Annotated in this window: 33 protein-coding genes (2 of these 33 only partly in view); 5 read left to right on the top strand and 28 right to left on the bottom strand. The window is 30.8% G+C overall.

Annotated features, from left to right (window positions below):
* The 23 genes from WHD08_RS16845 to WHD08_RS16735 all read right to left on the bottom strand — a co-directional run.
* Positions 1-957, bottom strand: the 5' portion of a protein-coding gene (locus WHD08_RS16845) for a SwmB domain-containing protein (protein ID WP_208889968.1). The gene continues 708 nt to the left of window position 1, outside the view; the window shows 957 of its 1,665 coding nt (coding positions 1-957); its start codon is at positions 955-957; its stop codon lies beyond the left edge, outside the window.
* A 15-nt stretch (positions 958-972) separates the two neighbouring features.
* A complete protein-coding gene (locus WHD08_RS16840; protein WP_208889969.1) occupies positions 973-2,727 on the bottom strand; it encodes a RagB/SusD family nutrient uptake outer membrane protein in 1,755 nt (584 codons plus the stop codon).
* 11 nt (positions 2,728-2,738) lie between these two features.
* Positions 2,739-5,852 carry a SusC/RagA family TonB-linked outer membrane protein gene (locus WHD08_RS16835; protein WP_208889970.1) on the bottom strand — a complete coding sequence of 1,038 codons (3,114 nt, stop codon included), beginning with the start codon at positions 5,850-5,852 and terminating at the stop codon, positions 2,739-2,741.
* A 137-nt stretch (positions 5,853-5,989) separates the two neighbouring features.
* Positions 5,990-7,456, bottom strand: a complete 1,467-nt coding sequence (locus tag WHD08_RS16830) for a RagB/SusD family nutrient uptake outer membrane protein (RefSeq protein WP_208889971.1) — start codon at positions 7,454-7,456, stop codon at positions 5,990-5,992.
* 12 nt (positions 7,457-7,468) lie between these two features.
* A complete protein-coding gene (locus tag WHD08_RS16825) occupies positions 7,469-10,537 on the bottom strand; it encodes a SusC/RagA family TonB-linked outer membrane protein (RefSeq protein WP_208889972.1) in 3,069 nt (1,022 codons plus the stop codon).
* Between the two features lie 309 nt (positions 10,538-10,846).
* On the bottom strand, positions 10,847-12,241 hold the full coding sequence (locus WHD08_RS16820; RefSeq protein ID WP_244183288.1) for a sulfatase: 1,395 nt from the start codon (positions 12,239-12,241) through the stop codon (positions 10,847-10,849).
* An 8-nt stretch (positions 12,242-12,249) separates the two neighbouring features.
* Positions 12,250-13,872 (bottom strand): T9SS type A sorting domain-containing protein, encoded by a 1,623-nt coding sequence (locus WHD08_RS16815; RefSeq protein WP_208889973.1) that lies wholly within the window; start codon positions 13,870-13,872, stop codon positions 12,250-12,252.
* Between the two features lie 17 nt (positions 13,873-13,889).
* Complete coding sequence (locus tag WHD08_RS16810) at positions 13,890-15,710, bottom strand: alpha-1,3-galactosidase-related protein (RefSeq protein ID WP_208889974.1); 1,821 nt, start codon at positions 15,708-15,710, stop codon at positions 13,890-13,892.
* A 152-nt stretch (positions 15,711-15,862) separates the two neighbouring features.
* The gene (locus tag WHD08_RS16805; protein WP_208889975.1) at positions 15,863-19,102 is read right to left on the bottom strand and encodes a glycoside hydrolase family 2 TIM barrel-domain containing protein; all 3,240 of its coding nucleotides are present in this window, start codon (positions 19,100-19,102) and stop codon (positions 15,863-15,865) included.
* A gap of 165 nt (positions 19,103-19,267) precedes the next feature.
* Entirely contained in the window at positions 19,268-20,779 is a 1,512-nt protein-coding gene (locus WHD08_RS16800) for a sulfatase family protein (RefSeq protein WP_208889976.1), read from the bottom strand.
* Between the two features lie 55 nt (positions 20,780-20,834).
* Positions 20,835-23,495 carry a hypothetical protein gene (locus tag WHD08_RS16795; protein WP_208889977.1) on the bottom strand — a complete coding sequence of 887 codons (2,661 nt, stop codon included), beginning with the start codon at positions 23,493-23,495 and terminating at the stop codon, positions 20,835-20,837.
* Positions 23,496-23,533: 38 nt separating this feature from the next.
* Positions 23,534-25,075 (bottom strand): sulfatase, encoded by a 1,542-nt coding sequence (locus tag WHD08_RS16790; RefSeq protein ID WP_208889978.1) that lies wholly within the window; start codon positions 25,073-25,075, stop codon positions 23,534-23,536.
* Between the two features lie 19 nt (positions 25,076-25,094).
* Positions 25,095-26,519, bottom strand: a complete 1,425-nt coding sequence (locus WHD08_RS16785; RefSeq protein WP_208889979.1) for a sulfatase — start codon at positions 26,517-26,519, stop codon at positions 25,095-25,097.
* 87 nt (positions 26,520-26,606) lie between these two features.
* Positions 26,607-28,163, bottom strand: coding sequence for a sulfatase family protein (locus WHD08_RS16780; RefSeq protein ID WP_208889980.1), 1,557 nt, complete (start codon positions 28,161-28,163; stop codon positions 26,607-26,609).
* A 4-nt stretch (positions 28,164-28,167) separates the two neighbouring features.
* Positions 28,168-28,986, bottom strand: coding sequence for a sialate O-acetylesterase (locus tag WHD08_RS16775; RefSeq protein WP_208889981.1), 819 nt, complete (start codon positions 28,984-28,986; stop codon positions 28,168-28,170).
* 40 nt (positions 28,987-29,026) lie between these two features.
* On the bottom strand, positions 29,027-29,914 hold the full coding sequence (locus WHD08_RS16770; protein WP_208889982.1) for a sialate O-acetylesterase: 888 nt from the start codon (positions 29,912-29,914) through the stop codon (positions 29,027-29,029).
* Between the two features lie 131 nt (positions 29,915-30,045).
* Positions 30,046-32,328, bottom strand: coding sequence for a beta-galactosidase (locus WHD08_RS16765; protein WP_208889983.1), 2,283 nt, complete (start codon positions 32,326-32,328; stop codon positions 30,046-30,048).
* A 6-nt stretch (positions 32,329-32,334) separates the two neighbouring features.
* Positions 32,335-34,143, bottom strand: a complete 1,809-nt coding sequence (locus tag WHD08_RS16760) for an alpha-1,3-galactosidase-related protein (protein ID WP_244183289.1) — start codon at positions 34,141-34,143, stop codon at positions 32,335-32,337.
* 9 nt (positions 34,144-34,152) lie between these two features.
* Positions 34,153-35,604 (bottom strand): sulfatase family protein, encoded by a 1,452-nt coding sequence (locus WHD08_RS16755; RefSeq protein ID WP_208889984.1) that lies wholly within the window; start codon positions 35,602-35,604, stop codon positions 34,153-34,155.
* Between the two features lie 287 nt (positions 35,605-35,891).
* Complete coding sequence (locus tag WHD08_RS16750; RefSeq protein WP_208889985.1) at positions 35,892-38,723, bottom strand: PQQ-binding-like beta-propeller repeat protein; 2,832 nt, start codon at positions 38,721-38,723, stop codon at positions 35,892-35,894.
* Between the two features lie 260 nt (positions 38,724-38,983).
* Entirely contained in the window at positions 38,984-43,111 is a 4,128-nt protein-coding gene (locus WHD08_RS16745) for a hybrid sensor histidine kinase/response regulator transcription factor (protein WP_340833006.1), read from the bottom strand.
* A 405-nt stretch (positions 43,112-43,516) separates the two neighbouring features.
* Positions 43,517-43,945 (bottom strand): GNAT family N-acetyltransferase, encoded by a 429-nt coding sequence (locus tag WHD08_RS16740; protein WP_165732634.1) that lies wholly within the window; start codon positions 43,943-43,945, stop codon positions 43,517-43,519.
* 282 nt (positions 43,946-44,227) lie between these two features.
* The gene (locus WHD08_RS16735) at positions 44,228-45,817 is read right to left on the bottom strand and encodes an FMN-binding glutamate synthase family protein (RefSeq protein WP_208889988.1); all 1,590 of its coding nucleotides are present in this window, start codon (positions 45,815-45,817) and stop codon (positions 44,228-44,230) included.
* Between the two features lie 373 nt (positions 45,818-46,190).
* Between WHD08_RS16735 and WHD08_RS16730 the strand changes: the two genes are divergently transcribed.
* The 4 genes from WHD08_RS16730 (at position 46,191) to WHD08_RS16715 (ending at position 50,064) form a co-directional block, all read left to right on the top strand.
* Positions 46,191-46,634, top strand: coding sequence for an META domain-containing protein (locus tag WHD08_RS16730; RefSeq protein WP_208889989.1), 444 nt, complete (start codon positions 46,191-46,193; stop codon positions 46,632-46,634).
* Positions 46,635-46,884: 250 nt separating this feature from the next.
* A complete protein-coding gene (locus WHD08_RS16725) occupies positions 46,885-47,331 on the top strand; it encodes a GNAT family N-acetyltransferase (RefSeq protein WP_208889990.1) in 447 nt (148 codons plus the stop codon).
* Positions 47,332-47,487: 156 nt separating this feature from the next.
* Positions 47,488-48,390, top strand: a complete 903-nt coding sequence (locus WHD08_RS16720; RefSeq protein ID WP_208889991.1) for a DMT family transporter — start codon at positions 47,488-47,490, stop codon at positions 48,388-48,390.
* A gap of 291 nt (positions 48,391-48,681) precedes the next feature.
* Positions 48,682-50,064, top strand: a complete 1,383-nt coding sequence (locus WHD08_RS16715) for a flavin-containing monooxygenase (RefSeq protein WP_208889992.1) — start codon at positions 48,682-48,684, stop codon at positions 50,062-50,064.
* Positions 50,065-50,223: 159 nt separating this feature from the next.
* Here WHD08_RS16715 and WHD08_RS16710 read toward each other — a convergent pair whose 3' ends face one another.
* Both WHD08_RS16710 and WHD08_RS16705 read right to left on the bottom strand, forming a co-directional pair.
* Positions 50,224-51,723, bottom strand: coding sequence for an aminotransferase class V-fold PLP-dependent enzyme (locus WHD08_RS16710; protein WP_208889993.1), 1,500 nt, complete (start codon positions 51,721-51,723; stop codon positions 50,224-50,226).
* An 8-nt stretch (positions 51,724-51,731) separates the two neighbouring features.
* Positions 51,732-53,711 (bottom strand): protein-disulfide reductase DsbD family protein, encoded by a 1,980-nt coding sequence (locus WHD08_RS16705; RefSeq protein ID WP_208889994.1) that lies wholly within the window; start codon positions 53,709-53,711, stop codon positions 51,732-51,734.
* A gap of 632 nt (positions 53,712-54,343) precedes the next feature.
* Here WHD08_RS16705 and WHD08_RS16700 point away from each other — a divergent pair.
* Positions 54,344-55,585, top strand: coding sequence for a DEAD/DEAH box helicase (locus tag WHD08_RS16700; protein WP_165732626.1), 1,242 nt, complete (start codon positions 54,344-54,346; stop codon positions 55,583-55,585).
* 105 nt (positions 55,586-55,690) lie between these two features.
* On the opposite strand, the gene WHD08_RS16695 is transcribed toward WHD08_RS16700, so the two are convergent.
* The 3 genes from WHD08_RS16695 to WHD08_RS16685 form a co-directional block, all read right to left on the bottom strand.
* Positions 55,691-56,296: a thioredoxin family protein gene (locus tag WHD08_RS16695; protein WP_208889995.1), complete on the bottom strand. Its 606-nt coding sequence runs from the start codon at positions 56,294-56,296 to the stop codon at positions 55,691-55,693.
* Positions 56,297-56,313: 17 nt separating this feature from the next.
* The gene (locus WHD08_RS16690) at positions 56,314-56,820 is read right to left on the bottom strand and encodes a TlpA disulfide reductase family protein (RefSeq protein WP_208889996.1); all 507 of its coding nucleotides are present in this window, start codon (positions 56,818-56,820) and stop codon (positions 56,314-56,316) included.
* Positions 56,821-56,930: 110 nt separating this feature from the next.
* Positions 56,931-57,671 carry the 3' portion of a S1/P1 nuclease gene (locus WHD08_RS16685; RefSeq protein WP_208889997.1) on the bottom strand. 39 nt of this gene lie beyond the right edge of the window, so 741 of the gene's 780 nt are visible here — the last part of the coding sequence; its start codon lies beyond the right edge, outside the window; it ends in the stop codon at positions 56,931-56,933.

Genomic DNA, 57,671 nt, shown 5'->3' with positions numbered 1-57,671 from the left:
TTGCACCGCAATATTTTGATTGAAACCTGCTGTTGTATTTGCTACATTTACAGTAAAATTATCTTTTTCTGATGCAGCTAAAACGCCTATTTCTCCTGTAAGTTTAAAAGAAATAACTTCTGTTGCATCTTCTTTTAAACCTCCATTAAGTACAAAAGGTTTTGTAGATGGAATTACTTTAATTTTTAAAGGAATTAATTTTATTACTTCTCCTTTTGGTTTTGGTTCTTTTCTACTAGAAGTAATATCTCCTGCTACAAAATCTCCTAAACTATTATATAAAACATCTACAGAATCTGCACTGCTTTTATCTTTATCTCCTCCTTTAAATGTCCATGTTCTAGCGTCTGGTTCTCCTGAAGTAGTCATATCTACATACGTAAGTTTATCGCCAGCTTCTAAACTTACAGTTTTCCAAGAGTCAATATCTTCAATAGTTGGCATATCTGTTTCGCTTACACTTAAAATTACTTCTGTACCTTTAAGCACCTGAAATACCGGTTTTAAATCATCATAAACATTAACCGTAAATATTTTATCAACCAACCAAGTACCATCTGCTTGTTTTACAGACTCAGTTACAGAATCTTTAAAAACATTTTTAAGTGCAATTTCTTTAATTCCTGGTGTATTAAACAGCACATTTATTTGCTGATCGTCTAAACTTGTTGGCCCTGTAGCTTCTATAAAATCTGAATAGATTGAATTATCCGAAGAAAACTCTTTAGACAAAGAACTAGTACCCTCTGGTATACTCCAGCTATGGCTTACCGCATTCGTAGAAACATCATATAGTCCTATAAATTGATTAAGTGCCACTACATAATCTCCTGTGGTAGTATTTTGTGTTGCTATCCAAGTAAAACTAGAGAAATCTCCATAAGGTGCATCATATTCATTTTCACTACATCCAAATGCCGACAGTATCAACATTAATACAATTCCTATTTTTTTCATTTTTTTCATTTTAGATTAGTTAGAAATTTTTGGATTATTTATGGTTTCACTTGCAGGATATGGTAAATACCCATCAGTATAAAATTCTGCTGCTGCTGAAAATTCTGGTACTATTTGAAAATCGGTTTCAATTGTACTGATACCTTCTCTTACCAAACTAGCTGTTCTTGTTCCTGTTCCTGTAGCTTCTTCGTTTAAATACTCATAATCCGTAGCATAAAAATTTCTTTCACTTAATGCCGTGTAACGCTCTTTAGCAATTCCCCATCTACGTAAATCAATATTTCTTGTAGAAAAACCTTCTACACATAATTCCATAGGATATTCAAATAATTGTAAACGTGTTCTTACTTCTTCTTGAGAATCATACGCTGCACCTTCTAAGGCTAAAAGTCCCCAACGTTTACGTACTGCATTGGTATATGACAAAGCACCAGCAATATCTCCCGTTTCATTTAAACATTCTGCCATCATTAAATAAACACCAGACAAACGGTTTAAAACAACATTTTTACCAGATTGCCAACTATTAACACCTAATGTATTTTCATCATTAGTAATATCATGATTGGTGTACTTTTTAAAATAACCATATTTACCTGAGGTCTTAAAATTTTGTAAAATAGCAGCCGATGGTGATTGATAATACTCTGTATCTTCATCATTTACAACAGCAAGCATAGCAGAATTTCTTAAAGAAACTTTTCTTAGCCTTACAACACCTGCTCTATCTGTTACCGTATTCCTTGGATCAGTAGGATCCATTTCATCACTAGCATACGCATGAATTAACCATGCTGCAGCTGTAAAAGTTTCTAAATTACTTGACCCACCACCACTTCTTGGTGCTGAATATCTTGCACTTCTTGTAATAAAATCGTCTTCATTAAAAGAATTATCTTCTGCTTTATGCATACTATAATTAATTTCAAAAATAGATTCTGAGTTAAAATCACCTGCTTTTGTAAATAGGATACTTGCATCTTGTACTAAAGCGTATCCGTAATCTTTCTTTTTATTATTAATAATATCATCAAAATAATCTTTGGCTACGGCATAATCTCCTTCATACAAATAACTCATTCCTAAAATAGTACCGGCTGCACCTGCATCTACTTTTGTTTTTGGCAACATTTGTCCAGGTAAATTGATATAAGCATATTCTAAATCTTTTCTAAAAAAAGCGATTACTTCTGCAGATTCTGATGCTGCTTTTGCAAAATCGGCAGGTTTTACCGGATTTACATCTCTAATAATAATTTTTCCTTGTTTAAAAACTGAATGCAAATAGAAATGTGCTAAGCCTCTAAAAAAACGTGCTTGTCCCATTTGTAAAGTCCATTTTTCTTGACTTTTTAAATCATCAGTCATCCCGTTTAAACCTTCTATTACTTGATTTGCTCTAAAAATAACTTGATACAAAGCATTCCATCTTAGTTGTAATTCGTTGGTGTTTTCGTTTATCTTGTGTTCGTACCAATTCTTAGCAAAAAGAGATACATCTTGACCATCTGCTGGAGACCTGTCATTAAAACGACCACCAGGATATCCTTCATCTGATCTCCAAGATTCTACACGTGCATTTACGATATACTCATTTAACATGGCACCATACACCGAAATTAAATTAGTTTCAGACTCTTCTAAGGTAGACCAATAAATGTCTGCAGATATTTCATTCGGATTCACTTCTTCTAAATATGAATCACATGAAAATAATGTTAAAAACATTACCGTTAAAGAAATTGTTTTAGCTATATATGTTTTCATTTTGTGTGTTTTTAAAAATTAATATTTAAACCGAAACTATATATTGCTGCAAGCGGATATCTTGAGTTGTCTATACCTCTTCTGGCAACATTGTTAGAGCCAACTTCTGGATCATATCCAGAATATTTTGTAAACGTAAGTGCATTTTGTGCTGTTAGAAAAAATCTAAATTTATCTAGACCAATTTTAGAAGTAACCTCTTCAGATAGCGTATACCCTAATGAGATTTGCTTCAACCTTAAATAATCTCCATTTTCTAACCAGTAATCTGTAAGTCCAGAATAATTATAATGATCAGAAGCATCACCTCTAAAGATTGGTATTTGAGAAGTTGGGTTGTTTGGTGTCCACATATTCTTTAAATCTTGATGACGCTCATAATTATAAGAAGCTGCTTTATTACCATTTAATACTTCTGCACCAACGGTACCATACCAATTCATCGATAAATCGAAACTTTTATAATTCCAGTTTAAATTAAGACCATATTCAAAATCTGGCAATCCACTACCTTTATAAACCCTATCAGAATTGTTTATTTTTCCATCATTGTTAGTATCAACATAAATTAAGTCTCCTTTTTCTGCATCTTCTCTTCCTTCTAAGGATCTATATGCTGCAAGTTGCTCATCTGTTTGTACCACACCGTTGGTTTCATATAAAAAGAAAGAACCAGCCTCACGACCAACTGCAATAAATGACACTGTAGATTCGGTTGTTTCATTTACCAATCTTACACCGTTATTAGGCACAATAGTAACACCATCTTGCATTTTTGTAATCTTGTTGCTATTGGTTGTAAAAGTAGCTCCCAATCTTAAATTACTTTCACCAACTTTTCCTCTATAGTTTGTAGCAAATTCAAACCCTTTGTTTTCCATATCTCCAATATTTAAAACTAAAATATTATCATAATATGCACCTGCAGAACCAGGCAATGTTACAGGGAATAACATATCTCTTTTTTTAGTATTGTAGTAATCTGCAGTAACTGTAATTTTATTTCTTAAAAAAGAAAGATCTACACCAACGTTATTAGATACAGAAGTTTCCCATTTTACATCTGCATTTGCATAAGATATAATTGATGTTCCAAATTCTTCTCCACTATCGCCTTCATCAAAAACATAATCTCCAAAAGGAGCAATTGTACTAGCATATTCATAATCTGCAAAACTATCGTTACCAACAGTACCATGACTTAACCTTACTTTAAGACTATTAACTGTAGCTTTTATTGGTTCCCAAAAATCTTCATCAGAAACATTCCATGCTGCAGAAATAGAAGGGAAAGTCCCCCATCTATATTCAGATCCAAACCTAGAAGAACCATCGTATCTTGCCAATGCAGATACTAAATACTTTCCTTTATAATTATACTGCAACCTTCCAATAGTACCTACCGTTTTTTTATTGTAATTATCAGTAGTTCCAGAAATATCTGGATTATAACCACTGTTTACTAATTGGTTTATAGTACCTCCATCTAACACCAATAAATTATTATTAGAAACTCCCTGAATAGAAGCGTCAAAAGATTGATGATTATCTTCCTCTAAAGCCAATGCTACTGTAGCCCCAATACTATGATTACCAAATTTCTTTTTATAATTTAAGCTGGCATCCCAACTAAACTTATTCGTTCTAGAAGCAATGGCAATGACTCCACTTCTTGTGTCATCAGTTATTACTTCATCATTTTCTAAATCATATAAAGAAAAACTTGGTTTAAAAATATTTCTGATATCATTCGTAACAGAAACCCCTACTCTTGTAATAAAGTCTAACGATTCTGATAATTTTCTATTTACACTTAAACTTGCATTGATACGATCTCTATTACTATTATCTAATTGTCTAAGTGCTTGATTTAAGGCTACAGAAGGAGTTCTAACACCACCAATTGCACTACCATCTACAGATTCTTCATCAGGATCTATTGCTGGGTAATATGGTTTATATCTACCTGCTTGAACGATTAGACCCGCACTAGATCTTTTTCTTTTTTCGATGGTAAAAGATAAACTTCCATCTATTTTCCAATTATCTGTATTATACGTTGTACTTGCTCTACCGTTGTATCTTTTAAAGTTTGAATTTACAATAGAACCATCTTGATCAAATAAACTACCTACAACATTGTATGTGAATTTTTCTGCACCACCAGAAACACTAAAATCATAATTTTTAACCTCTGCATATCTATTTAATACATAGTCATCAAATTTATTATCGTTATTAATCCATTCTGGGTAACGCGCAACAATATGATCAAAACTAATGGCAGTATATGCATTTCTATTTACTTCATAAAACAATTGTCCTTCTGTATTCATTAAAGGGGTTGCCTCATCTCCAACAGTCTGTAAACCAAAAGTATAATTAAAACCAACATTCATTTGCCCTGCTTTTCCTTGTTTGGTAGTTATTAAAATAACCCCCGCAGCTCCTCTTGCACCATATATAGCTGTAGATGCAGCATCTTTTAAAATATCGATACTTTCAATTTCATTAGGACTTAATCCTGGATCACCAATTTGAGGAATACCATTTACAACAAATAATGGTGTATTTGAACCAATTAATGAAGTTACCCCTCTAATTTGAATATTTGCTGCTTCACCTGGTTCTCCTGAACTAGCTGTAACATTTACACCTGCAACTTGCCCTTGTAATGCAGAGGCAACATCTGGTGTTACAAACTTATCTATATCTCCAGTAACCACTCTATTTACAGCTCCCGTTAATTCTTTTTTCTTAACAGTTCCGTAACCAACCACCACAATTTCTTCTAAAGATTCTGTATCTGAATCTAAAGAAATATTTAATTGTGTTTTTGTAATTTCTACCTCTTTATTCTGCATGCCTAAATAAGCAAACACTAAAGTTTCTCCTATTTTAGCTTTAATAGTAAAATTACCATCAAAATCTGTACTTACACCTCTCTTTGTACCTTTAACGACCACAGAAACTCCCGGTAAAGGAGTATTATCTGCACTATCTGTTACAGTACCATTTATTGTAGTTCTTTGTGCACTGGCATCAAAACTACAGAACAATACAGCAAATAAGCTTAGTAGGCTATATGCTAATATTTTGTTTTTTAATAAAAAGTTTAATTTCATGGGTTGATTTTTATTCGTTTTTATTCAAATTAGTTTTTTGTCTTTTTACTATTGTTATTTATCATAATTATTGAGAAGAGTTTAGGAAACAGCTTCAACCTAATTTAAAATAACATATAAAAAAAAAGATCATCTAACTAGTAATTATTCTGTTCTAGAACACCTTCAGACAACGTAACTTGATCTAAAGGTATTGGCATTACCTCATGCTTGCCTTCTACAAACCCATAAGGACTTAATAAAGCTTCTGCTCTACCAGTTCTTACTAAATCGTGAAAACGAAAACCTTCTCCAGCCAACTCTACACGTCTTTCATGATAAATAGCATCTAATAAAGGTTGACCTGATAATGTACCTAGTAAATCTGGAACTACAGTAGGTAAAGCAGTACCTCTTGCTCTAGTTCTAACTTTGTTAACATACTTAATTGCCTCTGCAGGGTTTGTGCTATAAATAGCTTCTGCATACATTAAATACGCATCTGCAAGTCTAATAATACGAACATTATTAGAGCTATTTTTACTTCTACTTGTTGTTGGTATTTCATATTTAGTATAAGGAGCCCAAGCATATTTTCTTACATACCAATCGGTACCGTAAGTAGCATCACTAAAATATAAAGTAGCATCTAATCTAGGATCGTTTGCCTCATACTCATTTCTTAAACCATCTCTTGCTTGCACAAAACCACCTCCTTTATTACTGTTTGGACTTACACGTTGCGGTATTCCACTACCTGATGCAGTTGCATCTGAAAGAAAGCTAATTTCAAAAAGAGAACCAGAATTCCACTCTCCTTCTGGTTCAAAAATAGTAGAATAATCTGGTGTTAATTCAAAACCTAAAGCAAATAGTTGATTTCCGTACGTTTCTACTTGGCTCATTTTATTTTGATATAAAGAAACTCTCATCATCATTCCTAAAGCAGCTCCTTTATCTGCACGACCTGTATAATCAGAACCTTGACTTAATCTTGAAGGTAAATCTGCTATTGCAATTTTTAAATCATCTTCAATAAAAGTGTAAGAAGCTTCTTTTGTTGCTCTTGGTACATTATACTCTCCAATACCTAAAGGTCTATCTATAATTGGTACTCCTCCAAAAGATTTTACTAAGTTTAGATAATAGAAAGCACGTAAAAAATGAGCTTCTGCTAAAATTTCCTTTTTCCTTTCAGTATCATCAAAAGTAATATTGGGCACATTTTCAATCACCAAATTTGCATATAAAATACCTTTATAGCTCACTTTCCATAGTTCAGCCATTATAGGGTTTGTTGTAGAAATTGCCCATTTATCTCTTTCAAATAATGGTGCATTATTTTCGGCAGTACGTCCTCCTTTAATAAAGTCGTCTGTACCTATTTCTCCAAAAACCATATCGGTTCCCATTACTGCCCAAAAATTAGTACCGTACAATTCTCTTAAAGAGGAGTATGTTGCTATTAAAGCTTGCTCTGCTTGTACTGGATTGGTATAGAAATCTTCTAAAACAGGTTCTCCAAAAGATTTAGAATCTAAGTTGTCTGAACAAGAAACCATTGTAATTATTACAACTAGTAAACTGTACTTTATATATGTCTTAATATTATTATATAATTTCATAATGAATGCTTTTTAAAAGTTAATATCTAGTCCTAAAGAAAATGATCTTGTAGATGGGTATCTACCTCTGTCAATTCCTATATCTAAAGATGTTCTACTACCATCGTTTTGAGTTTCATCTACACCCAGTTCTGGATCTAACCCACTATAGTCTGTTATGGTAAATAAATTTTGACCCGCTACATAAATTCTAGCTTTTGAAATAAATGTTTTACTTAAAACGTCTTTTGAAAAATTATACCCTATTTGTACATTTTTAAGTCTTAAGTAAGATCCATCTTCAACAAATCTACTAGACTGCTTGCTGTTATTAGCAAACCCATCAAATGTAGCTCTAGGTATAGAATTAGTAGTACCTTCTCCAGTCCATCTTCCTAAATATTCAGTATTTAGATTAGAGTCTAACTTTCCATCAAGCAAATATGAGGTAGCATTAAAAATTTTATTCCCTTGTACTCCTTGAAAAAACATTGTCATATCAAATTGCTTATATGTCATATCAAGATTAATTCCGTAAGTAAAATCTGGTAATGGAGAACCTATAAAAGTTCTATCATCATCGTTAATTGAACCATCCTCATTTAAATCTTTGTACCTAACATCTCCAGGTTTATTTCCATTTAAACTAGCATTGTTGTCTATTTCATCTTGATTTTGAAAAATTCCAATTGCTTCTAATCCGTAAAAAGAAGCGATAGGTCTACCTGCTTCAGTTCTACTAATACCAGTATAACCGTTACCAGTAGCTCCTGTGCTAATAACACTCCCTTTTGTTGCTAAACTAAGTACTGTATTGTCTATAAAAGCAATATTACCTCCCACACTAAAGAAAAAATCATTCATTCTTTTCTTATAATTTAATGAGAATTCTAGTCCTTTATTTTCAATCTCTCCTGCATTTATTGTTGGAGGTGATTGATAACCAGAAGTCTGTAAAATTGGAGATTCTAACAACATATTAGAAGTTGTTTTTATAAAATAATCTGCCGTAAATGTAAGTGCATTATGTAACAAACCTAAATCTAAACCTACGTTTGAAGTAGTTGTTGTTTCCCATTTTAAATCTGGATTACCAGGGCTTAATGGCGCTAAACCAACTACCGTTGTTTCATCATTACCTAATAAATAATTTTCACTAGTGCTTAACGTACTAAATATTGCAGAATTAGGGATGTTTTGGTTTCCTGTTTCTCCCCAACCAACACGGAATTTGAATTGATTAATGACATCAATATTATAAAACTTTTCATTATGAATATTCCATGCTAAGGCTAGAGATGGAAATTGAGCAAATCTATTGTTGTCTCCAAATCTAGAAGAACCATCAATCCTATAAGTACCTGTAAATAAATATCGATCATCATAATTATAATTTAGTCTACCAAAATAAGACAATAATGATGAGCTAGAAATAGTACCATTATTTGTTGATGAATCTATAGCTCCTGAACCCAATGTAGGATTCTCGATTCCCTCTGGAATTGCACTTCTACTCGCTAAAACATTATTAAAATCTAATTGTTGAGTTTCATGTCCTAACAAGGCGCTAATACTATGCTTTTCTTTAATTGTAGTATTATAGCTTAACGTATTAGACCAAACACTTACTCTATTCTCTGATCTTAATAAACTATAAATATTTTCTGGTCTATTTTGTTCTGCCGAGATGAAGTATTCAGATTGAAAGTTGTCCATCTTTCTGTTATTAACTTCTAAACCATAATTAGATTTAAACTTTAAACCTTTCATAAGATCAGCCTCTACAAAAACGTTTCCTAAAAAACTTTCTTTTGTTAAAGGTGTTTGTTCATACAATGTTAAACCCACAGGGTTTCTAATCTCTGTAGAATATAAAGGTCTTGCAGGTGAACCATCTGTATTGTAAATTGGAGAGACTGGGTCTACAACAAATCCAATAAAAGCTGTTTTATTATTAGAATTCCCCCCAAAAGAAGCTACAGCATTAGAGCTTGATTTTGAATACTGTATATTTTGCCCTACTCTAATTTGAGGTTTTATTTGATACGTACTATTTACTCTAAAGTTTGTTCTATCAAAAGACGTATTGCTTACAATTCCTTTCTGTTTTAATTTACCAAAAGAAACATAATAAGATGTTTTTTCTCCTCCACCAGATAAAGATAATTGATGGCTTACAATAGTACCTGTTCTATAAACAGCATCTTTCCAATTATAAGACTCTAATGATGATGGATCTGCAAAAGCAGCTTCTGGAGTAGCTCCATCATTTACTTTTCCTTCGTTGTAAAGAGTTGCCCATTGCTCCGCATTCATCACGTCTAGATTATCAATTCTATTTTCAATACCTGTGTAGGTTTTGTAAGAAATCGTAGATATATTTTTACTTCCTACCTTTGTAGTAATTAACACTACTCCGTTAGCACCTCTAGAACCATAAATAGCAGTTGCTGATGCATCTTTTAATACTTGAACCGTTTCTGCATCATCCATATTTACATTGGTAATGTCATTAACAGGCACTCCATCTACAATATATAATGGGTCTGCATTATTAACTGTACCAACACCTCTAATTCTTACCGTTGGTGTAGAACCTGGTTGTCCAGAACTTTTGGTTACTGAAACCCCTGGAGCTCTACCCTGAATTGCTTGTGCTATAGAAGTACTTTGAGTTTTAGTAAGCTCTTCTGCACTTACTGAAGATACAGAACCTGTTACATCAGATTTTTTTACACTACCATACCCAACTAAAACAATCTCATCTAATTGCCCTACCTCTTCTTCTAGAGCAACATTAATGTTTGTTTGATTGTTTACTTGAACTTCTTTTGTAGCGTATCCTATATAAGAAAAAGTTAAAAAAGCTTTTTGGTCAGATACAGAAATAGCATAAACACCATCAAAATCAGTTGTTGTACCGTTTGTGGTACCTTTCTCTAATACACTTACACCAGGCAAAGGTGTACCAAATTGATCTGTAATAACACCCTTTACTGCTGCTTTTTGTGCATACGCATCAAAACTACAGCATAAAATAGCAAATAAGCTTAGTAGGCTGTATGCTAATATTTTGTTTTTTAATAAAAAGTTTAATTTCATAAGTTGAGTTTTATTCGTTTTTATTCAAATTAGTTTTTTGTGTTTTGTACTTTTAATTATCTTTTTTATTTCATTAGAATTGAAATTTTAGAACTGTTAATTAAAGGTTAAACATCTCTTAAATCATAGTTAATCTTTACTGCGTAATAAAATTAATATTTTTAAGAAGTTCATTTGTAGACGTTAGTAAATTAAATGTGCTTCTTAGTAAATCGAGATACAAAAATGAAGTAAACACCTACAAAACAACTATTTAAAATAAATAAAAAGTTAAATATTTATTTATTAAGACTAACTTTAAATGGTAAATTACTTATAAGCAGGTACAAAATCACGTTCCCAATTTCGGATATCTTCCTTTAAAGTAGCTTCAATTTTTAAACCTGTACCAATTAAATCATGCTGCTCACTAATGTCTTCTGTTACATTAAATAATTGAAATTTACCTGAGTGGTATTTGATCAATTTCCAATCACCAGAAATTACTGCAGCATATTGATCTTCATAACTTCTCAAGAAATATAAGTTACGCTTTGCTATTTTATTCCCTTTTAAAAGAGGTAGTAAACTAACTCCCTGTATCGCATCGTTTTGGTACTTTTTACCAGAAGCTAACTCTACTAATGTTGGGTAAATATCTATAGATTGCACAGGAATATCGGTTTCTGTATTTGATTTGGTTACTCCTGGATACGAAATTAACAACGGTACTCTAGCACCACCTTCACCTAACGTATTACCTCCTTTTTTACCTCCACTTAATGGTGCGTTTGTATACGCACCACCTTGATCTGATAACACAATAATTACCGTATTATCTTCAATTCCTTTTTCTTTGATTGCTTTTCTTACACGTCCTACAGATGCATCCATTGCTTCTACCATAGCTGCATGATGTGCGTATTTACCTTCTAAACCGGCATCTTGATACTTTTTTAATAAATCTTTTCTTCCAACAGAAGGTCCATGAACAGAATAATACCAGAAAGACAACATAAAAGGAGCTGTTTTATCGTAATTTTCAATAAAATCTACCGCTCCATCCGTTAAAACATCCGTTAAATAATCGCCTTCTTTATAATCTTTCATAAAGTTTCTTGGATCTCCACTTTTAAAGAATGGAAAATAATAACTCTTCGGATGACCGTTATCTGTGGTACCAAACTCAGCATCAAAACCTTGATCTATAGGATATCTCCCTACATGACCAACATGCCATTTACCAATAAAATAATTGTAATATCCGTGCTTTTTTAGTTCTTCTGCATAAGTAACTTCCTCTAAAGGCAAATAATTTATAGAAGGTCTTTGTACAGGATCAGTAGGCCATAAATTATACTTCTCGTTGATAAACAACTCTTCTTCCGGTACGTGTCTAGACATTTCTAACCTTGCAGATTCTTTACCCGTAAGCAAAGAAACTCTACTCGGACTACAAGTTGGTGTTGGAATGTATGCTCGTGTAAAATCTAAACTTTCTTTTTTAAATTGATTTAAGTTTGGCGTATTAAAAGTAGAATTTCGATATCCAATATCAGACCAACCATAATCATCAACAAATAATAAAACAATGTTTGGTTTTTTATATGTGTATGTAGTTGTAGGCTCTCCTGCATTCTTTTGCTTATTCACTTTACAAGATAATAAAGCACAAGAAATAAATACAGAAACCATAAATGCACTATGTTTTACAAATAAATTCATCTTTTAGTTTATTTAATAATTATTTTTTTAGTTATTATTTTATTTTCTGATTCAATACGAATTATATAAACACTTTCTGATAATTGAGAAGTATCTATACTTATTTCATTGTTATTTTTAACAACATTTTTAACCAATTGACCTATTAAATTATAGATCTTAATCTTCGCATTAAAATCACTTTTCACCCTTAAAACTTGTTGATTTTCTAATTGATAAATAACAACATCATTCATCAATTCTTTATGGGTATTTAATGTTTCTGCTACTGTAGATGTTTGTAAAGGGTTTGGAGTATTTTTATCTTCACCAGTAATCCAAATTGGAGAACCATCAATATCACAACCTTCAAAATCGTTTTCTCCTCCATCGGTAATTAAACCATCTGCCCTAACTTCGGATGAAAACCCTGTATGCGTAACATTGTCTAAAACAATTTGATATCTTCCTGCAGGATTTCCTTTAGAAACATACTCTTTTAAAGCCAAATAATAAACAGGTGCCAAAGCTGGCGCTTGATAAGATTCGTCGTCTAAGTTTTTATCCGAACTAATGTAGTTTCTTAATGCACACGGAATGTGTCTTAAACGTGCTGCTCTTACTTGTGCATTTACACCATAAGTGGCAGAAACATTGGCAATGACAGACTCTTCTGAAAAAGTTCCTGAACTATGACCATTTATAGCATTTCCATCGGCATCCGATTGCCCTTTATCTTTTGATAAAAAACCAAAATTAATAGAAACCACAGCTTCACAACTTACTCCAGAAATATCTCTAACATCTACCATTCCTTGCGTTATGCTATGTGGAGACATCATAACTGCATGTGCTCCGTTTGTACAAGAAATCTTTCGTCCGTAAACATTATCAATTATTGCCGTTTTATCTGTTACATACAAATCTGCAAAACCACTATAACCAGATTCTAATCGTAAAGTAACACCACCTTCTCCAGATAGATTTCTAAATAACATGTTTTGTATTACTTGGTTTTGGGTTAAACCATAACCATAATGTGCTTTTTTAATATCTAAATTTTCTATAATTCCAAATGATGCAAACTTTGCTGGTTCATTTGTATTTCCAACAGCTCCAGATGAAACTGCATTAAATTTTGTATAATTATCTAAAACTACAAAATCTGCTAACCTAAAATTAGTTGTATTTCCTAATTGAAAAGCTCTTATGCCGTCATTAGTTTGCATACCAGAAAAATCAAATGTGAATTTCTCTCCATTTGTACTTTGAAAACTCCAATTAGAAACATTTTCAAAATTATTATCATAACCAACTCTAAACAGTGCATTCATAGGAGATGTTTTAAAAATAACATCTGGATGCACACGAATATGAACTCCTGTTTTTATATGAATCTGACCTAAAGTATACGTGCCTGCATTTATGGTTAAAACTCCTCCGCCAGCATTAGACAAACTATTTATCATGCTTTGTAAAGCAGCGGTTGAACTAGCTCCATTAGGAAAACTCAATTGATTTGCAGTATTAATACTAGGGTTGTAAAAATAACTATCTGCAGGAAGTGCTCTATCTAGAGGATTTTGAGCAAATACAAAGCTTATAAAAAGAAGGCAGCACCAAGATAAAAATCTATCCTTTGAAATTTTCATAAAATTCAATTTTAGAATTATTTGACTCCTTTATTTCGTTTTATTTTTATCGAATTAACATTTTCTTTGACTTCTATTTTAATAGGGAAATTGAAGTTTTTAAATTGATTTTTTTCAATGATTACATCTTCACAAAAATCTAAATGTATTGCTGGTAAAGTAGATCCCGTAGGATAATCATTAGTCAACTCTATAATATTTCCAGTAACTTTTAATCCTTTTACAGAAAAAGCATCTACTAAATGACCATTAAAACTTTTAATAATATTGTTACTAAAATCTATATTTCTATGAAATTTATCATCACCTATTCTTTGATCTTCCGTAAATAATGGGGCAGCCAATAATGGATAAGACTCGCCGTTACCATAACCAATCGTATTAAAAGTATTGTTTCTAATTACAACATCTTCTACTCCACCAGACTCATACCATTTGTTATTATCACCTTCAATTAAAATACCATGCATTTGAGATGAAAAATAATTATTTTCTATAATCACTTTTCCTTTTGTAGTAATTAGTGCTCCTCTTGCTCTATTTTCTCTAATGATATTTTTATTCATATATACATCTGGATACCAAGTAAGGTTTTCTAAAGAAAGTTTTCCTTCTGGCATTTTTGCAGGAACTTCTGCCACCGTAATTAACATTCTTCTTTCATTTAAAACTTTAACTTCTTTTATTTTAGTTTTAAAAATTGGCAGAATTGTTTCTCTTGACATGAGCATTAATTCATCTCCTTTTTCACCGAAAATGAAGCCCCATTGTTGCACATGACTTGTTTCACATAAAAAGGTACTGTTACCCAAATACTTTTCAACTTTTACATAAGCCCCATGAACATTTATACCATCATCTAACATATGTTCTAACAAACAGTTTTCTAACTTAATGGTTCCTTTACATCCTAAAAAGTGAGTAGCATCTGCTCTTGTAGAAATTGTTCTATCATCTCTAGAAGTAACTATAAATGTGTCTAAAGAAATGTTTTCACATCTTTCTGCAATTAACGCCATTCCTCCTGCTGCTAAAACAGTAATATTATTTAAAACGTTGTCTTTAGAGTTTGATAAATGAATACCAGGTGCAAATCTATTTGCTCCCGGACTATTGCCATACGTTGCAAATACAGTTCCTACTGGAGGTAAACTTTTAGTATAATCTATAAACTTTGCCGTTTTATAATCAATCTTAACAATCTTTGCTGTTTTATGAGATTGTGGTTTTAAATAATAATTTTTTGTCTGCCAAATAGGAGATCTTGTAGCAGGATCGAAAGCCATATTCTGACCAATTTCATCTTGCCAATCATAATGGTTAAATAATATTTGATTATTCTTAACCTCAAAACCAAATTTTTCATTGGCAACATCAACTGTAAAAGATTTTTCTTCTTTATTATTTTCTGTTACCGTTAACTCATTTACAAAAGATTTTTCCCAGTCTATCGTAAAGTTTTTTAAGGTAGTATTTCTAGACCCTTCTACCGTAATTGGTACAATTTTACCATGAAACATAAACGTAGAGCCGTTTCCATCTAACGTAAAACCATCGAAATTAAAAATTGGAAAAGCTATTTTCTTTAAACTATTATCGTGGTTTGTAACTGCTCTATAAACCTCGAAAGCATTCTCTGGATAAAATTCATATTGCCCTTTTGGAAAAAATAACGTGATGTTTTTCTTTCCTTCTAAAGAGTCTATTAATTGATACAGCTCTAACGTAACATCTTTACCTGGTTTAATACCAAAATCTGCAACATTTATGGTTTCGTTTTGTGCACTAGAAGTGAATCCTAAAAATAACACAAACATAAAAGTGATAAAGTTCTTCATAAAAATATAATTTTAATTTCTTAATGTAAACCTAAGCACATAATGTTTTTATACTGTATTTATGCGTATAAAGATTGTCTTCTTTAGTATAAACTTCTATTTATAAAACATTTAAGAGAAAACAATACTTAAATTGTTTTCTCTTAAATGTTTTAATTTTTGGTATTAATTATAAATTCAAACTCATATTTTTTTGAAGGAACTACATATTTTGGTAAAGTTTCAGACAACGTTCCATTTACACTCATTTGCAGTAAATGTAAATTCAACGTATAAAAACCTTGTTTTTCAAGATCATAAGGATGTTTGGCATTCTGAATATTTTCTGACGAATATGGCCAAATTGAAAATCCGAATTTTGGTGAACCTTCTATCTTTAAAGTGTTCTTTTTATTTTCTGATAATTGCAACCATCTTATATCAGAACGGTTTCCGTTTTCTTGCGGAAAAACATAGATTGTAAATAAATCATCGGTTTTAAACGTGAATTCATCTACTTCTGTACCTCGTTTTCTGTCGATGTAATTTTCATTAGGCCCTTTTCCGTAGAAAGTAGTTGTTTTATAGTCTTTAGAAACTCCTAAAGTAACTCCAAATTTCACCAAACCAGGTAAGTTTTCATTCGCATCTAAATCCATTTTAACAACAATTCTACCATCACTTAAAAAAGTATAAATAAAATTAAGTTGTACCTCATCTTTGTAAGTTTTCTCAACGACAACTTTGGTTTCATTGTTTTTATCTGAAATTACTTTTACCGATCTCGTTTCTAATTTATCATTTAAAAACTCCCAATATTTTCTAGATTTTTTAAAATCACCACTACTTGCTCCACGTAAATCGTTATCTATTGGTGGTCTAAAAAAGTTAGGTTTTAAAGGTGATAGAATTTGTTCTTTATCATTTTTGATGAATGAAGTTAATTCTCCTGATTTTTTAGAAACTTTAGCAACATATTTCCCACTTGAAACAGAAATTTCAGTATTATTTTCTACGACTTCTAATTTAGAGTTTGATGCTGAACTCAAATTATTTTCTGATGATTTTTCTCTAACTAATAATTGTTCTTTTGCAACTTCAAATCCTTTTTCTGCCCAAAAAGTAGCTTGTTTTTCTTGCACTGAAATTTTTAACCAATATTCATTTTCATCTTTAAAACGCACTTTTTTAAATGGAATATTTATTTTTGATGATGAACTTGCTTTTACATCCACATTTTGTAAAAGTCCAGACTGAATCTCTTTTCCATTTTCAGATAAGGTCCATTTTACATTGTATTTATTTAAATTGGTTTCATTTAAATGATTTATTGCTAAAACTACTCCACTTTCAATAGCAACAACCTTAAAATTAAATGGTTGATGAATGTATTTTACTTCCCAAGCATGTGGATTTGGTTTTCTATCCGCAGAAAAAACACCATTTATACAGAAATTTTTATCATTCGGATAATCTTCAAAATCTCCACCATACGCATAAAAATCATTTCCGTTTTTGTCCTTTTTAACCAAACCTTGGTCTATCATATCCCAAATAAAACCTCCTATTAAATTCTTTTTAGAGTTGATTAAATCCCAATATTCACCCAAACCACCAATGGAGTTCCCCATTGCATGCGCATATTCGCACATAATAATGGGTCTGTCTATATATTTGCTTTCAGACATTGCTTTTAGCTGATAAATCTCTGGATACATTCTACTTAAAACATCTACATATTTAGGATCATCAGGATTTGCGTGTGCTGGTCCTCTAAACAACTTCTGTCCTTCTTCTCCTTCTTTATAATCTGGATGATTTGGGTTTCCTTGTGCTCCTTCATAATGTATAAATCGTGACGGATCATAATCTTTTACCCAACTTGCAGCAGCAGCAAAAGCTGGTCCTGTCCCTGCTTCATTACCCATAGACCAAGAAATAATGGAAGCGTGATTTTTATCTCTATCAATCATTCTCATAATTCTACTTAAAATAGGAATTGCCAAACTAGGTTGTTGTGGTGCGTAACTGCCTAAATGATGCGTTTCTACATTCGCTTCATCCATCACATAAATTCCGTATTTGTCACACAATTCATAGAAATAAGGATCATTCGGATAGTGTGATGTTCTTACGGCATTAAAATTGAATTTCTTCAACAACTTAACATCATCTTCTAAATCTTTTCTTGTTAATGCTTTTCCTCTTACAGGATGATGATCGTGCCTGTTAACACCTTTTATTTTTGTTGCTTTTCCGTTGATAAGCAGCTCGTTTTCTGCACTAAAACCTATTTGTCTAAAACCAACTTTCTGACTCCGAGATTCCAAAATTTCACCTGATGCATCTTTTACGTCAAAAACCAATGTGTATAAATATGGGTTTTCTGATGACCATTTTATTGGATTTTTAATGTTTGCTTCTAAAAATGCAAACTTGGTAATATCTCTTTGTGGCCATCTTTCAAAAAAAACATCTTCTATATTGCAAGACATTGTTTTTTGGGTTACTTTTTTATTTTCAGCATCATACAAATCAGCTGAAATGGTATACCCTTCTAAGTTATCTTCATCTCCTTTCATCCATAAATGCGGACGAACTTCTAATTTTGCATTTTCCAATTTATCATCGAACTTTGTTCTTACAAAAAAGTCATTTAAAGCTATTTTAGGTTGTGCTAAAAGGAGTACTTCTCTATGAATTCCGCTTAAACGCCACATATCTTGGTCTTCTAAATAACTACCATCACTCCATCTAAAAACCTGAATTGCAACCCTGTTTTTTCCTTCTGATAAAAATTCTGTAATATCAAATTCTGCAGCCAATCTACTACCTTGGCTATAGCCTACTTTTTTGCCATTTACCCAAACATAAAATGCTGATGAAACACCACCAAAATGTAAAATAACAGATTGATCCTGCCAATCATCCGGAATGGTAAAATCTCTGTAATAACTTCCAACAGGATTGTCTCGATATTTCTCGACAAAAGGAAATTGTGGTGGATGTGGTCCCATATAATTAAAATTTCTTTTTCCTCCATTTTTAATATCGGGAGTAAAAGGATAAATTATATTGGTATAAATTGGTTGTCCGAAACCTTGTAATTCCCAATTTGATGGCACAGCAATATCGCTCCAATTTTCACCATTAAAATCTTTATTGATAAAATCTGTTGGTCTGTTTTGAGATTTCTCTACAAAATTAAACTTCCACGTTCCGTTTAAAGATTGCATTCTAGACTTGTCTCTATTTCCTTCTAAAGCATCCGCATGATTGGTAAAAGAATAACTCGGTACTCTTGATCGTAATTTATTTTGTTCAAACATCAATTCGTTTTCCCAATCGTTTTGAGAAAAAGAAATTTGAGAAATTAAGATTAATAAAAAAACTATAGAAGACTTTGTATTCATAATAATGAGTGTTTTTTAGCTGTAATTCAAACCTTAATCAAAAAATTACATTAGGATATCTAATATTTAAAGGCAATTATTTGGTCTTATAAACATAAAAAGGATTTGAATAAATACGCCTAAACATTTTATCCAAATCCAATCTAATTTTATCTTAAAACGGCATTACTCCGTAATATATTTCTGTCCTAATTTTAAACCAGGTTCATCATACATTTTCATTTGCTTAAACAATTCTGCTTGCATCATTTTTGCAATACCTGCATATGCTGCATCGTGGTAAAAATTAATCAACTCATCCGGATCTTTTTGTAAATCGAATAAATATGGTTTTTCTTTTTTATCAATTACCAATTTATATCTATCACTTACTGCAGAAACCCACCATCCGCCAGACTTGGCGAAATACGTAATCCTATCACTATTTACTACTTTTTTATTGTTTGTAAAATCGTCTGAAGTATCTAAACCTTGAAATTTAGCATCCGTTTTAACATTCATCAAACTTAAAATAGTGGGTGTAAAATCTACATTTGTATAAGCTGTATTGATTACTTTCCCTGAAGGAATTTTGTTTGGATAACGAATTAAAAAAGGAATTCTTGCAGAACCTTCATAAGGTACACCTTTGTTACGTCTGTTGTGTTCAAAAAACATATCTCCATGATCTGAAGTAAAAATAACAATGGTATTTTCTGTAAGGTGATTATCTTCTAAAAACTGTAGAATTCTACCTACAGAATCATCAATATGACTCACCATTCCGAAATACTGTTTCAACGCATTTTTTTCATTTTCAAAAGCCTTTTTACCAAAAGCTTCGTTATTGTCTGGTTTACCGCCACCAGCCCAAGAAGGCTTTATGGCAGTGTATTCTGGTGCCATTGTTTTTGGTGCTTCAATATTTAAATCTTCATACATGGTATTGTATGGAGGCTTTGCGTAATCTGGCGTATGCGGATCTGGAATAGAAAGCATTAACGCAAAAGGTTTATTTTTATCTCTTTCTAAAATTTCTAAGGTTTTATCCGTAAAATAATCAGTTGAATGAACAACTTCTTCTTTTGGAAGTTTCGCTGCATTATTCTCATTAATCCCTTTAAATTTATCTCCTTTTATATGAAAATAAGGTGCATGTCCACCTTTCATCATATATCGATTATCATCAAAACCAGCTTTGTATTTAATACCAAAAGCATATTTTTCATGCCCCGCTAAATGCCATTTACCAACATAAGAAGTTGCATAGCCTTGGTCTCTTAAAATGGTTGCAAAAGTGGGTACATCTTCACTAATATGCATTCCGTTTTTTGGAGCACCAGTAGCTCCTGGATGCAAACCTGTAACCAAAGAAGCTCTAGATGGCGTACAAACTGGAGAAGCTGCATAATAGCTTGTTGCAATAGCTCCTTCTTCTGCCAATTTATCTATATACGGAGTTTTAGAGTTGTTTCCTTTTCCCCAAACAAAAGCTTGTGCTTCTGGTAATAATTTTTGATACGCACTAATGGTTCTAAAATTATGCTCATCCGTATGAATGATAATTAAATTTGGCTTTTCATTTGTATTTAAAACAACCTCCTCTTTAGCTTGATTGGTAACTTTTTTCTGACTTGTGCAACTCATTATAGAGAAAACACAAACTACAGAAAACAGTAATTGGTTTTTAATTTTCATGTTATTTCGTTTGATTTTGTTATTAGTTAAATACTGTTGCTGCTTTTTTTAATAATTAATACGTTACATCAATAAATCTTAAAGAACCCGCCGGTACTTTTACATCCATTTGACTTTTAGAAACTATTAAATTTTCTTTACTTAAAATATCTTGTACAGATTTTGGTTTTCTATGTTGAAATACAATGGTTACATCCCTTTCTTGAGGTTCAATATATCCGGAATCCATTAAAATGATTCTTGTATGGTTTTCATCAATTTTAATAGCAGACCAAGCAGCACCTTTTACCAAAATAGGTAACCGTTTTGCACCCATTTCTACAATCTTTTTTAATTCTGAAGCATATTTTTTAGCGGATACAAATTCATTATTAGAAAACCCTTGCTTCGAATTACTGATACTAAAAGGAATGTTCTTTTCTGATAATTCTTTGGCACTTTCTATCGGCGCAATTGCGACCATTCCATTAGGAATTTCTGGCATATAGTTCAACCATCTGTATTTTACACCCAAAGCGATTTTAGAGAAATCATTATCTGGTATATTTGTTCCTGCCCAATGCATTTGTGCTAAAGAAAAAATAGCATTCTCATCGTCTTTTTTATATTGTTTTATATTATGATGATTATCTACCGTATGAATCAATTTTTCATCTACATCTTTTATTAAATGCCAAGAACCTATAGATAAAATATCTTCGTTTTCTACCACTGGTAAAACGCCAGATTTCATCATTGCAAATAGAATATCTAAACCCGGTTCTTCTACAAAACCAGAAGTAGAAACAATACCGTAACGCGCACCGTAAGCAGCCATCATAACTCCTTGTCTTAAATAAGGCGAAACTGAATTTTGACCTCCAGGAGTTAGAGGTCTCCAACTTGTAGGATTATCATCAATCAAACGCATGGCAAAATCATTAATATAACCGCCAGATTTCATTCCAATTCGTCCCGCCAAGTTTAAATCTTGAGTTCTATTGCTGGTATCTTCAGATGCAGGCACTAAAAAATCGCTGTATTTTCCTGATAAAAAAACATCTTTCCAAAGTGGTAAATGTGTAGTTGCAGCCCAAAACATATTTTTATATCTAAAATAGAGTTTTGCTCTGTTTTTTTTTCTGATTGCTTTCGCCAATCTTGGTAAATATTCTTTTACAAAATATTGCACTCTCGGGTCTTCTACATTATCCATTTCTGCATATACAAATCCATAGCAAGTGTTTGGAGCAACTTCTAAAATTTGTTCTAAAGTTTCTATTTGAATGTAAAAAGGATCATTACCATGACCTGCCCAAAAAGTAAAAGGTTGCCCTTCTGCTTCGTAATCTCTAGCCATTTGAATAATTTGTTCTCTAGAATCTTGGTACTTTCCTCGTTTGTCTTTTTTTAAAGCCGATTCACCAATTTTGTTTACTAAATACGTTCTATCTGTAGCTTCTTTAGGCGATTTCTGAATCACAAATTTCACGTTTCCTCCGTCTAACTTTTCCACTTTATCAGAAGCTCCATTTTTTGTAATCATCACAAAATCTTTGTTCGATTTCTTCTGATAACTAGGTGTTTTATACTCTAAGATTTGGTTGTATAGTTTTGTTAGATTTTGCTCCACAGCTAACATTCTACCTTGTTTTTTATGCGTAGTTTTGTACCAGTTATCTTTTGATAAGTTAAAAAAATCTACATTATTTCCACCATCTACAGTTCCGGCTCCTATTAATTGGTTTGATTTAGGTTCATAAACAAAATCACTATAAACACCCTTTCCATATCTTTCTCCACCTGTATTTAGTAACTTTCCTTTTGTGTCTAAAACAATTAAAACACCGCCGTGTTGAAACATAATTTCGTTTCTACTTGCCAAAAAACTTCCTTGAGAATGTGCATAACGTTGCACCTGCTTTTTATTACCTGCATATTCCGCTAAAACATTAAAGTCAGCATCTAAAGCAGAAAAGAAAGGTTTAAAACTATTATCGGCAAAAAATAAAATATCATCTTTTTTATCATTATTGATGTCGGCTATCGCAATATCTGTAACCATCGTTTTGGTTAACGCTTTTAATTCTTTCTTTTTAATACTAACTTCCTTTAAAACTTGTTTAGAATCAGCATCTAAAATCCCCATAAATTCCCAACGGAATTTATCATGAGAATAGGTCATTAAAAAAAGTGATTGTTTCCCAGAATCTGTAAAAACTCCCGTTTCAATTTTTCTAACAACTCCTGCTATTTTGGTTGATGAAACTTGTTTACCGTTTGTATCTATTTCATACAATTGATAATCATTTCCACCTGCAAAAATTTGAATTTTATCACCATTTTTTACCACAGCAATTTCTGACAAACGTACTTTATGATCTGGAGTAAATTGCCATAGTAAGCTACCATTACTATCAATACAATACACTATTCCGTTACCAGCAACAGCTAATAAATCATCATTGTCATCATTATTAATATCTTCTGCAATAATTTCAAAAATCACCGAAGGTTGGTCTATTTTATAGTTCCAAAGTTCTTTTCCTTCTAAAGAATAAGCAGCTAAACTTTCACTTAACTCTGATACAAATAAAATGGGTTTATGATTAATTTCTCCAACAACCGAATTTCTAATATTATTAGTTTTTGTTGAAAAATCCTTAGACTGAAAAGCAAACAATTGAGTTGATAACAAAAAACTTATTGCGAAACTAAAAAGTGAATTTATTTTCATTGATAAAGAATATTAATTAGACTTAAAAATAAAAGGACTTAAAACTCTAATATTGAATTTGGTGGTAAAGGAACTTTGTTGTCTTTTCTCCAAGAAACCAATTCTTTTAATAAGCTTTCTGTGGTTTCTACTTCTATATTGGATAAATTCTTAGATTCTTTAGGGTCCGCTTTTAAGTTGTATAATTCTAGTTTTCCATCAGCCAAAAACTGAATTAACTTATAATCTCCTTTTCTTATAACAGAACAAGTTCCGTGTTTAAAACGACTTGCTAAATGCCAAAACAATGGTCTTTCTGATAACTTTTTATCATCCGAAGAAAATAAATCTGTAATAGAATTCCCATCTAAAGTTCCTTTAAAATCAGTAATATTTGCTAAATTCATCAACGTAGGAAAAACATCTAAACCACTTACAGCAACTTCACTCCTTCTAGGCGTTACTTTATTGGGCCAGTTTACAAACATCGGCACTTTAATTCCGCCTTCGTAAATATGCCCTTTTGAGCCACGCATTAAATCATTAGCACTTGCCATACTATGATAACCATTGTCTGACGTGAAAATAATTACCGTATTTTCTCTTAAGTTATTAGCGTCTAAATAATCTGTAATTCTTTTGATATTATCATCTACAGATTCCACCATCGTTGCATAACTTGCAAAATATTCGTGCTTCTTTTTATTAGCATGTAATCCTTGACCGGTAACAGAATCTCCTTCTTTATCAAAGTATTTTTGATACAATTCTTTACTTCTATATTTTATAGGTCTGTGAACCGCATAATAATTTAAATTGATTAAAAAAGTTTCGTTTTTATGTTCAGCCATAAACTCAATAGCATCATCTGTTAAACGATCTGTTAGCCAATTATCCGTCGGTTTTTTCTCTATAAACGGATTGCTAAACGGTGCCCAATAACCACCTGCAGCACTTTTATATCCACCTTCTTCTAAAGCAGGATCTCCTCTAAAAGTTCCTCCAACATTTTTTACAAAACCTCTTCCTTCCGGATAATATTGTTGAATATCTGGCTTTTTATGAGCTGCTACCCAAGAATAATCACCTGGATTTGGCTGTTTTAATTTTTCTTTAAGCGGATATTCCATTGCCAATTCTTTCTTAGGATAAGGGCCAACAATATGCCATTTACCCAAGTGGATAGATTTGTAACCTACTTTAGCCAAAGGTTCTGCATAAATAGGATGCTCTTTACCCACAGTCCATCTAGAAAAAATATTTTCTTGATCGTCTCCTTTTTCTAAAACAGGTACTGTATAAACTCCGGTTCTAAAAGATTGTTTTCCCGTAAAAATTGCAGTTCTAGAAGGCGAACATGTAGGATACATATAGGCATTATCTAACACCAAACTTTCTTTTGCAAGCGCATCTATATTCGGAGTTTCAAAATAGGTTGAACCATTAAAACCAACATCTGCGTAGCCTAAATCATCCACCAAAACAAATATGATATTTGGTTTTTTAACATCCTTAGAAACTTCTTTTTTTACACTATTGCATGAAATAAAAAAAGGAATTATGATTATTGATGCATAAAGGTGTTTTAAGCGAAACGTCATATTATTCTTAATTAAATTTTTATTTCAAGATACTTTTCAATTCTTTTCTAAATACATTCAAAATCTCTTTATTAGAAGAGTTTTTAGCAATGTTTGTCCACTCGTTTGGGTCTATTCTATGATCATACAATTCCTCAAAACCATCTGAATATACGGTATATCTATAATCTTTATTTCTTAAAGAATGAATTCCTTTGTCTTTAGAAGTCAACACATATTCTTTAACTACGTTCGTAGGATTTTTTACTAAATCATAGATGCTTTTTCCTTCTAACTCTTTATTTATAGGAAGGTTTGCCATTTCCACTAACGTTGGATAGACATCTAATAAAGAAACTAAAGAAGTACTTACTTTTGGTTTCCCATCTCCTCTTGGGTCAAAAATTAACAAAGGTGTTTTTGCAGAACGTTCCCACAATACATTTTTAGACCAATGCTCTTTTTCACCTAAATGCCAACCATGATCTCCCATTAAAACGATAATGGTATTATCTGCGTATTTACTTTCTTTTAATCCGTTTAATAAATGTCCTACACAAGCATCAGCAAAAGAAATATTAGCCATATATGCTCTTACCGCTTCTTTCCATTTCCCATGTTCTACAACAGATTTATGAACGCCTCTTTTAGCCATATTTTGTCCCATTTTACCAACATCATCTAAATCATTTTTTAACGTTTCTGGTAACTTTATGTCTTCTAAGTTATACATGTCAAAAAATTCCTTCGGGGCAAACCAAGGCAAATGCGGTCTAAAAATTCCGCAAGCTAAAAAGAAAGGTTTATCGTGCTTTTCTTCTAAAAATTTAGCTGCATAATCCGCAGATTCAAAATCATTATTTTCTTCTAAAGTTACATCTACAGGAAACCAATCAAAAGAATGTAAAAAAGAACCTTTTACTCCGTATTTTTTCAAATTTAATCCGTGAGATTGTTTGTCTTTATCATCCGGAAAAGCACCTCCTAAACCACCTTTTCTTTCTTGTTGAAAAGATCCAGGGTCACTACCGGGTCTTGGTTTTTTCCCATTTCCTCTTGGACTATGAAATATTTTTCCAGCAGCAGCTGTTTTATATCCATTTTTCTCGAAATACTGAGGAATGGTTACTGTATTCTCAAATCCTTTTACATCTCTAAAATGCTCTGAATTACCATAAACACCTGTTGTAGAAGGTCTATAACCAGACATGATACTTGCTCTAGAAGGATTACACAAAGGAGCAGAACAATAGGCATTTTTAAAAATGGTGCTTTTATCTGCAAGTGCATCTATATTTGGTGTTTTTGTTTGCGGATTTCCTCCAAAAGCGCCCACCCAATCATTTAAATCATCAACCATAATGAATAAAACATTTGGTTTTGAAGCATCATTTTGAGCAAAACTTGAAAATGTAATTGAAACAAAAAAGAGCGTTATTACACCTTTGATAAATATAGATTTCATTTTTTTTTATTTTTAAACAAAGAAACTTTAAACTTATAGGTTGTTTGTATTCTAAGGTTTATAATATGTCTTTATGTGTAGTTTTTACTACTTTTTAAACTGATCGTATTCTGGGTTTATTTTGGCATTTTTAAAGCGAGGTCTGTCTTTCCACATATTGTACGTTGCTTCTAGTTGTTTAGCATCTTCAGGAAACTGACCTTTATCTCCTGTTTCTTTAATCCAGTTTTCTAAAACATTTCTGTGCTTTAATAAAACTTCTGAATACTCAGTATTCAATGCTAAATTATTCATTTGATTCGGATCTTTTTTCAAATCATACAATTCTTCTACAGGACGAACCCCAAACCAATGTTGCTCTTGATACGGTGTTAATTTACCTTCCTCATGCAATTTTCTAAAATCTGTTACAATCTTTTTATTATCTCTATAACCAGCTTGCATCATTGGTCTTTCAGGAAAATAATTTTTAATATATCTGTACTCTTCAGAAACTACGGTTCTAATTTTATCAATTGTATAATCACATCTATCTCTTGCTCCAATTACATATTCTTTTTCTTGATAATCATTCGAAAATAAATCTTGCCCCACCAAATAAGAAGGCATTTTAGCGTTACCTAGCGCTAATGTAGTTGCAGAAACATCTAGCAAAGAAACCAAATCATTTCTTACTGTTCCGGCTTTTAAAACAGGATTATCACCTTTAATAATTAAAGGCACCAACAATCCACCTTCATAACAAAATTGTTTATGTCTTAACGAAGTTGGACTACCATGGTCTGAGAAGAAAAAGATGATGGTATTTTCTAACTCGCCATCTGCTTCTAATTGCTTTATTACTTTTTCTAAAGTAACATCAGAACCTCTGTTTGCATTGTAATGTGTTGTCCAAGCTTCTCTTTGTGATGGAATATTTGGAAAATACGGAGGTAAAGGCACATCGTTTGCAGCCAATTCCTCTCCTTCTCTTACATATTTTGCATCCTTTTTACCTCCCATAATTTGAACTTGTCCAAACCAAGGTTGATTTTTATCTTTTCTAGCATTCCACACATACTCTTTTACAGTCATAAAGTCTATAGCATGATTTCCTTGCCAACCATTCATACCTGCTTTATAATCTTCTTTGGTTCCAACATCATACAAAGCTCTTCTATCGTAATCAAAATTATAATCGTCTTTACCACTATTAAACGTAAAATAACCAGCTTCTTTCATCAATTCCGGAATCGTTTTCATTCCTTCTGGCAAGTGTATTCTTAATTCTTCTGGTACAATTTCACCATCTGTAAACCTACTAGATCTATGATTATGCGTACCCGTTGTGGTTTGATACACACCTGTTATTAATGCAGATCTTGCTGCAGAACAAACCGGTGCGGTTGCATAGGCTCTTTTAAATAAAATGCCTTCTGATGCTAATTTATCGATTACCGGTGTGTGCCCTTTGTTTATAGAATCTCCATAAGCGCCCATAAATGGGGATAAATCTTCTGCTACAACCCATAAAATATTAGGCTTTTTTACTGTTTCTTTTGTTTGTTTTGTTGCTTTTTCTTTTTGATTACAAGCTACAAAAGCAGTAGCTAACATTAAAACACATAAAATTCTAACTGCGAAATAAGAATACTGTTTTTTCATTTTGTTATTTATTTAAAAGTTTTATTAATTCTTTGGCAAAGGCAATGCCTAATCTTTTTTGCCCTATGGTATTGTAATGTAAATTGTCTGAATGTTTCGGGAAATCTGACCAATTTTTATCTGTGGATGTTTCTATAATTCCTATATTCTTATCAGAATTAGCAACAGATAACATTGCATCTCTAACTTGTGTTGGGCCAATTTTATATTTTCTTGGCAACACATTTACTTGTCCTATTACAACTGGTAAATCTTTTATTTTTAATTCACTTCTATACCCATTTATCAAATTCTGAATATTGTTTTGATAAGAAGTTGCTGTAATGGCTTTATTGGTATCACTCTCTCCTTGCATCCAAAGTAAACCCAAGATTTTAAAGGTTTTATTTTCTGCTTTTAATTCTTCTAAATTGTAATGAATATTTTTAATATGTTGAGAATATAATTTTAAATTCTGTCTTTCTTCTCCTCGTTCTGCAACCATTGCTTTTTCTTTTGTCCATTCTGTGCTCCAAGCACCGTACAAAGAAGTTCCTCCAACAGCTTTTTTAATCAATAAATAATGTTGTTCTGGATTTGCTTCTGCTAAAGTTAACCCCACCATTAATTCTGGACCAAAACTCTTCTTAAAAGTGGATAACGGTTCTGGCTTCTTTTTTTCTATATCTGATGTTGAGATTAAAACTCTATCAGAAACATCTTGAATTCTTTTTATAAGAGCAGCATCTAATTCTTTAGAAACACCACGACCTGCCATATTAGATTGTCCTGCCAACAAAACAACATGAATTTCTTCTTGAGAAAAAGTTATCGAAGAAATCATAAGGCAAGTCAAAAAACTCAGTAATAACTTATTCATAAACCTATTTTAGAAAATCTATTAATTCTTGTGCCAATTGTACACCTAACCTTTTTTGTCCCTCCGCATTGTAGTGTACATTGTCTGTATGCTTAGGAAAATCTGACCAACTTGTGTCTGTACTTGTTTTAACTAAACGCACATTTTTTACTGCAGATCGCACTTTTTCCATCTGTTCTCTAACCATTTTTGCTCCGTTTTTAATTCCGTATCTAGAGTTAATCTGACCAAAAACAAACGGCATTTCTTCTACATTAAAAGTCGTTCTGTACTTTTTTATTAATTTTTCTAAATTATCTGCGTAACTATTTGCTGCTTTTTCTAAAGTAGCATCATTTTCTCCTTGCATCCAGGCAAACCCAATAATTTTATAAGACTTTCCTTTTTTCTTTAAAATAGCTAAGTTCTCATTGATTAAATTAATGTGTTGTTCAACTAAATTCCAGCTTTGTTTTTTCGCTCCTTTTTCTATTTCTTTCGCTTTATCTAAAGTCCAATCTGGGTTCCAAGCTCCATATAAAGCAGTTCCGCCTTTAGCGTGTTTTATCAACAAAAATTCTTTGTTAGGATATTTTTCTGCCAAGGTTAAACCAATCATTAATTCCGGACCAAAACGTTTTGTGAAATCGTATTTTTCACTTGGTTTATTTTTGTACCAAGACAATAGTATTTGGTCTGTATTAGACTGACTTATAAAAACCCTATCTGCAACCTTTTCAATTCTTTCTTTGATATAATCCTCTAAATTATCATAATTACCACCACCGGCCATATTAGACTGACCTGCTAATAAAACAACTTGAACCTCTTTCTTCTCTTGAGAAATTAAGGCTGTTTTACAAGAAAAAAACACGGTTATTAATACTACTAATAAGATTTTAGATAATTTCATAAAATTATTTTTCTTTACCTGCAAGGTTTCAAAACCTTCTAGGTATGTTCTATTTTTCAAGTTCTTTTTCTTCAACCTTTAATCTACAAAGTCAAAAAAGAAGACTTAGCAAGAATCAACTAAAAAGTAAATTATTTTTTAGGTGTTAACTCAACAAAATATACCTCATTTGGTTTTAAAATAGGTGTTGATGAAACTGAGATTCCTTTTATTAAATCTTTACAAATGATATTTTCATTACCTTTTAATGAAATTTTTAGTGAAGCGTCTCTTTTACCAACATTTACAATAGACAATACATTATTACCAGCATTGTTTTTTACAACTCTCCAAATACATCCTTTTCTATCTGCTGTATTTGTTTCTTCAATAGAAATATCAGAAAGCAGATTTTTTTCTTTTAAGAGTGATAAAACTTCGTTTCTAATTTTAGCAACCGAATTCAATCTAATAATAGTTCCTTTCCCTTTCGTTAAAGCAATTAATTCGTTTCCGTATTCGTTTTTCACTAAACTAATGTCATCAATAATTATAGTTCCTCCATTATTCAAATATGATTGTAAGGCGTTTAATTCTTCTTTGGTAACAAAAGGAGTATTATACACAGCAACAACATCCCAATTTTTATTATTCTGTTTTTTAATGATATTTTCAGTTACAAATCCTAACGGAATTCCTTCAAAATTTAAACCTTCATACAAACGATAAAGATCATCCATATGTACTTTTTTATTAATAGCAGACGTTTTAGAATAAAACAAACGGATTGGTTTTCTATCTCTTTGAATTGCCATTATTTCCTCTGAATTGGCATTCAAATCTATTAAAGTCATGGCAACTTCATTAGTTACTCTTGGTTGTTGATTGTTAGAACCCGCATACCCTTTATCTTTTTTTGCTTTGTTAGAAATGGAGCCATCTGCGTTTCTTGGCCAATACCAAATCTGGCTTGCAGTCATTCCGTAAGAATGCGCCAACCAAAAACTAGCTCTTGCGTAATTGGGGGCTAAATCTAATTTACGAGACCTAACAGTTGATAAATAATGTAACTCAGAATTAAAGTTAATTTTATTAGGACTTACAGATTTCATAAAATCATATCCCATACACAACTCTCTCCATTCAAAAGCATAATGTTTTTGCCATTCATGAGGTTTCCCCCAAGTATAGGTGTGATCGGCACCAGAATCGTTACCAATTATTCCGCTTAAATCTGTTAACGCTTCTAAATCTATTCCATGCACTCTTTGGTTTTTCGTCCAAAGATTTGGCATAATTTTTAAATGCACTTTTGCATCTGCATCGTGTTTTGTTATTTCTGTTTTTAAGAAGGCATACCAATCTGTAACTCTATCCATATTAAAAGCAGCCCAATCATACCAAATCGGAGATCCTTTTAAACTGATATCAATAGGAATATCAATTTGTACATTATTAAAATCTTTAAAATTGGTGTTCCAAACTGTATTTAAAGCAGCTATATTTTGATGTTTTTTTGATAACCAAACTTTAAACTTTTCAATTGTAAATTGAGAAACACCACCAGAAGCCCATGGTAATTTTTTCTTTTTAGCATCGGTATAAGTATAAAAATGAGGCTCGTTAACCAACATATACCCTAACTGACTAAACTTTTTACCTGCTATTTTTGGTACAAAAGCTTCTAATAATTTTGTTTGAATTTCTCTGGCCCCAGGATTGTCTATATCATACGCTGTATAGGTATCTTCTCTCATAGAAAAATTTGGACCGTATTTTTCTTCTGCCCATTTTGGAACACCTTTATGATTCATAAAAATAAAACCTAAAGAACCATCCGTTTTTTCGTTCAATAAGTCCATTCTTTTTTTATTTATCGTTCCATCTTCTTTTGAAACAAACGAAGGTGTTATAAAGAAACTATCTTGATTTCCATGAAACTCAGTAAGCTCTTTAGTTTTAGGTTTCCAAGTATAATCCGCTAAAAAAACAGGTCGATTATTAAACGTTAACTGGTCATTTTCTACAGTAACTTTTGTCCAATCTACTTTCGGACTGGCTTTTCTAAACGTCTTTTTGTCTAGTAAAGATTCAATTTCTGATATTGCTTTATCTAACATTAAATTCACTTCCTTTCTTTCAAAATTTGGTAAATCTTCTGCCATTTTAACCGCTTGATTTTTAAAAGAAGGAACTAGTTTATACAAAGACTCATTTATCTTTACATTTTTATCATCCCAATTGGCATATTTTAAAAATATTTCTGCAGTTCTAATGGTCGTTTTTTCTTTTAAAACATCAATGTTTTTTTTCTCTGCCTTTTTAACTAATTTTTCTAAAATTTTAATTTTAGAATTCGCTGCTGTTTCTAAAGATTGAGCTTGAACTATATTTGCCGATAAAAATAAAACCAAATAAAAAAGAACCTGTTTCATTACCTATTATTTTAAACCTTTATTACTCTTAAATTTCAACTCTTTTTTAGAAGCTTCATCTGCTTTTAAAATATTTTTATTGTCCCCTGAATAAGAGTTTTTAGAAATTTCTACATTCTTACAATGTGTCAAATCGAACATATAAGCATCCGGAAACTGAACTTTAAAAGTGTTCGTTTGTTTAATTCTATTTCCTTTAATTATTAGTCCATCTACCCTATCTGCCCAAATTATTCTATTGTCAAATGTTTCAATAAAATTGTTTTCGAAAGTGATATTTCTATCATACGTAATCGTATCATCAAACGATTTCCCTAATCTTGGAGATACTTTTAAGATTGCATGTTCAGAGCCTCCTGTTGCACAATCTACAAATCTATTATTTCTAATAATTACTTCTTCTACATTACCAGATTCGAACCAATAAAAAGTTTCCCCTCTTAACATTATAGAAGACATCATAGATGATAAATCGTTGTCTTCTATAATAATTTTCTTTGGAGTTTTAATAATGATGTTTCTTGCTCTGTGATCTCTAATTATATTTTTTCGCATGGTAAAAGTAGGATTCCATGTTTTGTTTTCTAATAGATCTCCAGTTTTTAAACCTGCGGGAATTTCATTTTTAAAAGTTACATCTGTATAATAATCGTTAATTACTTTTACAGCAGTTACCGTATTTATTTCCGCTCTTTGCGGATTTGGTTGTTTTATAAACCAAACCTCATCATTGATTCCTGCAAACTCAAATCCCATTTGTTGGTCATGCATTAAGGTGATTCTAACGGTTTTATCATTTAGAATTTCTTTTACTTCAACATAGGTTCCATGTACGTTTGTTCCATCATCATACATGCCTTCAAGTCGGCAACCTTCAATTAATATATCTCCTTTACAATTTGCAAAATGAGTTGCATCTGCAACAATAGACATTACTCTGTCTGAGCCTTCTCTAATATAAATTCCTGAATTTAAAATTTTAATATCTTCAGATCTTTCAAACAAAAAACCCATTCCTAAAGCATGATGAATAGTTACATTATTAAACTCGATGTTTTTAGAATTTCTAGTTAAAAAAGCAGGAGCATATCTATTGTTTAATTTATCTCCTTTAGATTGTAATACAGAACCTACTCTTGGATATTTTTTAAGGTTTTTATCATAAAAACGTAAAATCCCATTCGGTCTTTTTTCCACAAAATTAGATTCTAAGCTTGCATCCCAAGCACCATAATCTACTGCTTTTGTTTCTTTATTGTGTGGCAAAGAACTGCCTAAAGAAGTAAAATTAAAATGATTGATTCCAGGAAATTCAATCCTTCCTTTACTAAGTTTCCATGAAAACCCTTTTGTATATGGTTTTAGCTCATACCATTGTTCTTTTTCATTTACAGCAGTAACATCTCCTTGAAAAGAAAAAGGAATGTCCCAATCTATGGTGATGTTTTTTACATCAACTTTATGTAATCCATCAAATACAAATGGCAACGTTTGACCTCTAAAAATAAATTCAGAATCATTTCCTTCTATTTCAACGGAATTAAATTTTTCAAAATTAAAAATGATTTTTTTAAACCCATTTCCATGATTTGTAACATACAAGAATTTACCAACCGCATAATCTGTTTTAAAAAAGTAATTTCCTTTTTCAAACACCAATTTAATGTCTTTGGTTTTTGCCTTTTCAATTGCTTCTCTCACAACCAAAGTCATATCTCCTTCGGCATGCTTTATATTAATTATTTCATTAGCATTGCTATTGATCGTTGCAAAAAAAATAAATACTGCTACTATTTTATATAAACTGTTTATCATAATCGCTTTTTATAAATTAACCCCAGAACCTTGTAAAGATGCATCATGCCCCCACATAATCATCCAAGGATCTGAGGTCTCTTTTTGAAATTTTTTCATCTTACTTTTCATCAATTCTAAGACACCTCTAAATTTATCTTTATATGCAAGATTATCTAGCTCATTTTTATCTTTTGATAAATCATACAATTCAAATTCTGGTCTAAATAGAAAATCTTGTACTTTTTTAGGTCCAAAATATTCTATTTTGTGCCTATAAATACTTTGCCAAGTAGAAGACGCCCATAAATCGGATGCAAAAGGATACTCTAACCTATAAGCAATATTCCAAATTAACTTGTAATTTTTACTTCTAACCACTCTCATTGGGTAATACATAGTAATTTCATGAAACGTGTGTGAAGCATAAATTTCATCCCAACCTTCAGGGTTTGTTTTATTTAAAATTGAGTTGAAAGATTTTCCGTGAAATTGCTCTTTTTTAAAGTCTATTTTTGCCATATCTAAAATGGTTGGTGTTAAATCTACCCAAGAAATCATCGCTTTATTTGTTGTTCCTTTTGTACCCTTTGTTGGATCTTTTATAATACAAGGCAATTTAATTCCTGGTTCATTAACGGTGGTTTTAGCACCTGGAAAAGCCATTCCGTTATCAGAAATATAAATAACAATAGTGTTATCTGCCTTACCCGTTTCTTGTAACATTTTCATCAACTTACCAAAACCTTGGTCTATTCTAGAAATACTCTGGTAATATTGTGCAATTTCTTCTCTAGTCTGTTTTGTATCTGGTAAAAAAGAAGGTACTAAAACATCTTCTGGATTATAAATTACAGTTTCTACATCTTTATAACCTTCTTTTTTATTTCCAAAACTATTCGGTGTGTCCCATTGTTCTGGTTCAAAAGGGTGTCCTCTATGAGGATCATCAGTACAGAAGTATAAGAAAAATGGTTTGTCAGATTTTAAAACATCGGCACAAGCATCTGCCATTTCAACGGTATTTCTAGGGTCTGCTTCTAAAACCTGATTAAAGTGATACACTTTTTCTGGAGCTACATGGTATTTACCAATTCTTGCTGTTTCGTAACCAGATTTCTCCATAATAACAGGTAAAGACGTTTCTGTATCATACGTACTAAAATGATGATAATCATGCACATGACCATAAGAACCAGTTGCGTGACCAAATTTACCAGAAAGAATTACAGATCTACTTGCCGCACAACTTGCACTGGTACAATAAGCATTCGTAAACTTTACTCCTTCAGAAGCTAATTGATCTAAATTTGGAGTTTTAATAACCGGATTTCCATACGCACCAATTGCATCGGTACCGTGATCATCTGCAACAAATAAAATAATATTTGGTTGATTACTTTTTGATACCTGCGCAACTTCCTTCTGTTTTTCTGCACACGCAGTAAACCCCAATACAACTATTGCAAATAGTATTTTCATATAATTAGTTCTTTTTAAATACATAATTGATTATCATTTTTTTTAGTTAGAGAACTTTTAGTATTAGCCATTTTTACGAAATAAATTCTAAGTTTTATAAGGACATATCTATTTTTGGTGATTACTTTTTACTCTTTAATATCTATTAAAAAAGAAAAAGCAACCAAAATATTTCATCTAAAACCTCATTGTAAATTTTACACTTTGTAACTACTGTAAAGTTCTAAAACAATCGTACAGCGCTTGTTTTTGAGAATACATTTCTTGTATCTACCAATAATTTATTCTTAAAACGCCTTCTCTAACTCTATATCTATAAATCTAAAAGCACCTAAAGGAATATTTATTTTTACCGAAGAATTTTCTACTTTAAATGCTTCTTCACTTAAAATATCTGTGATTTTTTTAATCTTAATATTATTAAAACTTACAATTGCAGTACTCTCTTCTGGGTTGATGTACCCATTATCTAAAATGGTTAATCTTAAATGTTTTGGAGACGTTTGTGCAACTACCCAAGCAACATCACCAGAAACAGTAACAGGTAGCTTTTTAGCACTTTCTTTAATCTCTTTTTCTATTATTTTATAGTATTCATTTGCTTTATAAGTTTCTTTACCATCAGCAGAATAATAATTATGTCCGTCTGTAATATATTCCTTTAAAATATTTTTATAAAAAGGATGTAAATTTTCTGAAAGTGATTTTCTTACTACATTTTTCTGAGCAAAAACTCCTTTTTGAGGTGGCGTAATTAATACCAATCCGTTTTCATAAGGCGCTAAAAAGTTTAATCTTCTTTCTTTAACTCCAGCAGCATATCTAGAAAAGTCCCATTCTGTAACTGCTGCTCCTGGCCAGGAACCACTTAATCTACTTATAGCATACGGATTATTATTTTCGAACTCTTCATCATAAAAAATACTCCATTTTACATTAGATCCTTCATCTATATAATGATGATCTGGTTCTTTCATGCTTACATGAACTGGCGAAAAACTTAAAATTTCATTTCGTTTTGGCACATATAAAGCTCCTTTTGCAATCAGCTCCCAATAAACACTTAAATAGTCTTGATCTACCGCAAAATTATTAATGTATTGCGCTCCATAAGAAGTATGAAAAATTAGCATTCTTAAAAAATGATTAGGCAATCTCTGGTATCCTAATTGTCTAGATCTATCAAAAGCAGTATTGTCTGGCACAGATCTGGTTCCCCAAGAATTGACTGCACCACTTGCCCACATACCTGTTCTACCTGCCAAACTAAGCTCCATAGATTTATCTGTGGTTTCTTCCATAGAAGGCACAAAAACATCTGCAAATTCACCAGACATTAAACGAGACCAAGGTTTGTTATAATTACTACCTAACCAAGAAACATGTTTAGACCTTAAAAAGATATTGGTATTTTTTCCTTGTACATATTTTGCCAAAGGATACACTAAATCATCGACCAAAAAGTTTAAATTATCTGAATGATCTTCCATTTCTGGATAAATTAAAACTGTTTTCTTTCCGTTAGCCATATCTACAACTTTCTTTGTAGTGTTTATATGAAACATATACGGATCGTTACCATGACCTGCCCAATAAGCAATACCTGGTTCTCCTTTAAACTGATTGGTAATTTGCGTTAAAGCCTCATCACTTGTTAATGTATATTTCTTTCTTCTATCTCTAGAATTTTTATATTTTTCATTGGTGACTTGAGAACGATCCCAATTTTCTACTTCTCTCATATGTAATGAGTTTAAGAAAATTGGAGACTCATAATTTTTAGAAATTTTATTTTTTAACCCTATTAAATTATCAGGTACTTTTTCTGTCATAAAATAAACAGGTTGCGATTTTTCTTGATAATCTGGTTTCTGAAACTGATCTAAATTATTTCTGATACTTTTTGTATTTGCTAAAATGGAAGCAATTTTACCTAGAGGATGTAAGTTTTTAAATTCCTTTTTCCAATTTTTATTTTCTGTATTGATAATATGAATCTGACTTCCTCCACTTTGGCTACTTGCCAAAATAATATTATTTGTTGTTGGGTCTTTCCATAAATCATTATACGCATAGGTACTTACCAATCTTTCTACAGAAGTTTTATAATTCCCTTTTTCATATAAATGAATTTGACTTCCGGCTCTTGATAATAAAATATCTTTTCCGTTTTGTTTAATCACTTCAGAATGTGCAATATCATAACCAAAACTAATTTTATCTAATTTATGAAAAGTAAATGTATCTTCTTTAATACTGTACAATGTTACCAACAAATCATTTACATGAGCAGATGCACCCAATAAAATTTCTTTTTCTCCATCATTATCATAATCAACAATTTTTAAATCTCCTATGGGTCTAATTCTTAATTTTCCTTTTACAGATTTATCTTGTTGAATTGGTTTCTTTTTAAAAGGAAGATTTTCTAAAGGATTAAAAAAATACAAAGTACCTACATTCTGCATGTGATTGTTGGTACCCAAAACTACTAAAGTTTCGGTCTGGTCTTTGTTCTCTACAACTCTTATAAAATTAGTCATGCTCACATTATTCGGAGCTCTTTTTTGACCAACTTTTTTATATGATTTTTCAATTGAAAAAGTGGACGTTTCAATTTCTTTTACTTCCTTCCCTTTTGTATCTAAGTAATAGATTTTCTTATCAAACCCACCAGCTACAACATACATTTTATTGTCTTTTTTAATTGCAGTAACTGCAAACATAGGTGCATCATTCTTTTTAAAACTCCACAATAATTTTCCTTCAGCATTTAAACAATAAATATTACCATCTGCATTTGCTGCTAAAATTTCATCTTTACCATCATTATCTAAATCTCGTATCCAAACATCATGATTCATAAAACCAGACAAAGCATTTTTCCATAGAATTTTTCCATCAAAAGAAACACCTAACAAAGTCCCTTCATAACTGTTTGCAACGATATAAGAACTTCCTTTATTAATAGCCGTTCTCACTTTTAATATGGTTAGTCCCGTTTCTATACTAACGATTGCTTTATCATCCTTCATCGTATTTGGCTTATTAGATGAACAGTTAAAACTCACTAATAACGTAACTGCAATTAGTAAAGACTTTTTAAGAATTTTATTCATATATGATTCGTTTTTAAACTTATATAAAATAAGCTATTTAAAAGTTTCTATTTGTACTTGTGAATATATTAAAAGTATGCATGCGTAAATCTAAATAATAAAAAACGCCACATAAGAATATGTAGCGTTTTCATTTATAATATTATTTGAAATTTAGAATCCAGATCCAGGAGCTTCTGGAGCTGCACTAGAAGCTTGCGCCTTTTGTGGATTAAGTTTTCTTAACAGCAACACTTTTAATTAAAAGAATAAATTAATTATTATGAAAGTTTATTCTCATTCTCTGCTCCATATTTACTTGGAGAAACGTTGTATTTTTCTTTAAAAATTTTTGTGAAATGTGTTCTACTTTTAAAACCTGTCATTAAAAAAACTTCGTTTACAGATAATTTTTGATGTACTAGAAATTGTGCTGCCTTTTTTAAACGATACATTTTTATCAACTCAAAAGGAGTTTGATTGGTCAATACTTTTACTTTTTGATAAAAATGTGTTCTATTCAAATACAATTCTTTAGCCAAGGTATTAATGTCAAAATCTTGATTATCTAGATTCTCTTCCATTATACTATACAACTTCTCTAAAAAAGCATTATCGTTTCTATTGTTCTTATTATTTTCTTTGGTTAACGGAATACCAACCTGATATCTTTCTCTTAATTGCTTTCTATTACTAAGTAACGCCTCTGTATTTGTAATTAAACGCTGTACATTAAAAGGTTTTTTTATGTAGGCATCTGCTCCATCTCTTAGGCCTCTAACATGATCTTCTATGTTTGTTAATGCAGTAAGTAAAATTACAGGGATATGACTTGTTTTTAAATCAGATTTAATTGCAATACATAAATCTAAGCCATTTAGCTGTGGCATTTGCACATCACTAATTACTATATCTGGCCAATTATTTTCTAAAGCCTCTAAACATTCTTGTCCGTCTCTAAAAGCCCTAACTGTAAAATACTTAGACAAAATACCCGTAACGTAGGTTCTCATTTCTAAATTATCTTCAGCATAAAAAACCAAAGCATCAGAAAATTCGCCACTAACAGTTACCGTTGTTAAATCTTCTTCTACAATTTGTTTATCAATTACAATTTCTTTTTCTTTTGGTAGCTCTACCGTTTTTTTATCTAAAACTTCATCTTCTTCTACCTGTTGTTTTACTATTGGTAATTGAAAACTTATAGTAGTTCCTTCATTTACGGTACTCGTTGCATTTATGTAACCATAATGCATCTCTACCAATTTTTTTGAAAAAGCCAAACCAATACCAGAACCAGCAATATGCTCTTTTTGAGTAGATTCTGATTGATAAAATCTTTCAAAAACATGTTCTAAATCTACCTCATCTATTCCCATTCCTGTATCTATAACAGACACATTTAAGTCTTTCTCATCACAACTAAATTCAATTTTAATAGTGTCTCCTGCCTTGGTATATTTAAAAGCATTATTAATTAAATTATTGCAAATCTTTTCAATTTTACTCTTATCACCAGAGACTATAATATTTTTGTTTTTAGCAACAAGCTGAAATTCTTTCTGATCTTTACTTGCCAAAAACATAAAATCGTTTGCTAATTCTTGTAAAAAATCATTAAAGTTAAAACGCGTATAATGCATTTTTAACAAATTAGCTTCTGCCCTTCTAAAATCGTGAACTTGATCTACTAATTGTTTTATTTTTTTAGTTTGACGTTTCACCAAACTTAATTTTTCCGACACATCTAAATTATTCTTATACCGATCTAATAAAACATCTACAGGCCCTGAAATAAGTGTTATTGGCGTTTTAATTTCATGAGAAATATTAGAGAAAAACCGCAATTTCGATTCATTTAATTCTTTTACAGTATCTTTTTCTAATTTCTCTATGGCTACATTATGATTTAAAGATTGAATTTTAGTGATCGTAGAAATAATTAAATAAAGTATTAGTAAAATTAACAATGCGTAAATAAAATAAGCAGTGTTGGTTTTCCAAAAAGGAGGAACAATTACAATTTTTAGCTTTTTAGGTACTGTCCATTCATTTAATGAATTCGAAGCCATAAAACTTAATTCATAATCACCTGGTTGTAAACCACTATAATTAACAACATTATTATTTGATGCTGTTACTACCCAATCTTTATTAATTGGATGTAACTTATACCTTAATGAATGGTTTTTAGGATTAGAAAAATGTAGACTTGCAATATCAAAAGAAAATACGTTTTCATCATGTTGTAGTTCTATCTCTTTTAATTCTGACAAACTACTTTTTAAGATTACCCTATCTTTAATAGTATCTCCAGGAGAAATTGCACGATTAAATATTTTTAAATTCTCTAATTGAACTTTAGGCAATTCTTCTTTATTAATAATCTTATCCGGATTAAAATAACAAAATCCATCTACGCCAGAAAAAAGAAGTGTACCATTCTTCAATTTTTCGGAAGAGAATAAAAAGTCTTCAAAAGGCAAACCATCTACCAAATTAAACTTTCTAAAAACCTTACTTTTTAAATCAAATTTATTTAAACCAATATTGGTAGAAACCCATAAACTATTTTCATTATCAGCCAATATACTCTTTACAACATTATTTGAAAGTCCATCTTTTTCGGTAAAAGAAGTAAAGGCTAATCCATTATCTTTTGTTTCTACTTTACAAATTCCACCACTCTCTGTTCCAACCCATAAATCGCCATTTGGCAACCTTAAAATTGATGTTACAAAATTACTTGATATTGAGGTTTTATCATTTTTATCATTTACAAATTGATGAATACTTAACTCTTCTAATGGTGTATCTTTAAGATTATCAACTCTAAACAATCCGTCTGAATCTACTCCGATCCAGATAAAATTCTTTTGTGGATCTGCATAAATATATCTTGCTAATGCAATTTTTTTAGAATCAAAATAAGGGTTCTCATTTAAAGATTCTATATTTTTAATTGTATTTGAATTATCTATAGTTATTTTAAAAACACCTTGACTAGCACCAATCCAAATATTCCCATATCTATCTTCGGTAAAAGACCTAAAAGCTTGTAATGGACTATTTATAAAATAATTAGATGTTATTTTCTCTAGATTTTTACTTCCTGGTTTTATCCTAAAAAAACCAACTCCCGTAATTTTTAACCAAGTATTTTTTTTTGAATCTACAAAAACAGATGAAACACTTAATAAATAATTTTCAGGTATGTTAAAAGGTAAGGGTTCAAATAGTTCTGTTTCTGTATTAAACAAAGAAATGCCCCCAAAAACGCCCGTAATATAAACTCTTTGACTATCTAAATTAGAAAAATGAGTAATCGAATTAGAAGCAATACCATACTTATAATCCATTTTTCTATTATACTTCTTAAAGGGAGTTTCTTTAATATCAAACTGATATAAACCTTTATTAAAAGTACCAACCCAAATATTATTAGCCGCAGAAATTATGCTACTAATTCTTAGTCTATCTAAACCATCATTAAAATATTGTATTTTAAAAGGTTTTACACTATTACAGGTTAGGTTCTTTTTAATGTCATTAATTTTAAGAATCCCCTTATTTAAGGTACCAACCCATAAATCTCCATTATCATCTATAGATAAGTTATTTAACTGCTTTTCTGATAATATTTGTTCTTTAAAAGTAAATTCGTTTTTTGCTGCATTGTAGCAAACCACTCCTAAACCATACTCTAAATTAATTAAAAATAGAGATTCATTTACCCTAGTAATTCCGGTAGCATAATTGATATTTTTATCTAATATCTTTTTAAAACTATTTTTTAAAGTGTCAAAAAAATACACCCCATTTGATGTAATAAATACTAAATTTTCATCCTTTAACTCTAAAACATCATAAAATTTTAAATTGTTAGGTTCGTTTACTTTTGGATCAAATCGATTTATTAACTTATAATCTTCATCGAATAGAAAAACTCCATTACCTTCTGTTAAACAGTAAATCTTGTTGTTTTTCTTATTGATAAAAACCTTTCTTATTATGGGACCACTATTGTCTTTACCAATAAGTTTATTGGAATATAATTTGATAAATTTTTCTTGAGAAGACTTATATATCGTAACACCCTGATCGGTACCAATCCATATATTTTTTTTGTGATCTTCTGTAATAGATCTAACTCTGTTACTTGTAAGAATATCTTTATCTATGGTGTTTTTAAAGGTGACCAGCTTGTAACCATCATATTTATTAATCCCCTCATAAGTTCCAACCCATAAAAAACCATTGCTATCTTTTAATACAGATGTTACTCCATTATGTGCTAAACCATCAGAAATGGTGATTTTTTTCGCATATTCAATGCTATTTTCTTGAGAAAAAAAGCTGACTACACAAAAAAATGTAAGTAAAAAAGCGAAGCAATATTTCTTTAACATTGGCGTATGGAAGTTTAATAAGGCAATAAAAATACTAAAGTTTTTCTGTTTTAAGATAATAATGAATTTATAATAAGTTAGAAATAATATACTTCTTTTATTAAGTCTCTTTTCTATATTAAGATCTTCAAGATAAATCACAAAACCTAAAATATTTCTTTAAAATTACTTTTCTTCAGAGGATTTAAATGAAATATAAAATAAAGGAAAACTTAAATGTAGAGTTGGCTTCATTTTTATTTCAGGAATAAGTTAAACTTTTCTATGATAATTTTAAAATAATTCACATTGAGGTTCTTCTATATAAAAAAAGTCTATATCACATTCAAGGAACCATCTCAAACAATAGAAAACTAAAATGATGTAACTTTAGATCATTACTTATTGAGTCTTTAATTAAAAAAGCTACTCAATTGTTAGTCGATAAACATTTGTTTCTCTTTTAATAAAACCTAGTTTTTGATATAATTCATTGCCAGCAATTCTATCTGGACTCGATGTTAAATTGATACTCTTAATACCTTTATTTGCTGTATATTCTATAGCAAATTGAGTCAACTTCTTTCCAACTCCTTTACCTCTTGCTGTATTATCAACAACTACATCTTCAATCCAAACTTTATTACCAGTAGGTATCTTATTAAAAACAAGTGTTAGTGTCCCTAAAATATTATTATTTTCTTCGGCTATAAAAAGCATCGTATTATTAGAGCTAACAATATCTTCCAAATCTTTTTGGCTAGGCAAAATACAGCTAGTGCTAAGTTGTGGAATTAACTTTATAAATGCTTTTAAAATATGGTCATTTACCGTTTCTAGCTTATAAATTTTCATCAGAATAAAATTTGATTTTAATTTCTTATTTTCAACTCCTAATTTAGAAAAAAAAATCGTCAACGGCTGCTTTTAAGCTATCCTTTTAGATTTTTAGAAAAAACACTATTTTTAGTCCTCTTTTCTCAGGTTCTTCAAGTAAATAAAAGCGACAAATAAGGTAAAATCTAAAAACAAAGAGTTTATATAATTTCGTATGTAAGAATTTTTATCACATTGTAAACAAAAAAAGGTGATACTTTCTAATTAGAAAATATCACCTTTATGCTACGAGTTATATATCTAACTCATAACTCTTGTAAGATGAAAGAATTTTTTATATTCTAAAGGAATCGTACTTATATCAAGCAAACACCCTTCTTTTAAATAAGGATAAATTTCTTCGTAAGTTTTTACATTATATAAACCTACTCTTTTACTAATATGATCTCTTGTTAGTTCACTAGGTTCATTTAAACCTGCAGCTGCAACCAGTTCTAAAAAACTATGAATAGTAGCGTCGTGATATCTTTTTGCTCTTGGTGCTTTATCCTCTACAACCAATCCTTTAACTAAAGATTTATTTTGAGTTGCCACACCAACAGGACAAGTATTAGAATTACACTGTAACGCTTGGATACAACCAATTGCAAGCATCATTGCACGTGCACTATTACAGCCATCTGCTCCTAAAGAAATGGCTCTAGCCATGTGAAAACCTGATATAATTTTACCTGCCACAATTACTTTAATATCTTTTCTTAATCCAAAACCAACTAGCGTATCGTGTACAAAAATTAAACCTTCACGCAATGGCATTCCCATTGAATTAGAGAATTCTACAGGTGCTGCACCAGTTCCTCCTTCTCCACCATCAACAGTAATAAAATCTGGTTGTATTCCTGTAAAAATCATCGCTTCACAAAAATCCATAAACTCTTGTTTTCTTCCTAAACATAATTTAAAACCAATCGGTTTTCCATCAGAAAGTTCTCTTAACCTTTTAATAAAATACATAAATTCAATTGGGTTAGAGAAAGCAGAATGAGAAGGTGGAGAATGCACCGCAATACCTGGTTTTACGTGTCTAATTTTTGCAATTTCTTCAGTATTTTTAGAAGCTGGTAAAATTCCACCATGACCAGGTTTAGCACCTTGTGATAGTTTAATTTCTATCATTTTAACCGATGGTTTAATGGCATTTTCTTTAAAAGTTGTTTCATTAAAAGTTCCGTCTTCATTTCTACAACCAAAATATCCAGTACCAACTTGCCAAATTAAATCCCCTCCATGTTCTAAATGGTATTCACTAATAGCTCCTTCACCAGTATTATGTGCAAAATTCCCCATTTTTGCTCCTTTATTCAATGCTAAAACAGCATTTTTACTTAAAGATCCAAAACTCATTGCAGATATATTAAGTAAACTAGAAGAATAGGGTTGTTTACAGTCTTTACCACCAATTAATAACCTTGGAAATTCTTCAATTTCTTTTGGATTATTTTTCGCATACATAGAATGCTCTAACCATTCATAACCAGAATGGTACAAATCCATCTGAGTTCCAAAAGGTTCTGTATCATTTTCTCCCTTTGCTCTTCTATAAACTAAAGATCTTAAAATTCGGTTTAATGGTCTCCCCTCAGTATCTGTTTCTACAAAATACTGCATAATTTCTGGCCTTACAGATTCTAAAATATATCTAAACCTACCTAATAATGGAAAATTACGTCTAATAGTATGCTTTGTTTGAAAAACATCAAAAAGCCCTAAAATAATTAACGGTCCAATCAATAAGAAAGACCAAACAATTGGAAACCAAAATTGAGCGATAACAATAACAGCTGCTGTTATAAGAATAGAAATGATTATAAAATATTCACGAACTTTCATAAGATAAATTGATTTTGTTGAAAAAGTTTACTTTGAGAAATAATTTTAATTGAATCTAATTTAACCTCAAGATTAATTTGTAAATCTATGAATTAAATTCCTCTAAAAAAAACAGTATAAACACAGTATAAACCAAGTTTTTATTAACAAAAAAATTAGAAGGAAGTAACATCTAATACATAAACAAGTATTTGTTTCTATTGATACCACTAATAAAAGTAACCTTTCTTAGAATGACAAAATTTAAAAGTTCAGAAATTTAGATGCCATTTATTCCAATTCAAAAAACAAACTTTAACAACACTTTACATTAATTCGGTTCGCTATTACACGAACCAAAACTATATTTATACTCTAATAAAAAGGAAAAATTATGAAAACTAAATTAATAATAGTATTTACAATGATAGCAATGATAACTATAAGTTGTAATTCTGATAAGAAAAAAAACAAGGATACTTTAACGAATTCTATTACAGAAAAACATTGGCAACTTAAAACTCTAGAAGGACAAGACGTTGCCAAAGCAGACAACTTAGAGCGTGAAATCTTTATCACTTTAAATACAGATACAAACAGCCTTACTGGTTTTACAGGTTGTAATACAATTTCTGGAGAATTTATTTTAAAAGAAGGCAATAGAATTGAATTTAAAAAAATGCTAACAACTTTAAAAATGTGTCCAGATACAGCTGTTAATGAATCTGAATTATTAAAAATATTTGAAATAGCAGACAACTACACAATTAAGGATAACATTCTATCATTAAACCTTGGAAGAAGAGCTCCTTTAGCTGTTTTTGAAGCTATTGAATAAAATAAATCTTTTACAACATTATTTTATCTATAAACCGCACTATAGTGCTTGCGTTTTATTTTAGATCAAATAAAGAACATAAAAGAGACTATTAAATATTGGAACTTTCCATTATTAATAAGTCTCTTTTTTCTTTTTAGAACTGTAACCTTTTTATAAAAATCTTTGCTAATTTTGCTTTACTGCACATCCAGTAAGTAACACTTATAATTACAAGTATTTTAATTTATTAAAGCACAAAAAAAAGAATATGATTACTATTCAAACCGTAAAAACAGAAGACTTAAAAGAAGTGTTAGCACTTGAGCAACTTGTTTTTAATGCAGGTAGTTACCCTGCTTTTGTAATACGTCAATTGTTTGACATTACTAATAATTTATTTATACTCGCCAAAGAAAATAATAAAATTTTAGGCTTTGCAGTAGGTGCATTAAACACCAATAACCAAAAAGCTTGGGTTCTATCATTAGGTGTGCATCCAGAAGCTAGAGGTAAACAAATAGGAAAGAAACTAACGAACAAGTTGGTCAACCTGCTAAAGGATGAAAATTGTTTAGAAATATGCTTAACAGTTCATCCTGATAATGCTGCAGCAATTAATATTTATAAAGAGCTAGGTTTTAAAGGCGAAACAATTATAGAAGACTATTTTCTAGAGAATGAAAAAAGAATTATTATGACTTTAAAAAATAGCTAAACCCACAAATTGGATTAAAAAATGATTTAATGTCTATCTATTACAATTAGAAAGATACTATAGAAATAATTATTCAAACACCTACTATATAGACTTATAAAATGTGCTATTTATAAGAAATAGTTATTAGAAAAACTGCTTTACTACTTTAATATTATGAAAAACTTTGTAAATAATAAATGGTTTTTATTACTTGTAATTGCATTGACATGGGGAAGTTCCTTTATGTTGATAAAAAAATCATTGGTAGTTTTTACACCTTATGAAATTGGAGCAATACGAGTTGTTGGCTCTGGGCTACTATTAGGCGTTATTGGTATTCCTGCACTTTTTAAAATGTCGAAAAAGACAATTTTATGGGTAACAATTGCTGGTTTCTTCGGTAATTTCTTACCGATGTTTTTGTTTCCAATTGCCCAGACTAAAGTAAGTAGTTCCTTGGCAGGTATTTTAGATTCTTTGGTTCCTATTTTTGTGTTGGTTTTTGGCTTTTTGTTATTTGGAATTAAAAGCAAAAAAACACAAATGCTTGGTGCCGTAATTGGTTTTCTAGGAGCTGCAAGTATTATCTATTTCTCTGAAGCAAATACAGAAGACTCTAATTTTTGGTATGTTATGTTAGTTGTACTCGCTGGAGCATCTTATGGTGTAAACGCGTTAGTTATAAAAGAAAGAATCCCGAATTTAAATGCTATAAAATTAACTGCTGCTGTGTATTCTATTTGGGCAATTCCATCTTTGGTAATTTTATATTTTACTGGTTTTGTTCAAAATTTTGAAATGAAACCAGAATTTACAGAACCATTAAGTTATTTGGCTTTTTTAACCGTTTTTGGTACCACAATTGCCATGTTATTATATTTTAAATTAATACAAGATACCTCTGCCGTTTTTGCAAGTACCGCAAGTTATTTGCTGCCAATTGTTGCGGTGATTTGGGGCGTTTTAGATGGAGAAAAATTTACTTTTTGGTATGTTTTTGGTGGCGCACTAATTTTAATCGGAATTTACTTAATTAGAGAGAAAAAGAAAGATCCAAAATTAGTTCCTCGTGGGTAAATTTTAAAATCTTTAAGCTGTTTCTACAATCAATAATACAGATCTACCTATTAAGTTAATCAATGCTATTATTAGGGAAAACCTTATAAAAATTGTACCTTTATCACTTCTGGAAAAACAACCTTAATTCCATAGAATAAACAGTTACATACTGCTTAAATTCAATCTAAAAGGATTCTGAGTTATTTCCAATGCTACAAAAACGTAGCTATTTACTAAAATTATTAATTAATAATACTTGTGCTGTTTCTTGAAACATGTACAAATTAAAAATGTATACATATTATGGATATGAGTAAAAAACGCGTCGCAATTATTGGTGCAGGACCAAGTGGTTTAGCACAACTAAGAGCTTTTGAAGCTGCTAAAAAACAAGGTTTAGAAGTTCCAGAAGTTGTTTGTTTTGAAAAACAAAGTAATTGGGGTGGTATGTGGAATTTTTCATGGAGAACAGGTGTTGGTAAATATGGAGAACCTGCGCATGGAAGTATGTACAAATATTTATGGTCTAACGGCCCAAAAGAGTGTTTAGAGTTTTCTGATTATTCTTTTGATGAGCATTTTAAGAAACCTATTTCATCTTATCCACCAAGACCCGTTTTATTTGATTATATTCAAGGTAGAATCAAAAAAAATAATGTTAGAGACTACATTCGTTTTAACACTACCGTACGTTGGATAAATTATAATGAAGACACCAAAAAGTTTAAAATTGTTTTAGATAATTTAAAGATTGATAAAACATATTCAGAAGAATTTGATTACCTCGTAGTTGCATCTGGCCATTTCTCTACTCCAAATATGCCTTATTTTACAGGCATAGAAGAATTTACAGGACAAGTAATGCATGCTCATGATTTTAGAGGAGCAGATCCATATAAAGACCAAAATTTATTAATTATTGGTAGTAGTTATTCTGCCGAAGATATTGGTGTGCAATGCCATAAACATGGTGCTAAATCGGTAACTTTAAGCTATAGAAGCAAACCTATTGGTGTAAATTGGCCAGAAGGAATTACAGAAGTACCATTGTTAAAATACTTTAAAGGAGATACAGCATTTTTTAAAGATGGTACCTCACAAAAATTTGATGCCGTTATTATGTGTACCGGATACCAACATAAATTTCCGTTTTTACCAGATGAATTACGTTTAAAAACAAAAAACAACTTATACCCAGACCACTTATACAAAGGTATTTTCTTTAATGACACTCCTAATTTAATTTACTTAGGAATGCAAGATCAATACTACACCTTTAATATGTTTGATGCACAAGCTTGGGTTGCAAGAGATTTTATAATGGACCGCTATAAAATACCAACTAAAGCAGAAAGACGATTAGATATTAATAAATGGTTAGTAGAAAATGAAAGGTTAAAGTCTAGCCATGATCATGTAGATTTTCAAACTGCCTATATTAAAGAATTATTAGCATTGTCTGATTACCCAGGTTTTGATGTAGATAAAGTTGCAGAAATGTTTAAAGAATGGTTAAAAGATAAAGATGAAAACATTTTAACCTATCGTGATAAAACTTTTAAAAGTGTAGTAACCGGTACTATGGCAGAAACGCATCATACTGAATGGATGGATGAATTAGATGATAGTAAAGAACGTTACCTATTTGAAGACCAAAAAGAAAAAGCTTTAGAAGAAAAAGAGCCCGTTTAGATTTTTTTATAGTGATAAAAAAACACCTCACATATTTCTAATCTGTGAGGTGTTTTTTTTAAAAATATTACTTTAAATTTTCATGATAAAGTAAATAAGATTAGAAGCAAAAATCAATTTAACAACATCTATTTTAAAGGTTCAATAGCTCCTTAAAATTTATAATGAAAACCATTTTTTTACCAACTCTTTTTCAATAGGTGGAACAGTCTTGTGTAAAAAATCATTTTTTAGATTATCATACTTATAATCTTTAGACCATTCTTCAATATTTTCTGACAGTTCTTTTAAAGAATTACAAATAAAGCTTAACTCTTCTGATGTAATTGTTGGGTGAATTGACAAGCGAATCCAACCTGGTTTGTCTGTACTACAACCCAGCAATATTTCATCTTTAATTCTATTAGATGTTGCTTGATCTACATTCAATAAAAAATGTCCGTAAGTTCCTGCACAAGAACAACCTCCCCTAGTCTGAATTCCGAATCTATCATTCAATATTTTTACAACCATATTAAAGTGATGTTTTTCAAAATAAAAAGAAAAAATACTCAATCGGTCTTTATGGTTTGGCGCTAATATTTTTACTCCAGAAAGGCTTTCTAAAGTTTCAAAGACCACTGCATTTATTTCATCTTCCCTTTTCTTAATGTTTACAACGCCCATTTTGTCTTTCAACTGAATAGAAAGTGCAATTTTTATAGCCTGCATAAATCCTGGTGTTCCACCATCTTCTCTTGTTTCTACATCCACAAAATAATCATGCTGTCCCCAAGGATTTGTATAACTTACTGTACCTCCACCTGGGTTATCTGGCACCACATTTTTATACAATTTTTTATTAAAAACTAAAACTCCAGAAGTTCCTGGACCTCCTAAAAACTTATGAGGAGAAAAGAAAATTGCATCTAATTGTTCGTCTTCATTTTCTGGGTGCATATTTATATCTACATAAGGAGCACAACAAGCAAAATCGACAAAACAGAGTCCGTTGTATTTATGTATTAGCTTTGCAACTTCATGATATGCCGTTTTTATTCCTGTAACATTAGAACAGGATGTTATAGAAGCAATCTTTATTTTTCTGTGTTCGTATTTCTTAATACACTCTTCAAATTTCTTTACACATAACAAACCTTCATCATTACAAGGCACTACTTCAACATCTGCAATTGTTTCTATCCAAGATGTATGGTTAGAGTGATGCTCCATATGAGAAACAAAAACAATAGGTCTAATTTCATCTGGAATATGAGTATGTTCTTTTAAATTTTCTGAAACTTTTAATCCTAAAATTCTTTGAAATTTATTAACAACACCTGTCATTCCTGTACCGGAAGTAATTAAAACATCATTATCATTTGCATTCACATGACGTTTAATAATGCTTCTAGCTTCATGATACGCTAAAGTCATAGCAGCACCAGAAGTTGATGTTTCTGTATGTGTATTTGCTATAAAAGGTCCAAATTCATTTATTAACTTTTCTTCAATTGGGCGGTATAATCTTCCGCTTGCGGTCCAATCTGTATATATTAATTTTTGTTCCCCATACGGAGATTGAAAAGTCTGGTTAATACCAACGATATTTTTTTTAAACTGATTAAAATAATTTTCTAAATCAGATTTTACTATGTTGTTTTTATTTGCTGAAATCATAATTAAAATTATTTAAATTTTTTAATACCTTCTTTCATCCAATTATAATATTCATCGCTATTAGGAGTATACCCTACTGGCGCATTTAAATCTTCTTCATCATGATTCATTAAAACATAAAAAGGTTGTGTATTCGTTTTGTATTTAATGGTTTGCATTTCACTCCATTTCTGACCAATATACTTTAATTTTTTACCTGGTCTTAATTTGCTTTCTACCACTTCATCATCCTCTAGTTTTCTTTTATCATCAACATATAGAGAAATTAAAATTACGTCATTTTTAAGCATTTTTAAAATATTTGGTTGCACCCAAACGTTTTGCTCCATTTTTCTACAATTTACACAAGCATGTCCTGTAAAGTCCATCATTACTGGCTTTCCTACTTTTTTAGCATACGCCAAACCTTTATCATAATCATTAAATGATAAAATATTATGTGGAGGCATTAAATGTGCTCCATCAGGAATTTCTGTCTGAGAGGCATCTCCAGAACCTAGTTTCATATAACCTACTCCGTAAGGAGATTCACTATAATGCTGTGGTGGTGGAAAAGCGCTAATTAAATTTAAAGGTGCTCCCCATAAACCTGGTAACATATATAATGTAAAAGTTAATGAAAATAATCCCAAACCTAATCTACCCACAGAAATATGTTTTATCGGAGAATCGTGTGGTAATTGTATTTTTCCGAAAAGATATAAAGTTAACCCTCCAAAAACGGCAATCCAAATGGCAATAAACACTTCTCTTTCTAACCAATGTAACTGAAGCACTAAATCTGCATTCGACAAAAATTTAAAAGCCAAAGCAAGTTCTAAGAATCCTAAAACTACTTTTACGGTGTTTAACCAACCACCAGATTTTGGCAAAGAATTTAACCAACCAGGAAACGCTGCAAATAATGCAAATGGTAAAGCAATTGCTAAAGAAAAACCTAACATGCCCACTATTGGACCTATTTGACTTCCACCAGCTGCAGCTTCTACTAATAAAGTACCAACAATAGGGCCTGTACAAGAAAAGGATACAATAGCCAATGCTAAAGCCATAAAAAAGATACCTATTAAACCACCTCTATCTGCTTGAGAATCTACTTTATTTGCCCAAGAATTTGGTAACATAATTTCGAAAGCTCCTAAAAAGGACGCTGCAAAAACCAATAATAAAACAAAGAAGATAACGTTAAACCACACATTTGTAGAAAGTGCATTTAATGCATCTGCTCCGAAAAGAAGACTGACTAAAACACCTAATAAAACGTAAATTACAATAATTGAAAGTCCGTAAATAATGGCATTTTTAATTCCTGCAGCCTTTGTTTTACTTTGTTTTGTAAAAAAGCTCACTGTCATTGGTATCATCGGGAATACACAAGGCGTTAACAATGCAGCAAAACCAGATATAAAGGCAATTAAAAAGATTGAAATTAAACCTCTTTGATTATTGTCTTCACTTGGTGTGTTTGTCGTGGTACTTTTTATAACACTTTCTTTTTCTGATGTTATACTTGCAGTTGAAATATCTTTTGTAACAGTTGTATTATTAAAATTAAATTCTAAATCTATATAAGTAGGCGGCAAACATCTGCTATCATCACAAACCATAAACTCTACTTCTCCTATTATTGCAGTAAGTTCTGTACTTGTAATTTTTACTTTTTGCTTAAAAGTTGCACTGTCTTCAAAAAACTTAATAACCATATTAAAAACAGGGTCATCTATCGTATGTCCCTCTTCTTCTACAACATTATCTATTAAAGAATAACCTTCATTTTCTTCAAAAGTAAATGAAGTAGGTATTGGTCCATCTTCTGGCACATTTTGTGAGTATAAATGCCAACCTCTATCTATACTTGCCTTTGCTACAAGATTGTATTCAGTTTCTGATACTTTTTCTACAGAAGTAGTCCATTTTACAGGTTCAAAAACTTGAGCGTATGATGTAAACCCAAGCGTTAATAATAAAATTAAAATTATTTTCTTCATCTGTTTCTATTTGGTATTTAGTATCAGTTTTATTTTTAAAACTTTTAAGTTAAAGGAGAATAATAAGGTCTTACTAATTACGTTTTAGATAAGTAGTGAGTACTTTTTTTTTAAAGCACCAATATTAATATTTCTAAGGAAGTCTACAAAGTATTATAGGTTAATTATATTATAATTTTCCTTATAAAACACTTCTAATAAATCCATATAAAAAAGATTAAAACTAGTCTGCTTCTTATATTCTTTTTAATAATTTGACTTCCTTTTTTTAAAACCTTTTTATGGTAAATTTACCTTGTGTTACTATTCTAATTTCTAGAAGTTAAACAGCTACTAAGATATCAACTTTATCTGAATTAGAATTAAATTGTATGCAAATCTTAGCTTAATAATACCACACATACACTTGGCTAAATTAAGAATAACAACAAGTTAAACTAAAAACACATACATCACTCTAATCAACTTTCTCTCCTAAACATTAAACTTACATTAATATAAACACCTTTAAAATTCGAGTCCGTTTTATGCTTAATCCATTTATATACGTAAATAAAACGTTCATTATTCAAAATTTTATAAATACAAAATGCATTGATACAATTAAACTATCTTTGCATAAAAAATAATCAATGCAGTTTTCTGAATTACCTTTACATAAATCCATCTTAAAAGCAGTTGCTGAAGAGCGATTTCACAGACCAACCCAAGTACAAGAAAAAGCAATTCCTTTAGTTTTAGCTAAAAAAAACGTAATTGTTTCTGCACAAACAGGTACCGGAAAAACTGCTGCTTTTGCTTTGCCAATAATTCAACTTCTATTAGATAAAGAAGTAGAAGAGGATAAAAAAGCTAAAAAGAAGATAAAATCTTTAATTATAACACCAACTCGTGAGTTAGCAATACAAATTTTAGAAAATTTTGTAAGCTACAGCAAATACACCGATTTAAAAACTACTGCTGTTTTTGGTGGTGTATCTTTAGAACCTCAAAAAGAAATATTAGGTGAAGGTGTAGATGTTTTGGTTGCAACTCCTGGTAGATTAATTGATTTACAATTACAAGGAAACATCGATTTAAGTGCTATTGAAATTTTTGTATTAGATGAAGCAGATTTAATGTTAGACATGGGCTTTATTGCCGATGTTAAAAAAATAGAAGCATTATGTCCTAAGCAAAAACAAACATTACTTTTCTCTGCGACAATTCCAGAAAAAATAGATGAATTGGCTAAAAGGATTTTAAAAAGTCCTATTAAGATTGAAATAAATCCAGAAGAAACTACGGCAAAAAACATTGGTCAGTTATTGTATTATCTTCCAAAGAAAAACAAAACCGATTTATGTTTGCATTTGTTAAGAAACACCATAAACGGGAAAATAATTATTTTTAGACGTACCAAGTTTGGTGTAGATAAATTAGAGGAATCGCTACTTAAAAATGGCTATAAAGTTACAAGTATTCATGGTGATAAAACCCAAGCAATACGTAACAAAGCTATTGAAGATTTTAAAGATAAAAAAGCAAATATTTTAATTGCGACAGATGTTGCAGCACGTGGAATTGACATTACAAATGTAGATGCCATTATTAATTTTGATATTCCTAACATACCAGAAACGTATATTCATAGAATTGGTAGAACTGGTAGAGCTGGTAAATCTGGAATTGCTTTTTCTTTCTGTTCTCCAGATGAAAATGCTTATATTAAATTAATTGAAACGTTAATTGAAAAAACAATTAAAGTTATTGCAGAACATCCTTATCCTATTGCACCACCAAAACACAGAAAAAAACAGCCAAATACGGAAAGTAAACATAATAAAGGAAGAAAGTCTGAAGCTTCTAAGAAGAATAAAAAACGTTGGTATTAAACTTACCTCACCTTTTAAAATTATCGCATAAAAAAACCCCAAGTGAAAACTTGGGATTTTTTGTAAATAGAGGAAAAAGTTCAATTAATCTCTAAATCATTTCTCTTATAATACTTTTATTGAACAACCAATTGCTCTAGTGTTTCTTTTTGTAGGCTTTTTTCCAGACAATAAAGCATCTAACACGTTTTCTACATATTTTTCAGTTACAGAATCTGCATCTCTAGAATTATTATCTATTGCTCCAATATATTCAACTTTCATACTTGGTTTGCTAACCACAAATACATGAGGTGTTTTAGTTGCCCCAAATTTGGGATATACTTTTTGTCCTTCATCTAATAAATAAGGAAACGTGAATCCTTTTTCTTCTGCCCTAACCTTCATATCTTCTAAACTATCTCCTTTAGAAGCCTTCGGATCATTCGGATTGATAGCAATTACAGGATAACCTAATTTTTTATATTTTAAATCTAAAGCGATTATTCTATCTTCATTAGCTACAGAATACGGACAGGTATTACACGTAAAAATGATTACAAATCCTTTTGCATCAGCATAATCTGATAGAGAAACCATTTTACCATCAATATTCTTTAACGTAAAATATTCTATGGTGTCACCTACTTGGTAACCATCTGCCGTATTTATTGTAAAGGCACTTGCCACAAGAACTACAAATAGGACTAAAATCGATTTTGTAAATTTCATATTGTTACTTTGTAAGTTTATAAAATAGTTTTCAATTCGGATTCTAGTTCTTCATAATCGAAAGATTTCTCGTAAAACGTTCTTCCTTTTGCATTGTAAATTAATGTAGCTGGTATGGCTCCAGACCAAGTAGAATCTATGGCTTTAATCCAGACATCTTCATTAATATCATTTAATAAAACAACTTTAGACTGTAAATTATGTTTATTGATAAATGGAATCAATCTTTTATCTACTTGTTTCGGAAAGTCTAAACTAACCAAAATAACTTCTACATTTTTAGCTGCATATTCTTTGTTTAATTTTTCAAATGCCGGTAATTCTTTTACACAAGGAGCACACCAAGTTGCCCAAAAATTAACAACGTATGTTTTACCATCATTTTTTTCTAACAAAGGTTTCAATTCATTGTATGTATAAGACTTTACAGAGCTTACTTTTTGTGATACTTCTTTTACTTCTCCTTTTTTACAGGAAAATAAAAGAGACAAAAATAGCAAAGAATAAAAACCGTTTTTAAACATTTTATAAAATTACAAAGAAGATATCTTACTAAAAAACAATTAACTAATCCTTAACAAAAAAGCCTCATAAAACTAAATTTATGAGGCTCTAATACTAATCTATTTTGCTGTTAGAAAATATCGTTTAAAATTTTTGCCAAACGAATTCCTCCTTTTTGCAATTGAGTTCTTACAGTTCCTAAATGATTATAAGAATATCTGTATTTTAAATTCTCACCAACTTTTACAGATTTATAAACTTCTTTTGTAACCTCATGAACTTCATCTACCCAATCTACAACAGTTCCTTTTTCAATAGCTTTAATTTCTGCTTTTGATAAATCTTTTGCATTTTCAGCCAATTCAATATAACTCATGTTATATTCTTCTATTATTTTAGAATCCCAAACCGAGTGCAAGTTTGTCCCCTTACCAAACCACTGAAGCTGTATTGTATTCCCACCTTTGTCTTCTCTTTGTCCAACATGCATTGGTTGATGTAAATCTCCAACTAAATGTACCAACATTTTTAAATAGAAAACTTTATCTTCCTCAGAACTATTGTCATCCTTTAAAACCTCTATACATTTATAGATACCAGTAACCATATCTCCTGCCGGATTTTTTTCTGCATCTGCATACTTTTCATCTAAGCCCATATTTACATAATGCCAAGAATAAAACTCGTTGTATTTTTTATCAGATTTTATCTCATCACCAAAGGTGGATACAAATGCCAAACTTTGTCCTTTTAACAATTTGTCAATTTTTCTTTTGGCTTTGTTTGTTAAATGATTTTCGGCAATTTTCCCCGTAGTTCTATGTCCTGTTGGTCCCCAAAAAACAGTTTCTTCTGCTGAAAAATTTGAGAA

The organism is Polaribacter sejongensis (genome assembly GCF_038024065.1).
Taxonomy (GTDB): Bacteria; Bacteroidota; Bacteroidia; order Flavobacteriales; family Flavobacteriaceae; genus Polaribacter; species Polaribacter sejongensis.
Note: the sequence above shows the minus strand (reverse complement) of the source record. Positions and strands in the feature narration are given on the sequence as shown.

What these genes read in the sequence shown, in the direction of transcription:
- WHD08_RS16690 (WP_208889996.1), bottom strand. Translation starts at nt 56,820, where the DNA reads ATGTTTAAAAACGGTTTTTATTCTTTGCTATTTTTGTCTCTTTTATTT.
- WHD08_RS16745 (WP_340833006.1), bottom strand. Translation starts at nt 43,111, where the DNA reads ATGTTAAAGAAATATTGCTTCGCTTTTTTACTTACATTTTTTTGTGTA.
- WHD08_RS16730 (WP_208889989.1), top strand. Translation starts at nt 46,191, where the DNA reads ATGAAAACTAAATTAATAATAGTATTTACAATGATAGCAATGATAACT.
- WHD08_RS16840 (WP_208889969.1), bottom strand. Translation starts at nt 2,727, where the DNA reads ATGAAAACATATATAGCTAAAACAATTTCTTTAACGGTAATGTTTTTA.
- WHD08_RS16825 (WP_208889972.1), bottom strand. Translation starts at nt 10,537, where the DNA reads ATGAAATTAAACTTTTTATTAAAAAACAAAATATTAGCATACAGCCTA.
- WHD08_RS16815 (WP_208889973.1), bottom strand. Translation starts at nt 13,872, where the DNA reads ATGAAAATTTCAAAGGATAGATTTTTATCTTGGTGCTGCCTTCTTTTT.
- WHD08_RS16715 (WP_208889992.1), top strand. Translation starts at nt 48,682, where the DNA reads ATGAGTAAAAAACGCGTCGCAATTATTGGTGCAGGACCAAGTGGTTTA.
- WHD08_RS16810 (WP_208889974.1), bottom strand. Translation starts at nt 15,710, where the DNA reads ATGAAGAACTTTATCACTTTTATGTTTGTGTTATTTTTAGGATTCACT.
- WHD08_RS16705 (WP_208889994.1), bottom strand. Translation starts at nt 53,711, where the DNA reads ATGAAGAAAATAATTTTAATTTTATTATTAACGCTTGGGTTTACATCA.
- WHD08_RS16720 (WP_208889991.1), top strand. Translation starts at nt 47,488, where the DNA reads ATGAAAAACTTTGTAAATAATAAATGGTTTTTATTACTTGTAATTGCA.
- WHD08_RS16835 (WP_208889970.1), bottom strand. Translation starts at nt 5,852, where the DNA reads ATGAAATTAAACTTTTTATTAAAAAACAAAATATTAGCATATAGCCTA.
- WHD08_RS16770 (WP_208889982.1), bottom strand. Translation starts at nt 29,914, where the DNA reads ATGAAATTATCTAAAATCTTATTAGTAGTATTAATAACCGTGTTTTTT.
- WHD08_RS16755 (WP_208889984.1), bottom strand. Translation starts at nt 35,604, where the DNA reads ATGAAAATACTATTTGCAATAGTTGTATTGGGGTTTACTGCGTGTGCA.
- WHD08_RS16780 (WP_208889980.1), bottom strand. Translation starts at nt 28,163, where the DNA reads ATGAAAAAACAGTATTCTTATTTCGCAGTTAGAATTTTATGTGTTTTA.
- WHD08_RS16805 (WP_208889975.1), bottom strand. Translation starts at nt 19,102, where the DNA reads ATGAATACAAAGTCTTCTATAGTTTTTTTATTAATCTTAATTTCTCAA.
- WHD08_RS16765 (WP_208889983.1), bottom strand. Translation starts at nt 32,328, where the DNA reads ATGAAACAGGTTCTTTTTTATTTGGTTTTATTTTTATCGGCAAATATA.
- WHD08_RS16695 (WP_208889995.1), bottom strand. Translation starts at nt 56,296, where the DNA reads ATGAAATTTACAAAATCGATTTTAGTCCTATTTGTAGTTCTTGTGGCA.
- WHD08_RS16785 (WP_208889979.1), bottom strand. Translation starts at nt 26,519, where the DNA reads ATGAAATCTATATTTATCAAAGGTGTAATAACGCTCTTTTTTGTTTCA.
- WHD08_RS16740 (WP_165732634.1), bottom strand. Translation starts at nt 43,945, where the DNA reads ATGAAAATTTATAAGCTAGAAACGGTAAATGACCATATTTTAAAAGCA.
- WHD08_RS16760 (WP_244183289.1), bottom strand. Translation starts at nt 34,143, where the DNA reads ATGATAAACAGTTTATATAAAATAGTAGCAGTATTTATTTTTTTTGCA.
- WHD08_RS16710 (WP_208889993.1), bottom strand. Translation starts at nt 51,723, where the DNA reads ATGATTTCAGCAAATAAAAACAACATAGTAAAATCTGATTTAGAAAAT.
- WHD08_RS16735 (WP_208889988.1), bottom strand. Translation starts at nt 45,817, where the DNA reads ATGAAAGTTCGTGAATATTTTATAATCATTTCTATTCTTATAACAGCA.
- WHD08_RS16750 (WP_208889985.1), bottom strand. Translation starts at nt 38,723, where the DNA reads ATGAATAAAATTCTTAAAAAGTCTTTACTAATTGCAGTTACGTTATTA.
- WHD08_RS16795 (WP_208889977.1), bottom strand. Translation starts at nt 23,495, where the DNA reads ATGAAAATAAATTCACTTTTTAGTTTCGCAATAAGTTTTTTGTTATCA.
- WHD08_RS16800 (WP_208889976.1), bottom strand. Translation starts at nt 20,779, where the DNA reads ATGAAAATTAAAAACCAATTACTGTTTTCTGTAGTTTGTGTTTTCTCT.
- WHD08_RS16790 (WP_208889978.1), bottom strand. Translation starts at nt 25,075, where the DNA reads ATGACGTTTCGCTTAAAACACCTTTATGCATCAATAATCATAATTCCT.
- WHD08_RS16775 (WP_208889981.1), bottom strand. Translation starts at nt 28,986, where the DNA reads ATGATTTCTTCGATAACTTTTTCTCAAGAAGAAATTCATGTTGTTTTG.
- WHD08_RS16830 (WP_208889971.1), bottom strand. Translation starts at nt 7,456, where the DNA reads ATGAAATTATATAATAATATTAAGACATATATAAAGTACAGTTTACTA.
- WHD08_RS16820 (WP_244183288.1), bottom strand. Translation starts at nt 12,241, where the DNA reads ATGAATTTATTTGTAAAACATAGTGCATTTATGGTTTCTGTATTTATT.
- WHD08_RS16725 (WP_208889990.1), top strand. Translation starts at nt 46,885, where the DNA reads ATGATTACTATTCAAACCGTAAAAACAGAAGACTTAAAAGAAGTGTTA.
- WHD08_RS16700 (WP_165732626.1), top strand. Translation starts at nt 54,344, where the DNA reads ATGCAGTTTTCTGAATTACCTTTACATAAATCCATCTTAAAAGCAGTT.